Source organism: Leifsonia sp. SIMBA_070 (genome assembly GCF_046534635.1).
Lineage (GTDB): Bacteria > Actinomycetota > Actinomycetes > Actinomycetales > Microbacteriaceae > Leifsonia.
Genome location: NZ_JAWRYK010000002.1, coordinates 449626 through 505973 on the forward strand (window position 1 = coordinate 449626; position 56348 = coordinate 505973).

The window sequence follows — 56348 nt, forward strand, 5'->3', positions numbered from 1 at the left end:
CGGGTGTGGTCGACGTTGGGCGCCAGCCGCACCTTCTCGAGGGCGGCCTCGAGGCTCGGGATGTCGCGCGAGCGGATGCGGACGATCGCGTCAGCGCTGCCGGTCACCGTTCCGGCGTCCACCACCTCCGGTACGGCCGAGAGGATGCGCAACAGCTCCTCCGGCGAGACTGTGCCACGGCAGAACAGTTCCACGTAGGCCTCGGTGCTCATCCCGTCGATGGCCGGGTCGACCTGGATGGTGAACCCGCGGATCACCCCATCGGAGACGAGCCGGTCCACCCGGCGCTTCACGGCGGAGGCCGACAGGCCCACCACCGAGCCGATGTCGCCGTAGCCGGCCCGCGCGTTCTGCCGCAGGAGGTCGAGGATGCTGCGATCGAGGTTGTCCACGGGCCGAGTGTATGGCGAATCGTTGCGTCGCCGTTAGAGAAGCGGTCATTTCGTGCGCTTTCGCGCAACGTCACGGCGTGTCGATGCCGGCCGCCGGCGGATCGGGAAGCTTCGAAAAGCCATCGATCAGGCGTTTCCGCGGGCCGCCGACGGTGGGAGCATGGGCGCCATGAGCGAAACGGACACCGCGCCGTCGCGCCGCGACGATGCGGACAGCAGCCACGGTTTCTTCGGGCAGCCGCGCTCGCTCGCCAACATCTTCGGCGTGGAGATGTGGGAGCGGTTCTCCTTCTACGGCATGCAGGGCATCCTGCTCATCTACCTGTACTACTCGGCTGCGCGCGGCGGTCTCGGAATCGACCAGCCCACTGCGGCGGGAGTGGTCGGTGCCTACGGGGGCGCGGTCTACCTGGCGACGATCCTCGGCGCGTGGCTCGCCGACCGGGTGTTCGGCTCCGAGCGGGTGCTGTTCTGGAGCGCCGTCGTCATCATGGCCGGCCACATCTCGCTCGCGTTGATCCCCGGTGTCGCGGGAGTCCTCGTCGGCCTGCTTCTCGTCGCGCTCGGCAGTGGAGGGCTCAAGGCCAACGCGACCCGCATCGTCGGGACCCTGTACGAGCCGAAGGACCCGCGGCGCGACGCGGGCTTCTCGCTCTTCTACCTCGGCATCAACCTGGGCGCATTCTTCGGGCCGCTGCTGACCGGCCTCCTCCAGACGACGCTCGGGTTCCACTGGGGCTTCGCGCTCGCCGCCGTCGGGATGGCGATCGGCCTCATCCAGTACTCGATCGGTCGCAAGCGCCTGCCCGACGAGGCGCGACACGTGCCGCATCCCCTGGAGCGCTCCCGCTACCCGCTGGTGATCGGGATCGGCGTCGCCGCCGTCGTCGTGGTCGTCGTGCTCGTGCTGACGCACGTGATCAACGCCATCAACCTCGCCCTGTGGGTCATCGGCATCACGATCGTGGCGGCTATCGCGTACTTCGTGGTCATCCTGTCGTCCCGGCTGCTGAACGGCGACGAGCGCAGCCGGCTCTACGCGTTCATTCCGCTGTTCATCACGAACGCCGCCTTCTGGTCCCTGTACCAGCAGCAGTTCACGGTCATCACGATCTACTCGGACGAGCGCCTGAACCGCGACCTGTTCGGCTGGGAGTTCCCGGTCTCCTGGGTGCAGTCGATCAACCCGATCTTCGTCATCATCCTCTCCGGGGTGTTCGCGGCGATCTGGACGAAGTGGGGTGCCAAGCAGCCCTCCACGCCGATAAAGTTCGCGGCCGGAACCGTGGTGATGGGCCTCGCGTTCTTCCTCTTCCTGTTCTGGGCGGGAGGCGGCAAGAACAGCACGCCGCTGCTGGCGATCGTGGGCATCCTCCTCGTGTTCACCATCGCCGAACTGCTGATCTCGCCGGTCGGGCTCTCGGCGTCGACGAAGCTGGCGCCGCGTTCGTTCCAGGCGCAGATGGTGGCGCTGTACTTCCTGTCCGTCGCGCTGGGCACGGCGATGGCCGGTCAGCTCGCGAAGCTGTACTCGCCGCAGACGGAGGGCATCTATTTCAGCATCATCGGCGGGGTCGCGGTGGTCATCGGCATCCTGCTGGCCGTGATCAGCCCGTGGGTGCTCCGGATGATGCGGGGAGTCCGCTGACGCCCGTGCCGACGGGTGGGCGGCTGGCGCTCAGCGCTGCTTCTCGGCTCCGCGGTAGGCGGCGATCAGGGCGGGCGCCCCCTGCGTCCACACCGGTCCGTGGCCCGGGATCACGTAGTCGACGTCGAGGGCGGCGAGCTTCTCGAGGGAGGCGGAGGACCCGGCCTGATCGTCGGTGAAGGGCGCGGGTTGCGGCCCGGTCTCGCCGGTCAGCACGCTCCGCGTCGTCAGCTCGTCTCCGACGAACACGGCGCGGACGGCCGGCACGTGGATGGCGACACTGCCGGGCGAGTGGCCGGGCATCCCGATGATCACCGGTGCGCCGGGCAGGGGGAGGACGTCGCCGTCGTTCACAGGAACCACCTCCTTCACCGCGGGCATCTTCACGCCGCCCTTCCGTATCGCGTACGCGAAGAAGCCGATGACCGGGCCCAGCCGACGGCGGTCCTTCGGCGGCGACGGCGGCTTCTCGCCCTGGGCGCGCGCGGCGTCGGCCGCGCCCACGTACACCGGGATGCCGAGCTCCGAACGGAGCCGCTCCGCGAAGCCGGTGTGATCGCTGTCGCCGTGAGTGAGCACGATGCCCTTCACATCGGACAGCGGGCGCCCGAGGGCGTCGAGCTCCCGTTTCAGGTCGGCGTAGTGCCCCGGCAGCCCGGTGTCGATGAGCGTCATCCCGTCATCGGTGACGATGAGATGGACGGCGATGATGTCGTTGCCGATGCGGCGGAGGCCGGGCGCGAGTTCCATGATGGCTATGATAGTTAGCTATGACGAGGAGATGCAAGCATGCCGACGCCTGAGAAGACCTCGCGCACCGCGATCGTCGCCGCGGGTCGCGTACTCATCGAGAGCGGAGGCCTCGACGGGCTCACCATGCAGGCGGTCGCCGAGCGGGTCGGGGTGCGCGCACCATCCCTGTACAAGCGCGTGCGGGATCGCCGTGAACTGCTCGCGCTGGTCGTCTCGGCGACCCTGGAGGACCTGACCGGCCGGCTCGAGGACACCGGCGACGAGGCCGATCCCACTCGCCGTCTCATCGCCCAGGCGGATGCGCTGCGCGGGTTCGCGCACGAGCATCCCGTCGGCTTCGGTCTGGTGTTCGCGAGCCACGGCTCGCCGCGGCCGGAGCAGGATGCCGTGGTGCGGAGCGCGACGCCACTCCTCGAGGCCGTCGCGGCGCTGACCGGGCCGGAGGATGCTCTGGAGGGCGCGCGTCTCGTCACCGCGTGGGCGAACGGCTTCATCACCATGGAGCTCGGCGGGCTGTTCGGGCTCGGCGGGGACGTCGACCGCGCGTGGCGCTGGGGGCTCGACCGGATCGTGGCCTCGCTTACCCAGTCGGACGGGTCAGGCCCGAACAACCGCTGACATACTGGGCCGATGGCAGAGATTCTCGCGGTGTGCCGGGTCGAGCAGCTCCTCCCTGATCAGGGGATCGGGGTCACGGCCATCGACAAGCGCCCGGTCGGCAGTCGCCTCCAGGTGCGTCCGCTCGGGCTGTTCGGAGACGTGCAGGCGAACCGGAAGCATCACGGCGGCGCCTCCAAAGCGCTGTACGCCTACGCCGAGGAGGACGCTGCGATCTGGGAGCAGAAGCTGGGTCGACCGATCGCTCCGGGGCTGTTCGGCGAGAACCTGCGAACGTCCGGCATCGACGTGAACGGGGCCGAGATCGGCGAGCGCTGGGCGATCGGCGACGAGCTGATCGTCGAGGTGACCTGTCCACGGACGCCGTGCGCGGTGTTCCAGCGGCGGATGCGGGAGCCGCAGTGGGTCAAGCGCTTCACCGAGGAGGGGCGTCCCGGCGCGTACTTGTCGGTCGTGAAATCGGGCAATGTCGGCGCCGGCGACCCGGTCCGGGTGGCCTCGCGTCCCGGTCACGGTGTGACGGTCGCCTCCTGGTTCCGGGGCGCAGACGCGTCGCAGGCCGTCGCGCTGGAGGCTGCTGAGGCGAATGGCCGTGTGGCCCTGGCTCGCGAGATGCACGAGGCGATCGACAACCTCCGCTCGCGCGGTTTACTTGTTCTTGACAAGTGAACTTGCAAAGAGCAAGCTAGGCGTATTCCGACATCCGGATCACGCAGGAGGGCATCATGGCCACGAACATCTTCGTCAACATCCCGACCGCCGACCTCGACCGTTCCAAAGCGTTCTACGAGGCCCTCGGCTATAGCATCAACCCGCTGTTCACCGATGAGAACGCGGCGTGCGTCGTGCTCAGCGACACCATCTACTTCATGGTGCAGACGCGCGAGTTCTACGCGACCTTCACCGACAAGCAGATCATCGACCCGCACGCGCAGGCCGGCGCCTCGATCGCCCTCAGCGCGGACTCCCGCGAAGACGTGGACGCCATCGTCGCGCGGGGCATCGAGGCGGGCGGAAACGAGCCGCGACCCGCCCAGGACTACGGCTTCATGTACTCCCGCGACCTGGAGGACCCGGACGGCAACAACCTGTCCTTCCTCTGGATGGTGCCGGAGGCCGCCGAGCGCGGCCCGGAGGCGTACATGACCGAGCAGGGAGCCGACGCTCCCGCCCAGGCCTGACGCCCGCAGCATGGCGGCACGGTCCCCGCGAGGGTTCGGCCAGTCGGGTGGCGTCGCCCGCGCCGTCGAGCGGGTCGGGGAGCGGTGGGCTCTGCTCATCGTCCGCGACCTGCTCGCCGGCGCCCGGCGGTACAGCGACCTGAAGGCGGGGCTCCCGCGCATCCCCACGAACATCCTCAGCGACCGGCTGAAAGAGTTGCAGCAGTCCGGCGTGATCCGCCGCGTGCCAACGGTGCGCGGAGGGTACGAGCTGACCCCGCTCGGGCGCGAGCTCGAACCGGTCGTGCTGGCTCTCGAGCGCTGGGGCTGGGCGGCGCCGGGGGAGGCGTCCGAAGGGGACGTGCTGACGGCGGACGCGCTGGGCGTGACGCTGCGCGCCGCGTTCCGCGCCGACGACGCGGAGGCGCTGCCGGCGACGGAGTACCTGGTGCACGTGGGCGAGACCTCGGTCAGCGCCGTCGTGGATGGCCGCTCGCTGGATGTGATGGACGTCGGCACTGCCGCTCTGCCGCAGCCGCAGCGCCGCGTCGACCTTCCGCCCCCGGATGACGTGCTGGAGTTCCTGGTCGATCGCGACGGGTTGAGCGTTCTGCTCCGCGACGGGGTGCCGCGGGTCGACGTGCTGGCCGGCGGCTCCGACCTGGTGGAGCGGTTCCTGCGGACGTTCCGGTTCGATCCGGTTCCGGAGGCGGGCGCAGATGCGGCGGCCACCGCCGCCTGATGAATCGGCGGGATGTCTCAGCGGCAGCCGATTGAGCAGTACCATCGCTGAATGGAACTCCGTCAGTTGCAGCACTTCGTCGCGGTCGCCGAAGAGCGCCACTTCACCCGCGCCGCCGAACTCCTGCGCATCTCGCAGTCCGGGCTGTCGGCCTCCATCCGCTCCCTCGAGGTGGAACTCGGCACGTCGCTCTTCGTCCGCAGCACTCGGCGGGTGGAGCTGACGGCCGCCGGTCAGGCGCTGCTCGCCGACTCCGTCCGCACCCTGGCCAGCGCGGCGGCGGCCCGCGATGCGGTCGCCGCCGTGCGCGGCCTGCTCCGTGGGCGGCTGACGATCGGCGCTGAGCCGTGCCTCGGGTCGGTCGACCTGCCGGCCGAGCTCGCCGCCTTCCGCACCACGAACCCGGGCGTGGAGGTGCGGCTGCGCTATTCGGGCTCCGAGGAGCTGGTGGAGGATGTCGCGGCCGGCCGCGCGGACGTCGCCCTGGTGGTCGACACGGGCCACACGCCTGCGGGGGTCCGCCTGCGGCCGCTGAGCACCCAGGAGATGCTGGTGCTCTGCCACCCGGAGCACCGCTTCGCGGCCGAGGCGTCCATCCCGCTGGAGTGGCTGCGCGACGAGCCGCTCGTCGGCTTCCAGGAGGGGTGGGGGGCTCAGGCGCTCACCCGCCGCGCTTTCGCCGCGGCCGGGTTCGACTACCGGGCGGCGATGGAGGTCAACGACGTGCACCCGCTGCTCGACCTGGTCGGGTACAACCTGGGGGTCGCCGTCGTCCCGGCGAGCTTCGCCCTCAAACGGCCGGACGCGTTGCGGGCCGTCGGCCTGCAGGGCGCACCGGCCTGGAGGGTCGCCGTCGCGGTCGCCGACCAGCCCAGCCCGGCCGCCTCCGCCTTTCTGGCGCAGGTCGAGCCGGGCTGAGCCCCCGCGTTCGAGCGACTGCTGTGCTACGGAACGCGTGCGGTCCGGCGCGCAACCGCACACGTTCCTCCGCGTAGCAGTCACCGCCGCGAGGGGGCGGTCAGGCTGCGTTGAGGAGGCCGAGCTCCTCGGGGCTGAGCTCCACATCCACGGCGGTGACCGAGTCGCGGATGGTCTCCGGACGAGACGAACCCGGGATCGGGATGACGTGCGGGCTCTGCGCCAGGTGCCAGGCGAGCGCGACGACCTGCGGGCTGATGCCGCGGGCGTCGGCGACGCGCTTGAACGGCTCGAACCGGCTGCCGAGGTCGCCGGCCGACGTGATGCCGCCGAGCGGGCTCCACGGCAGGAAGGCGATGCCGAGCTCGTCCGCGAGCCGCAGCTCCGGCTCGCTCGACCGGAACGCCGGCGAGAACTGGTTCTGCACCGAGACCAGGCGTCCGCCGAGGATCTCCTGCGCCTCCCGGATCTGCTGCGGGTCCGCGTTCGAGATGCCGGCCATGCGGATGAGGCCCTCGTCGAGCAGGTCGCGGATGGCGCCGACCGACTCGGCGTAGGGGACCTCCGGGTCCGGCCGGTGGAACTGGTACAGCCCGATGGCGTCGCCGCCGAGGCGCCGGAGCGAGGCGCGGGCGGCCTCCTTCAGGTACTCGGGAGACCCGTTCAGCGTCCACGAGCCGTCGCCCGGGCGCAGGTGGCCGCCCTTGGTGGCGACGAGGACGGTGGAGGCGTCCCCGCTCCAGCTGCGGAGCGCCTCCGCGATCAACTCCTCGTTGTGACCGACCTCGTCGGCCTCCAGGTGGTAGGCGTCGGCGGTGTCGATGAAGGTGATGCCCTCGTCGAGCGCGGCGTGGATGGTCCTGATCGAGCGTTCGCGGTCCGGTCGTCCCTCGATCGACATGGGCATGCCGCCCAGCCCGATCGCCGAGACCTGGACCTCGCCGATGGTGCGATTCTTCACTGCTGTCCTTCCGTTTCGTGCATGCCCGGGGTCACCAGGCGTAGTCCTCGGGGGCCGTCTTGTGGCCCGGGAAGATCTGGTCGAGGCGGTTCAGCGCCGCCTCGTCGAGCGTGATGTCGAGCGCGCGGAGACCGCCGTCGAGCTGCTCCTGCGTGCGCGGTCCGATGATCGGGCCGGTCACGCCCGGACGGGTCAGCAGCCAGGCCAGCGCGAGGTCGCCGGGCTCGTGGCCGAGCTCCTCGGCGAACGCCTCGTACGCCTCGATCGCGTCGCGGTGCTTCGCGAGAGTCTCCGCCGCGCGTCCCTCCAGCCGCCGCTTGCCCTCGTTCTGCTTGCGGACGACACCGCCGAGCAGTCCGCCCTGGAGCGGCGACCAGGCGATCACGCCGACACCGTTCGCCTGTGCGGCCGGGAGGACCTCCAGCTCGATCTGGCGGGTCAGGAGGTTGTAGATCGACTGCTCGCTGACCAGGCCCAGCAGGTTGCGCCTGCGCGCCTCCGCCTGTGCGGTCGCGATGTGCCAGCCGGCGAAGTTGCTGGAGCCGGCGTACAGGATCTTGCCCTGCGCGATGGCCGTCTCGATGCCCTGCCAGATCTCGTCCCACGGCGTGTTCCGGTCGACGTGGTGGAACTGGTAGATGTCGATGTAGTCGGTCTGCAGCCGCTGCAGGCTGGCATCCAGCGCCCGGCGGATGTTGAGCGCGGACAGGCGGCTCTCGTTCGGCCAGTCGCCCATGTCGCCGTACAGCTTGGTGGCGAGGACGGTGCGCTCGCGGCGGCCGCCGCCCTGGGCGAACCAGTTGCCGACGATCGTCTCGGTGGCACCGCGGCCCTTGTGCTGGCCGTAGACGTTGGCGGTGTCGAAGTAGTTGATGCCGGCCGCGTGGGCGGCATCCATGATCCGGTGGGAATCCTCTTCGGTCGTCTGCGGTCCGAAGTTCATCGTGCCGAGGACGAGGCGCGAGACCTTCAGACCGGAGCGGCCCAGGTGTGTGTACTCCATGACCGCCACTCTCCGCCCGCCGGAGTCAGTTGTCCAACAGGTGATGTGGATGGGATTGCGCGGTCCGGGTGATCAATCGGCTCAGGCGCGGAGGGCGGCCTCGAGTTCGGGGTCGGACGGCTCGACCAGGTGGCGGCCGTCCGGGAAGACGACGACCGGGATGTTCGTGCGGCCGCTGATCTGCTGGGCGCGGTCGGCCTCCTCGGGGCGGGCGACCAGGTCGATGTACTCGTAGTCGGCGCCGAGGCGGTCGAGGAGGGCCTTCGAGCGGATGCAGTCGCGGCACCAGTCGGCGCCGAAGACGGTCAGACGGTCGAAGGTGGAGGCGGGAGACGTCATCTCCTCAGCCTAAGCGGGCCGGTCTGGGACCCCGCCGAGTGGTGACACACTGTTGCTGCTCGGTCGGCGAAACAGCAACGACTCACCAGTCGGCGCCAGTGCCGCTCACCACGAGCGACGCGCGCGACGCGGTCGGCTCGATGAGGGCGGCGTTGGCGCCGTCGACGTCGCGCGCCCAGACGGCCGCCGCCTCCGGCGTGCGGCCGTGGCGGGTGTGCCGGTCGACGAGCCGCCGCATCCGCTCCTCCTCGGGCGTCGCCACGAACCAGCTCTCGGCCAGAAGCGAGGGGATGCGCGACCACGGATCCTGGTCGACCAGGAGGTAGTTGCCCTCCGCGATGACCAGCCGGGCGCCGGGCGGGACCGGGATGGACCCGGCGACCGGTTCGTCCACGATGCGTTCGAAGGCGGGGGCGTACACGATGTGGTCGCGCTCGCCGAGGATGCGCTGCAGCAGAGCGACGAACCCCCACCCGTCGAACGTGTCGAGGGCGCCTTTGCGGCCGTGGCGGCCGAGGAGGTCGAGGGTCGCATTCGCCAGGTGGAACCCATCCATCGGGAGGTGCACGGCCGTGCCGTCGCCCGCCATCCGGTTCGCGCGGTCGGCGACCGCACGGGCGAGGGTCGTCTTGCCCGAGCCGGGACTGCCCGCGATGCCGACGATCGCGCGGCCGTCCGCAGGCACAAGGGCGAGCGCACGCCGGGCCAGCGCATCCACATCGTCACGCACCGTCACCCCTCCACCCTCTGATCGGTCGCTTCCGCCATCAGGGAACATCCCCGCACCGTACCGCACGCGGTCAGGAGGTGCGGGTGGCCGTCGCCTCGGTCTCCTCGAGCTCCTCACGCACCACCTCGCGCGGGGCGAGGACGAACCGGGGGCGCCTCCCGGCGAACCGGAGACGCAGGCCGCGGTACTTGATGAGATAGAACACACCGACCAACGCGGCGGCGAAACCGCTCGCTGCGCCGACCCCCATCGCCCAGCGCGGCCCGAACGTGTCGGCGACCCAGCCGACGATCGGCGCGCCGACCGGCGTGCCACCCATGAAGATGGCCATGTAGATCGCCATCACGCGGCCGCGCAATAGCGGGTCGGTGGTCATCTGCACGGTGCCGTTCGCGGTCGTCATCAAGGTCTGCGACGACACTCCGATCACGATCAGGGCGAGGGCGAAGAGCCAGTACGTCGGCATCACCGCGGCAAGCGCGCAGCCGAAGCCGAAGAAGGCGGCGCCGGCGAACAGCAGGGACACGCGCGGCTTGTCCCGCCGGGCGGACAGCAGGGCGCCGACCACAGACCCGATCGCCATGATCGAGGACAGGATGCCGTACTCACCGGCTCCCTGGTGGAACACGCTGACCGACATGGTCGAGATGAAAATCGGGAAGTTCAGGCCGAACGTGCCGATCAGGAACACCATCACCAGGATGACCATGATGTCCGGGCGGCGTCGCACGTAGCGGAACCCATCGACCAGGCCGCCCCGCGAGCGCTTGGCGCGTTCGGCGCGGTACAGATGCTCCCTGCGCAGCATCGCGAGCGACAGCAGCACGGCGCCGAAGGTGGCGGCGTTGATGAGGAAAACCCAGCCGGCGCCCACGGCGGCGGTCAGCAGGCCGGCGACCGCCGGACCGATCAGGCGCGCGGCGTTGAAGGAGGCCGAGTTCAGCGCGACCGCGTTGGACAGGTTGGGGCCGGCGACGAGCTCGGAGACGAAGGTCTGACGGGCCGGGGCGTCGAAGGCGGCGACCACGCCCAGCAGCAACGCGAAGAGGTACACGTGCCAGAGCTCCACCATCCCGGTGACGGTGAGGATGCCGAGCCCGAGACCCAACGCCCCCATCGCACCCTGGGTGGCCATCAGCAGCTTGCGCCGGTCGAGGTGGTCGGCGGCCCATCCGGTCACCGGGAGCAGCAGGAGCTGAGGGGCGAACTGCAGCGCCATGACGAAGCCGACGGCGGAGGCGTTGTTGTGGGTGAGCTGGGTCAGGACGATCCAGTCCTGGGCGGTGCGCTGCATCCACGTGCCGACGTTGGAGACGATCGCGCCGGCGGCCCAGATGCGGTAGTTCACGCCGGCGAGGGAACGGAACATGGCACTCACGAGTCGGCGATCTCCCGCATGATCTCCGCCGCTGCGGCCAGCGTCGCCCGCTGCTCCGGGCTGAGGCCGGCGAGGCGCTGGTGCAGCCAGGCGTCACGCCGTTTGCGGGTCTCGGCCACCAGCCGTGTTCCGCGCTCGGTGAGGACGACGACCACCTTCCGGCCGTCCGCCGCATCGGCGGTGCGCTCGACGTAGCCGGCCTCCTCCAGGTGGTTGACCGTGCGGTTCATCGAGGGAGGCTTGACCCGCTCGTACTCGCTGAGCCGGCCGATCGTTCCCGAGCCCTCGCGCGCCAGGTAGCCGAGCGTCGCCGTCTGCGCATCGCTCAGCTCGTGGTCCTCCTTCTCGGCGCGGAGGCGGCGCGAGAGGCGTGCGACGGCGATGCGCAGCGCTGTGCTGAGATCGTGGGTCGACAGTCGTGCACTCATACATAGTTAGCCTAACAAATTAGACCGGCTAAATAAACCCGCCGTAGGCCCGCGGGTGCGCCAGAATGAGCCCGTGCAGAGCCAACAGGACCGGACCTTCGAGGGCGAAGCCGGCGTCCGCATCCACTTCGACGTCTACGCGCCGGCCTCGGCCGACGCCCGGCCCCCGGCCGTCGTCCAGCTCGCGCACGGCGTCGGCGAGCACGCCGGTCGCTACCGGGAGCTGGCCGCGCACCTGACCGCTTCCGGCTACCTCGTCTACGCCGACGACCACCTGGGGCACGGGCGCACCGGGATGGAGCAGTGGAAAGGGGATGCCGGCCGGCTCGGCACGCTGGGACCCGGCGGGCTGCGTGCGGCGGTCCGCGACGTCTCCGCCTTCACCACGCTGATCCGCGACGAGAATCCCGGCATTCCTCTCGCCTATGTCGGGCACAGTTGGGGGTCGTTCATCGGCCAGCTGCTCCTCAACCAGCACAGCGACCAGTACGACGCGATGGTGCTCTCCGGAACCGCGTACCGCATGCTCGGCTCGATGAACGGCGGCGACCTGAACAAGCGGCACGCGCACCTGGGCACGACGGGAGCGGAGTGGCTCAGCCGCGACCCCGCCGTTGCGCGCGCGTTCGTCGACGACCCGCTGACCACGCTCACGCCCTTGCAGAAGCTGTTCGGGATCGCGGACGCGGCCCGCCTGCTGGGTCGCCCCTCCCGATCGCTCGCGCACGACCTCCCGGTGCTCATCCAGGTCGGCTCCGACGACCCCGTCGGCGGTCCGGAGAGCGCCCGCCGCCTCGAGCGGGCCTACCGCACGCGCTCCGGCCTCACCGACGTGACCACCATCGTCTACGAGGGGGCCCGGCACGAGATCTTCAACGAGACCAACCGCGCCGAGGTCTTCGCCGACCTGACCGCCTGGCTCCTCCCGCGCTTCCCCTCCCGCGCCTGACCTCACCCGCCCCGCACCCGCCGCGAGCCGGCCTCCGCCCCAGCCGTCGAGTCCTCACTTTTTGCACGCTTGGGGCCCGAAAACGTGCAAAAAGTGAGGACTCGACGGTGGGTGCCGAGGGGGGATTTAGGGTGGGGGTATGCATGGTGAGTACAAGGTGCCGGGCGGGAAGCTCGTCGTCGTCGACCTGGAGGTCGTCGACGGCCGGATCGCGGAGTTCCAGCTGGCGGGGGACTTCTTCCTCGAACCGGACTCCGCACTGGAGGCGATCGACGCAGCGGTCAACGGGCTCCCGGCGGAAGCGGACGCCAAGACCATAGCCGCAGCGGTGAAGGAGTCGCTGCCCGAGGGCGCGACACTCCTCGGCTTCTCGCCGGAGGCCGTCGCCGTGACCGTCCGCCGCGCCCTCGCGAAAGCGACCAGCTGGCGGGACTACGACTGGCAGATCGTTCACGCGAAGGCCGTCACCCCGCAGCTGCACCTGGCGCTGGATGAGGTGCTCGCGACCGAGGTGGGCGAGGGCCGCCGCGGGCCGACGCTCCGGATCTGGGAGTGGGACGAACCCGCGGTCGTCATCGGCAGCTTCCAGTCGGTCAAGAACGAGGTCGACCCGGAGAACGCCGCCAAGTACGGCATCCAGGTCGTCCGCCGGATCTCCGGCGGCGGGGCCATGTTCATGGAGGCCGGCTCGGTGGTCACCTACTCGATCTACGCCCCCGCCGACCTGGTGCAGGGAATGAGCTTCGCCGACAGCTACGCGTTCCTCGACGAGTGGGCGATCATCGCGCTGAAGTCGCTCGGCATCGACGCGGTCTACCAGCCGCTCAACGACATCACGAGCCCGTCCGGCAAGATCGGCGGGGCTGCGCAGAAGCGTCTCGGCTCCGGCGCGGTGCTTCACCACGTCACCATGAGCTACGACATGGACGGGCAGAAGATGACCGAGGTGCTGCGCATCGGCCGGGAGAAGATCAGCGACAAGGGCATCACCAGCGCGGCCAAGCGCGTCGACCCGCTGCGCAGCCAGACGGGCCTCAGCCGGGCGGAGATCATCGAGCAGATGAAGCTCACCTTCCGCACCCTCTACGGTGCGACGGACGGCGACCTGACCGAGGCCGAGTACGCCGCCGCCGAGCAGCTCGTCGTGGAGAAGTTCGACACCGAGGAGTGGCTGTACCGGGTTCCCTGACCCGGTTCGGCCAGAGGCGATCCCCAGGAAGCGCACAGGTCCTCCGGTACCCTGGAGGGCGTGAATTGGTGGGCTGTGGGGATCGTCGTGGCGTTCGTCGCCCTGATCGTGGTCGCCGTGAAGCTCGGCTGGATCGACCTGTCCAACAAGGCCCAGCGCGGTTCCGGCACGATGAGCGGCGCCATCGGCGGGTCGTTCGACGAGATCTTCGCCCCTGCCCGCCACGAGGCGCAGCAGGAGATGGACCGGCAGACGTTGCTGCCCGCGCCCGCCCCGCTCCCCGGCGATGGAGGCGAGACCGGCTGGCACGGCGGCAAGATCACGCTCGACCTCGGCACCGCCGGTAACGGCCAGCGCGCCGAGGGGCGCGAACCCACTGAGGACGGCCGCGCTACCGCTTCTGCAGCTCCGCGTACTCGGGGTGCTCGCTGAGCCACCTCCGCACGTAGGGGCACGACGCGATCACCCTGCGATCCGAATGGTCGCGGACGTCATCGAGCGCGGTCTGAACAAGGGTGGAGGCCATGCCCTTCTCGCGCTTGGCCTCATCCACCTCGGTGTGGGTGAAGACGATCGCGTCGTGGCGCAGGTCGTACTCGGCGACCCCGATCACCTCGCCGTTCTGGACGAGGGCGTACCGCGACTGGTCGGGCTGGTTCTCGACACTCAGGCTCATGCCGCAACGCTACCCCGCGCGCGCCGCCGCACCGTCCGCGTCAGGTTCCGGCCGCCTCCGTCGTCTCTGACAGTGGAGGCGGAGCTCTTCGACTCGGTAGTCGCTCCGTAGTTTCCCCGTTACGGCACGGGGGCCACCGAATCGACTCTGGGGTCATGGAGCGGGAAGCCACCCGCTCCTCGACCCGACCGAGGAGACGCGATGACCGAGCCCGCCGTCCGTGCGACCGACTTGGAGCTGGTGAGCAAGGTCCGTGAGGGTCATACTGCCTCGTTCGGAGAACTCTGGCACCGCTATCAGGGCTGGGCGCATCACATCGCCCGGAGCACTACGGGCCGGTACGACGCCGAGGACATCGTCCAGGAGGCGTTCGCCAAGGTGCTGAGGTCGCTTCGCAACGGCCACGGTCCCCGCGAGGGGTTCGCGCACTACCTGCGCACCGCGGTCCGCAGTGTTGCAGCGACCTGGGGTGGCCGGGACTGCCGCGTGACGACCGTGCCGTTGACCGAGGACTCCGCGGTCGGCAGCTACGCGTTCGAGGTCAGCGATCTGGGCGACCTGGAGCAGCCCTTCCGTCAGCTCCCGGCGCGCTGGCAGCGCATCCTGCACCTATCCGCGTTGCAGGGCCTCCCGATGGCGGAGGTTGCGGAATCGATGGGCCTGACGGTCGGCGCCGCGACGGCACTCGCCGCACGGGCGCGCGGTGGTCTCCGCCAGGCGCTCGCCGCGATGCGGCACGACCTGGAGCTCGCTGCCTGAGGCGACGGCCCGGAGGCCGATTCCCCTGTCAGCCGTCTCCGCTCTCGCGGTACCAGACCGCCAGCTCGGTGCGCGACCGGAGGCCCAGTTTCACCAGGGCGTTCTGCACGTGCGACTCCACGGTGCGGATGGAGACGAACAGCCGGCCGGCGATGGCTTTGTTCGTCTCACCGTCGGCGACGAGGGAGGCGACCTGCGTCTCGCGGGACGTCAGTCCGGTGGTCGTCCCCGCCGGTGCTCGTGCGGTGCGAAGCCGCGTCTCGACGACGTTGCGCACGGCGAAGTCGATGCTCTCCTCCTCCGCCAGCTCCAGGCCGTAGGCGAAGGCGCGCTCGAATGCGGGGTCGCCGAGGCGGAGCCTCAGGGCCCGCTCGGCGGTCGCGCGATCGAAGAAGTACGGGGGATAGCTCGCGCGGATTGCGCCCGCCTCACGCCAGCGTGCCGCGGCGCATCCGAGCAAGGTGGCGCCGCGTGCCGGTTCCGCCCGCTCCTGCGCCACGTCGGCGAGCAGCTCGAGCGCTTGGGCGACGCCCAGCCCGTGCCCCAGCCCGCGTTTGAGCAGCAGGGCCTCCCGGGCGTCGGAGTCCGTCCGGTCGTAGTTCCCGGCTCGCGCAGCCGCGGACGCACGGGTGGTGAGAGCGAATGAGCGCTCGAAGCGGTCGCCGACGACCAAGGAGCGTTCCGCGATCTCCTCCATGACCCTACGGCCCTCGTCCCAGCGCCCGACGGCGTACAGCCGGGCGACGAGACGCTGCGGAGTGTTGAAACGCTCGAACCGGTACGCCTCGTCGCCGAGGACGCGCATCACGTCCTCCAGTACGGCGATGGCGGCTTCGTCGTCGGTTCCGGCCGGCTCCGCTGCACTGGCCAGCACGATTCGGCACTCCCGCTCGGTCTCCTGGCCGTCGTCGGGCGTCAGGGACCGGTACGCAGAGACGGCCCGCTGGAACTCGGTCTCGGCCAGGAGCGGCTTCTCGGTGAGCGAGAACACCAGCGAACGCAAGGCGTGGCCGAGCGTCCCCCAGTACGGCGACGGATTCCCCGCATCCAGGGCGATGCCGAGCCACGTCCCCAACTCGTCCCCGCTGCCATGGATGAACCACGCCTGTCGCCAGGCGGTGACCACGATCCCGATAGCGGTGTCGGCGCGGCCCAGACCGGCAGCGGTGACGACGGCGCGCCGGATGTTCGGGATGTCGCCCCGAAGCCGGCTGAGAATCTCGGCCTGACGGTCGGAGAACCAGTGGTCCTCCGCATCCTGCAGCCGGAGAAGCATGCAGTTTGCGAAATGCATGCGCACGCCGTCCGCATCGTCGAGGCGTTCCGCGCCGAACTGCTGGATCGCGGGAAGGAGTTCGTAGCGCACACCGGCATCGGTGCGGCGGCGGTGGACGATGGAGCGACGCAGCAACTGCTTCAGCACCATCGCGGCCTCTGGTCGCCCCGGTACGCTGAAGCCGGCCATCGCCTCGCCGAGCGGAAGATCCCACCCCGGTGCCAGGACGGAGAGGTCCGTCCACACCCGGCGCTCTGCCGGGCTGCAGCGCTCCCAGCTGTCTGCTACGGCGGTTCGCAACGACCGCTCGGTCGGGTCGGCCGGCTCCAGCGCCTCCAGTTGATCGTCCATGCGGTCGGCCAGGGTCCGGGCATCCATGAACTGCAACTGCGCGGCCGCCAGTTCGATTGCGAGAGGAACGCCCCGCGTCGCCCGGCAGATCCGCAGTACGTCCGGGAGGGAGCCCGCATCGAGCACGAACGAGGCGTCGCCCGACGCCGCATAGGTTGAGAACAGCCGCACAGCGTCACTGGACGCGGTCAGCTGTTCGGAAGGGAAGGGCGGGATCGCGACCAGCGCTTGGGCGCGTGACCTCGGGGCCTCCCGGCTGGTGACGATCAGGCGGGCCCCCGGGCATCCGGCGAGCAGTCCCTCGAGGAGCGCGGAGGTCGATGGGATGGCCTCGTCCACATTGTCGAGCACGATCAGCGCGTCGCCATCGCCGATCGCCGCGAGCACCGCCTCCAGCGGCCGGTCGGCCGGGTCGATCTTCAGCTCTTGCGCCAGTGCCATGGCCACGTCGGGCCCCCGGTTGTGCATGTCGACGTACCAGATCCCGGATACGCACCGGGCGAGGCCGATGGCTGCGGCGGCCGCAACGCTGCTCTTGCCGACTCCTGGTCCGCCCGTCAGGGTGACGACGCGAGCAGAGGTCTGAAGGAGGCGCCGGGCGAGGGCGATCTCTTCCCGCCGACCGGTCAGAGGGGCGAACCGGGTAGGGAGGACATGCGCAGCATGCGACGCGGGCATTCGTCTGCCTTCCTCCGGCTCGGGGAGCCGTACGCGCCCGCGCAGGTCTGTGCGGGCGCGGAGCACCCAGTGAAGCGATGGTCGCAGACCGGGTGTCGCGCCACTAGGCACTTGTTCGTCGCCTGCCGACCTTCAGGACGGACTTATGGAGGGCGGAGATTGCTCCGCGCTGCATTTGAAACGGTCGATGATCCGGTACTCATCGGCCGAGCCCGTTTCTTCGACCCGGACCGTGTCGTAGATGCGGAAATCGAGGGTGCGGAGTTCGGTGAGGAGTTCGGAGCGCTCGTTGAGCAATGCCGAGCGCAACGGAGCGGAGGGGTCTCGCGGGATGAGCGGCGTCACCACCTCGCCGCGCCAGCCGTCGGTGACGACGCTGATGAGCGCCGCGGCCCGTTCGCGTGCGTGTACGGCGACTGCCCTCATGCCGTCCTTCCGATCTCCGTTCAATGCACCGCGCCACTGAGTGACCTGTGACGTGCAACGTGGATAGAGTGACCCGGCGCCTCGAACCCGACGATGGCGCCGGGTCACTCTGGAGCGAGGACAGCCGAGAATGGCCGGCCCCTGCGGGGTGCGCGAAGCCCGATCGGCACCCTCACTGATATAGACGGATGATCCGTCGGATCATGACGCGCGAATGCTATTCACCGAGAACCCACTGCGTTCGGATCTGGTCGGACGTGAGAGCGGTGCGGTAGACGGCGGCGTACGCGAGGCTCCCGGAGAAAGCGCGCTGCGACGGCGTGGGGGCGCCCCAGTTGTCCAGGTTGTCGAAGCCGATCCTCCAATAGCCGTCGAACACCTGAGCGGTCACCACTGTGCCGTCGTGCGCTACGCGGTCCGCATCGACGTACAGGGACATGCCGTCCGGCGAGAGCGTCGCGGTCGCGAGGTGCCACTGATCGTCTGCATAGCTGCGCTCGGACGCGATCGTGTGCACCGTGCCGGGATAGACGCCGAAGACGATCCGGCCGTCGTCGGTGAGGAAGAGGTGCCGGTCGTAGTTGCGGGACGTGCCCTGGGTCGCGTCGCTGTAGCCGATCAGCCTGCCCCCGCCCACGCTCGTCCTGAACCAGATCTGCACAGAGAAGACGTCGGTCGGCCGGCGGAGCGTCTGGTCGCGAAGAGCCCAGGCCGACCCTCCGGCTGACCGGTCGTACCGGGCTGTTCCGTTGTGGATGAAGTCGACGGCCGTGTCTGCCGTGTCGTCGAGCCGGTAGGCGAACAGCGTGTCCTCGGGCGGAATGGCGCGGACGGCGGATTCCCGGCCCGCCACGGCCTCCGGTGTCGCCGGTTCCGCGGGATCGGGCTCGTCGGGATCGGGCTCGTCGGGTGGGGTCGGCTTCGCAGGCGCCGGCTGCCCGGCGGGGGGAACCCCGAGGCCCGGCACGGCGACGTCAGAGTCGTTGCCGGCTGGAGCCGTGCCGGCGGACGGCAGGCGGGGCTCGATGCCGTCATCCCACGCATCTGATGCCGCAGAGCCGCCGTCGCCGATGCTCGGGGGTTCTGCCTGAACACCGCTTTCGGTCGAGCCCTCGTGGGGAGCCGGATCCTCCGCTCGGGCCTTCGACTCCGACGGTGTGGAGCTCGCGTCGCTCGTTTTCGCGTCGACGGACTCGCTCGGTGGTGACGCCATGACGGAACCGACCGTGAGCGCAGCGGCGGCGGCCACCGTCGTCGCGACCGCTGCCAGCCCTGCGTGGGAGCTGCTGCCCGCCGTCTGGAGAAGGTGCCGCACGCGGCTTGCCGGCGAAGCCGCGCCGATGCCGGAGGCCGGGACCGAGGCAGCGGCGGCGCTCGTGGTCGAGTTGGCGGCCCACGCGGTGTATCCGGCCGCCCCTGCTGTGCCGAGGATGAGCGGCAGGATCGCGAGGGCCAGCCGGGAGCCGATGCGATCGGCCTCGCCCGCTGCCTCCGCGCACGCCGGGCACTCCTCCAGATGCTGGGCGATGCGCCTGCGGTCGGGCCGGGACAGCTTGCCGCGGACGTAGCCTCCCAGCCTGTTCACCGTCCAGGCGTGCACGGGATCACCCGCTCCCGATTTCGCCAGGTGCGCGCCGATCCAGGCCTGACGGAGCCCCTCGCGCGCCCGCGAGGCCAGGGCGGAGACCGCGTTGGCGGTGAGCCCGAGGAGTGGCGCGACCTCGCGGGGGGCCATGTCCTCCACCTCTGTGTACCAGAGGACTTCCTGCCAGCTGTCGGGCAGTGCGTAGAACGCCTTCGCCATGGTCTCGCGCTCGATCTTGTCGAGGGTCGTGAGCTCGCTGTACGACCAGTCCTCGAGGGCGTCGGGATCGTCGATGTTGGGTGTGGTCGTGCGGCGTGACCAGTCGATCGCGACGTTCCGCACCGTGGTGGCGAGGTAGGACCGGAAGCCGGACGTGGGACCCTTCCCCTTCTCGACAGCCTTGAGGATACGGGCGAACGCCTCCGAGGCGAGGTCGTCGGGTTCGAAGCGGCCGGTGATGGACATGGCCATCGCCCGCCCGGCCTGCCAATGTCGCTTGAAGATCACGCCGTAGGCGTCTGTATCGCCCTCTCGGGCTCGGGTCAGCAGATCGGCGTCGGAGAGATCGTCGAGTTCACGGGTCATCAGGGTTCGGGTTCCTCAAGTGGGCAGCGCGGGTTTATTGGTGTAGACGGAGCGCACCGACGTTCGTGACGCGAAGTCGCGAAAAAAGTCGCGGTCGCGACTGCGCTCACTGCTCCCGCTGGAGGAGTGACCCTGCAAACGGGCTCGCCCTGACGCAGAGCCCTCAGCTGTCGAGGAAGTTCCCGAGTTCCGCTCGGTCAGGCCTCAGCGCCTGCGAGCGCCGCGTGCCCGGCCACGCGTCGCGAGATTCCACAGCCCGGCCACGAGCAGCGCTCCGGCGACGCCGTTCAGCACGCCGCCGACCACGTCCGTCCCGTAGTGCACGCCGACGTAGAGGCGGGACCACCCGACCGCGAGCACGAACAGGCCGCCGACGATCAGGACGACCGCGCGGACGGACGCGCGGCGGCTGACCATGGCGAGGGCGGTCACCAGCGCGGCGGCGAACACCACGTGGCCGCTCGGATAGCTCAGCGTGGCGGGGGAGATGTGCAGGATGTGGGTGAGCCCCGCGGTGGTCGGTCGCGGCTGTGCCACGACGGTCTTGACGACGAGGGTGGTCAGCCATCCTGCGCCGGTGGTGACGCACGCGCCGAGCGCGCGCCTCCACCCGACCAGGAGGAGCAGCACCACGAAGACGATCGCGAGGATCACGGCGACGACCACCGGATGGTCGAGGCGGTCGAGCAGCAGGGCGGCGCCATCGAGCAGAGGCGAGTTGACCCGGTTGACCGAGGCGTCGAGGCCGTTCAGCTGGAGGGCGGGCAGCGCTTTCGCCGCCAGCCCGAGTCCCAGGGTCAGGACGAACAGTGCCACGGTCCAGACGATCCAGTGGACCGGCGTGAGGAGCGACCAGGAGCGCGTGCGACGTGAACCCATCCTTCGAGGTTAGGGACCGAGCGCTCGCCCGGGCTGGGGAACCGCCCGCTCCGGCTATGAGGACATTCAGCAGACATGGGTGCTCAGGAATAATGCAGCACTGCAAATAGTTAGTTGACTTTGGTCACCTATATATTTATAGTTGATCGTAGTCAACCAATTGCGTGAAGGATCCACATGTCCACAACACTCTCCAGGGATGGAGCGCCGGCAGTGATGTCGCACCGGCAGGTGCTCGAATCCCTCTCCGGGCTCCTGCTCGGGATGTTCGTCTCGATCCTCGCGGGCACGGTCGTCTCGACCTCGATGCCGCGGATCATCTCCGAGCTCCACGGGAACCAGACGGCGTACACCTGGGTCGTCACCAGTACGCTGCTCGCGACCACGGTCTCCACCCCGATCTGGGGCAAGCTGGCCGACCTGCTCAACCGCAAGCTGCTCATCCAGCTCGCGCTGGTCATCTTCGTCGCCGGCTCGGCGATGGCCGGATTCTCGCAGGACACCAACATGCTCATCGGCTTCCGCGTCGTGCAGGGCCTGGGCGCCGGCGGTCTGACCGCGCTGAGCCAGATCATCATGGCCGACATCATCAGCCCGCGCGAGCGTGGCCGCTACATGGGTCTCTTCGGCGGCATCATGGCCGTCGGCACGGTCGGCGGACCCCTGATCGGCGGTCTCCTCACCGACTCCGTCGGCTGGCGCTGGAACTTCTTCGTGGGCGTCCCCGTCGCAGTGGTGGCGATCATCCTGCTGCAGATCACGCTGCGTCTCCCCAAGCGTCCGGCCCGGAAGGTCCGGATCGACTACCTCGGCGCGATCTTCCTGGCCGCCGGCGTCTCTCTGCTGCTCATCTGGGTGTCCCTCGCGGGCAAGAACTTCGACTGGTGGAGCGCGGAGACGTGCTGGATGGTCGGAGGCTCGATCGCGCTGATCATCGCGACGATCATCACCGAGCTGCTGGTCAAGGAGCCGATCATCCCGCTCGGCATGTTCAAGAACCGCACCTTCACGCTCGCGGTCATCGCCTCCATCTCGGTGGGCGTCGCCATGTTCGGCACGTCGGTCTTCCTCGGCCAGTACATGCAGCTCGCCCGCGGCGCGACGCCGACGGAGTCGGGTCTGCTGACCCTGCCGATGATCCTCGGCCTGCTGCTGTCCTCGATGATCGTGGGTAACCTGATCAGCCGGTTCGGCAAGTGGAAGGGCTTCATGATCGCCGGCTCGGTGCTCCTCACCGTCGGCCTGTACCTCATGAGCACCATCGAGTACGACACCAACTACTGGCTGGTCTCGGTCTACATGCTGATCCTCGGTGCGGGTGTCGGCATGGTCATGCAGAACCTGGTGCTCATCGTGCAGAACACCGTCCGGCCGGAACAGCTGGGCGCAGCGAGCTCGAACGTCGCCTTCTTCCGCAGCCTCGGCGGCACCATCGGCGTGTCGGTGATGGGATCCATCCTCGGCACGGCGGTCACCAACATGATGGCCGACCGCAAGGACGAGCTGCTGGCCGCGGTCGCGAAGCTCGGCGCCAAGGGCGTCGCGGCGGCGAAGTCGCTGCAGAGCGGAACGCTCCCCGAGGTCAACTCGCTGCCGCTCCCGATCCGCACCATCGTGGAGTCGGTGTACGGCCAGGCGGTCGCGGACATCTTCCTGGTGGCCGTGCCCCTGGCGATCATCACCATCGTCGCGATCCTCTTCCTCCCGAACATCAAGCTCGGCAGCAAGACCGCCATCGAGCGGATGCGCGAGGAGAACGGCGAGACGCCCCGCGAGACGTCTCTCGAGGCGGCCGAGGAGAACGCGGTGGAGGTCGCGGAGGCCCTGATCGGCGCACCGGTGACCGGCTCGGTGACCGCAGTGCGCGGCGACGCCGAGGACGACATCTCCGCTGGGAACCGTCGCTAGCCGCTCACGTTATGATCGCGGCCATGGATAACACGGATCGGGTGGCGGCGGACTCCGCCGCCACCCGTCTCGTCGCCCCGGAACAGGCGAGCGACGCGGCCATCTCCGACGTGGAGGAGCAGTTCACCCGGCTGTTCAACCAGGTCGGCACCGCCATGCGGGACCGCGCGGAGCGCATCCACCCGGACCTGCAGCCGGGAGGCTACAAACTGCTGACGACGATCGTGCGCAGCGGCCCCATCCACGCCGGCGCCCTTGCGGCGATGCTGTACACCGACAAGAGCGTGATCAGCCGGCAGCTGAGACTTCTCGAAGACATGGGGTTCGTGGAACGCCAGGAGGATCCGAGCGACCGGCGGGCCAGCTTCATCGCGGCGACCCCTGCGGCGGTCGAGAAGGTCAACGAGGTGCGGGCTGCCGACCAGGCGACGCTGTACCGGAGCCTGCGACGCTGGGGCGAGGACGACGTCCGCCGCCTGGCGGACCTGCTGGCGCGGCTGAACGAGGTCACGGGCTGAGCAGCTGACCAGCTGAGCGGCCCTTCGGGCGACGGAGCGGTGGCGCTCCAAGGCGACGCTGGTACCCTTCATCCGGTATGCAGCCCGCATCCGCCCCCCTCCGCCCCCGCGGCCGCCGCTCGGCAGGCCGCCGGGCCGCCGTGCCGTCACGACGGGTGCGCATCCGGATCCCGCGGCAGCCGCGGCGTGCCGTTCTGCCCCTGCGTCACCGCATCGGCGTGACGCTGGCCGTCATCGGTCTGGTCTGCGGCTTCTCGATCGTCCCGACGGATGACGCGCTCGCCTCCACCCTCCGCATCGCGCCGGAGACCACCCTCGCGCCGTCCGCTCCGGGGCAGGCGCCGGCACCCGCGCATCCCCAGCGACTGCTGGTGGACGCCACGATCGCGGCGCCGGTCGTGAACCGCGACAACCTCACCGCGACCGACGGACTGCAGACCCTTGCGCGCGTCGGAACGAACGAAGCGTGGGCGAAACTCGTCCTCATGTTCGGCGGGTGGCAGCAGACGGACGCCAACGTGACCGTGATGCTGCGCTGGATGCGCCAGGAGAACGGTCCGCCCGACTGGTGGAACCGGAACAATCCGCTGAACAACGGCTACGGCTCGGGCGGCGGAGCGGGCCTCGGGAGCTATCCGGACCTCGTCACGGCGGCGGAGTACTGCGCGAAGAACCTGCAGCGGGGCTACCCCGACATCGTGGCGGGCTTGGAGGCCGGAACCTCGGCGGACACGACTGCCGCCGCGATCTGGGCGAGCCCGTGGGCGAGCAGCCACTACGGCAACGGCACCCACTGGAGCACCCGCCCGGTCGAGATCGTGCAGGCCCCCGCCTCCGCCTGGGGTCTGTAACCCTCACTCTGAGCGATCGAGTGGTGAGTTGCTGCTCGAATTCGGGTCGAGTGGTGAGTTGATGTCGCCACTCGGCGGGTTCAGGGTCGAGGGGAGAGGGGGCGAGGGGGAGGGGGTCAGGACTTGGCGAGGAAGGTGCGGAGGCGGGGGAGCGGCCAGGTCGTGATGATGCGGTCGGCGGGGACGCCGTTCGCCACAGCGCGCGCGGCGCCGTAGGAGAGGAAGTCGAGCTGGCCCGGCGCGTGCGCGTCCGTGTCGATCGAGAAGAAGCAGCCTGCGTCGAGGGCGCGCTGGATGAGGTCGTCCGGCGGATCCTGCCGCTCGGGCCGAGAGTTGATCTCGACGGCCACCCGGTGCTCGGCGCACGCCGCGAAGACGGCGTCCGCATCGAACTCGGACGGCGGACGCGTGCCCCGCGAGCCCTGGACGAGGCGGCCGGTGCAGTGCCCGAGCACGTTGGTGTGCGGGTCGCGGATGCCGCCGAGCATCCGCTTCGTCATCGTTCGGCGGTCTGAGCGCAGCTTGGAGTGGACGCTGCCGACGACGACGTCGAGCTGGTCGAGGAGGTCGGATGTCTGGTCGAGCGTGCCGTCCTCGAGGACGTCGACCTCGATGCCGGTCAGGAGAGTGACGGATCCGGTGTCCATCTCCTCGATCACATCGAGCTGCTCCTCCAACTGCTCGGCGCTCAGGCCGCTCGCGATGGTGAGGGTGGGCGAGTGGTCGGTGATCGCCTGGTATTCGCGGCCGAGGGTCGCCGCGGCGGCCGCCATGACGTCGATCGGCACGGTGCCGTCCGACCAGTCGGTGTGGCTGTGCAGGTCGCCGCGCAGCTGAGCGAGGAGGTCCAGCCCACCGCTGTCGAGCGGCGCGGCGTTGCGCTCGCGGAGGTCGGCGAGATACGCGGGCACGTCGCCCTCCACCGCCTGGGCGATCACCTGGAAGGTGCGGTCGCCGATCCCCTTCGTGCGCTTCAGCCGGCCGTCGGCGATGCGGGCCGCCAGCTCCTCCTGCCCGAGGCCCTCGATGGTGTCGGATGCTCGGCGGAAGGCCTGTACCTTGAAGCTCGGGGCGAGCTCCCGCTCCAGCCAGAAGGCGATCTCGTTCAGCGCGTCGATGGCGTCCATGGGCCCATGCTCCCACCCTGTCGGTGGTCGCCGGTACCGTCGCGGACATGGGCAGAATCGTCTTCGACACGGCCGCGACCATCAACGGGTGGATCGCGGATGAGCACGACTCGCTGGCCTGGCTGTTCGCCGTGCCGGGCGGCGAGGAGCCATCGGCAGAGCTGGTCCCTGGCGACGCCACGGTCATGGTGGAGGGCCGCACCACGTACGAGTGGGTGCTGCGCGAGACCGGCATCCTCGAGCATCCGGAGAAATGGAGCGAGTTCCACGGCACGCGGCCGACGTTCGTCTTCACGCACCGGGAGTTGCCGGTGCCGGAGGGGGCGGACATCCGTTTCGTGTCCGGCTCAGTGGAGGAGGCGCTCCCCGCCATCCGCGAGGCGGCGGGCGACGGTGACATCTGGGTGGTGGGCGGCGGCGACCTCGCCGGGCAGTTCTTCGACGCCGGAGCATTGGACGCGCTCGCCGTCTCGATCGCACCCGCGACGCTGCCCGGCGGTGCGCCGCTCTTCCCCCGCCGGGTCGGGTCCGACCGGCTGCAACTCGAGTCGGCGACCGCAATCGGCCAGTTCGCGCGGCTGATCTACCGGGTGCGTCCCGCTGAAGCGGCCTCCTGATCTATGGTGGGTCACGCCCGAGGGAGAGAGAGCCATGCCTGCTGCTGACAGCCACGATGTGATCCGCGTGCAGGGCGCGCGCGAGAACAACCTGAAGGACGTCGACGTCGAGCTGCCCAAGCGTCGGCTCACGGTCTTCACGGGTGTGTCCGGATCGGGCAAGAGCTCGCTGGTGTTCGGCACGATCGCCGCCGAATCGCAGCGGATGATCAACGAGACGTACAGCGCGTTCGTCCAGGGCTTCATGCCGACGCTCGCGCGGCCCGACGTCGACGTGCTCGAAGGCCTGACGACCGCGATCATCGTCGACCAGGAGCGGATGGGCGCCAACGCCCGCTCGACGGTCGGAACCGTGACCGACGCCAACGCGATGCTGCGCATCCTGTTCTCGCGGCTGGGTCAGCCGCACGTCGGATCACCGCAGGCGTTCTCGTTCAACATCCCCTCGGTGACGGGCAGCGGCGCGATCACGGTCGGGGGCAAGACCGAGAAGCGCGAGTTCACCCAGCTCGGCGGGATGTGCCCGCGCTGCGAGGGGATGGGCTCGGTCAGCGAGATCGACCTCGCCCAGCTGTTCGACGAGAACAAGTCCCTGGCGGGCGGCGCCATCACCGTCCCCGGCTACACCGCCGACGGGTGGGCTGTCCGGATCTTCAGCGAGTCCGGCTTCTTCGATCCGGACAAGCCGATCCGCGACTTCACCGAGTCCGAGCGGAACGACTTCCTCTACCGCGAGCCGACGAAGGTCAAGATCAACGGCATCAATCTCACCTTCGAGGGACTGGTGCCCAAGGTGCAGAAGTCGATGCTCTCCAAAGACGTCAACGCCCTCCAGCCCCACCTCCGGGCGTTCGTGGAGCGGGCGGTGACGTTCACGACCTGCCCCGAGTGCGGTGGAACACGGCTGAACGAGGGCGCGCGGTCCTCCAGGATCGCCGGCATCAGCATCGCCGACGCCTGCGCGATGCAGATCACCGACCTCTCCGACTGGGTCCGTTCGCTCCACGAGCCGTCCGTCGCGCCGCTGCTGAAGAACCTCCAGCACCTGCTCGACTCCTTCGTCGACATCGGCCTCGGCTACCTGTCGCTCGACCGGCCCTCTGGCACGCTCTCCGGCGGCGAGGCGCAGCGGACCAAGATGATCCGGCACCTGGGGTCTTCGCTCACCGACATCACCTACGTCTTCGACGAGCCGACGGTCGGGCTGCACCCGCACGACATCCAGCGAATGAACGAGCTCCTCCTGCAGCTCCGCGACAAGGGCAACACGGTGCTCGTGGTCGAGCACAAGCCGGAGGCGATCGCGATCGCCGACCACGTGGTCGACCTCGGGCCGCGGGCGGGAGCGCAGGGCGGCGAGGTCGTGTTCGAGGGGACGATCGACGGCCTGCGATCGAGCGGAACGCTGACCGGCCGCCACCTCGACGACAAGGCGCGGCTGAAGGACACGGTTCGCACGCCGACCGGCGCTCTGGAGGTTCGCGGCGCCTCCGAGCACAACCTGCAGGGGGTGGATGTCGACCTCCCGCTCGGCGTGCTCGTCGTCGTGACCGGCGTGGCCGGGTCGGGCAAGAGCTCCCTCATCCACGGATCGGTCGCGCCGCGCGAGGGCGTGGTGTCGGTCGATCAGGGCGCGATCCGCGGCTCCCGCCGCAGCAACCCGGCGACCTACACGGGGATGCTGGAGCCGATCCGCAAGGCGTTCGCCAAGGCCAACGGCGTCAAGCCGGCCCTGTTCAGCGCCAATTCGGAGGGCGCGTGCCCGAACTGCAACGGCGCGGGCGACATCTACACCGACCTCGGCGTCATGGCGGGCGTCTCGACCGTGTGCGAGGTCTGCGAGGGCCGGCGGTTCGACGACTCGGTGCTGGAGTACACGCTCGGTGGTCGCGACATCAGCCAGGTCCTCGCCATGCCCGTCGGCGAGGCGGAGGCGTTCTTCGCGGAGGGCGACGCGAAGCTGCCGGCCGCCCACGCCATCCTGAAGCGGCTGTCCGATGTCGGGCTCGGCTATCTGACCATCGGCCAGCCGCTGACCACGCTGTCCGGCGGGGAGCGGCAGCGGCTCAAGCTGGCGACGCACATGGCAGAGAAGGGCGGTGTGTACGTGCTCGACGAGCCGACCACCGGGCTGCATCTCGCCGATGTGGAGCAGCTGCTCGGTCTGCTCGACCGGCTGGTTGACACCGGTAAGTCCGTGATCGTGATCGAGCACCACCAGGCGGTGATGGCGCACGCCGACTGGATCATCGACCTGGGGCCCGGCGCGGGCCACGACGGCGGCCGCGTCGTCTTCGAGGGCACACCGGCAGAGCTGGTGGCCGACCGGTCGACCCTGACCGGCAAGCACCTCGCGGCCTACGTCGGCGCCACCGCCGACGTGTCGTGACGGGATCCGGCAGACCTCGACCCGGCGCTGATATGCTGCGAAGTCCGTGAAGGAATCTGAGGAGGTGGTACCCGTGAACGAATTGACGATGGTGCTCCTCCGGGAAGTCACGGTCGGGCGATAGGTCGTCCGGGAGCGCCGCTTCCCCGCTGCACTCCCGAAAGGCACGACCATGCACTTCACTTCTGAACAGATTCTCGACGAGGGCATCACCGAGCGTGAATTCACTCTCGGTGACCTCGGTGATCTCCGCGGCATCCTGTGGACGCCACCAGCCGCTTCCTCGTCCGCGCCCGTTCCGCTCATCCTGATGGGGCAACCCGGCGGGCTCGGGATGGGACGGATGTATCCCCGCCTGCTGGCCCGCGCGCGCGCCGCCGCCGCGCAGGGCTTCGCGGCGGTCTCGATCGAGCCGCCGGGGGCCGGCGACCGGACGCCGCTGCCCGGAGCGGAGCACGCTCGAGCAGAGCTCATCCGTGCGATCTCCGCCGGGGAACGGCCTTCGGACGACGTCATCGACCGGCTGATCCTTCCTCTCGTCGAGAAGGCGGTGCCGGAGTGGCAGGCCACGCTCGACGAGGTGCTCGGCCTTCCCGAGATCGGCGAGCAGGTCGGATTCTCCGGCGGGGTGATCGCGATCGGAGTCCGCCTGGCCGCGATCGACCCGCGCATCGCGGCGGCCGGACTCTTCGCCGGCAGTTACGTGCCGCGCGCGACCCTGGAAGAGGCGCGGCGGGTGAGCATCCCGCTGCACGTTCTCCTCCAGTGGGATGACGACGGGAACGACCGGGGGATGGCGCTCGATCTCTTCGACGCCTTCGGATCGACCGAGAAGTCGCTCTACGCCAACATGGGCGGCCACACGGGCGTCCCGCACTTCGCGGGTGACGAAGCCAGCCGCTTCTTCGCCCGCCATCTCGGCGCTGCGCCGGTCCGGTGACGCACGGGTGAGCTGCGGATCGCCGCCGGCGCGGGTCAGCCCCGCAGGTCGGCGATCGTCAGCGCGGCGTCGATCAGACCCAGGTGGGAGAGCGCCTGCGGGAAGTTGCCCCAGAAGGTGCCGTCCTCATCCATCATCTCGGCGTACAGTCCCACGTCGTTGGCCCGCGCGACCAGGTCGTCCATCAGGGTCGTGGCTTCGTCCAGCTCGCCGACGCAAGCCAGCGCGGCGGCGAGCCAGAACGAGCAGGCGACGAACGGGCGCTCGCCCTCGGCCTCCGCGCCGGTGAACCGGAACAGCAGCGGCCCGCGCCCCAGGTCGCGGCGCAGGGCGGCGATGGTGGAGCGCATCCGGTCCCCTCGGTCGAAGCCGCTCGGCGCGTGGAGGAGCACGGAGGCGTCCAGCTCGTCCTCCCCGGCCACCATCGTGTACGCGCCGAGCCGTTCCGACCAGCAGTGCTCGTCGACCCACTCGTGGATGAGTTCGGCCTCCCGGCGCCACCGCTCCGGAGTGCCGTTGGCCTGTCCCAGCTCGGCCAGCTGCTGCGCCGCCTGCAGTGCCTGCCAGCAGCCCATCTTCGAGGAGGTGTGGTGCCGCAGCTCGCTCAGCTCCCACATCCCGGAATCGGGCTGCCGCCACACGTCGCAGACCCGGTCGGCCACGTCGGACACCAGCCGCCGGGTGGGGACGTCGAGCACGTTGCCGGCCGCCGCGTAGGCGAGCGCGATGCTGAGGAGGTCGCCGTAGACGCCGAGCTGCAGTTGGGAGGCGGCACGGTTCCCCGTGACGACCGGCCCGATGCCGTGCCAGCCCGGCACGTCGTGGACGACCGGTTCTGCATCCGACTCGTTCCGGAGCCCGTAGAGCACGCGCAGTTCGGCCGGGTCGCCCTTCACCGCCTGCAGCAGCCACGAGATCGCCGCGTGGGTCTCCTCCCGGAGCCCGAAGCGGGCGAGCGCGCGCAGCGAGTATGCGGTGTCGCGGACCCAGGCGAAGCGGTAGTCCCAGTTCTTGCCCCCGCGGGACGACTCCGGGAGGGAGGTCGTGGCGGCCGCGGCGACCGCACCGGTGGGTGCGTACAGCAGCAGCTTCAGCGCGAGCGCGCTGCGATGCACCGTGTCCGCCCACGGGCCGCTGTACGAGAAGGTGCGCGACCAGAGCTCCCAGTTCGAGGCGGTGCGATCGATGCTGAGGTCGACGTTCTCGGGCTTCGGCAAGTGCAGCGGCTCGTCGAAGGTCGCCACGACCGTGAGGGTTCTCCGCGTGCCCGTGCCCACGCGGATGCGGCCGCCGAAGCGCGGCGCCTGCAGGTCGTGCTCGGTGTCCGCCAGGCCGGTGACACCGATGTTGACCGTGCCGACGCGCAGGATCCGGTTGCCGTCGATGTGCTCCGCCCACGGGCTCCAGGTCCCGAGCGCCGTACCGGGTTCGACCGACCAGTCCATCACCACGGTTCCGTCGACGCCCTCGATGCGCCGGGCGAACTCCAGCCACGGCAGGCGCCCGGCGACGCCGGTGACCAGCGCGTCGGTCACCCGTACCGTTCCGCTGGCGGTCGTGAACGTACTCTCGAGCACGTTCGTGCCCGGCAGATACCGCCGCTGAATCGTGAACTCGCTGACCGGATGCAACTGCATCCGTCCCCCGCGCCCCGAATCGAGCAGGGAGGCGAAGACCGGTGGGGAGTCCAGGCTCGGGATGGGGAGCCAGTCGACCGTCCCGGCGAGGTCGATCAGCGCGACGGTCCTCCCGTCGCCGATGGCGGCGTGGTCCTCGATGGCGGCGGCGTCCATCCCGGCCGTCGTCACGCCTTCCGCTGGAGGCCGGCCGCCGCGATGACCGCCTCCCGGAACTTCGGGGTGAGCTGCTGGGCCGTCGGCCGCGCCGCGGGGTCGCCGGAGGTCATCGCGTGCAGGATGGGCGTCCAGCTGTCCGGGAGGTTGTCCGGCACCGGGGGCTCGTGCTCGAGGCGGGCGAGCGCCGACTCGACTGCGCTGCCCGGGTAGGCGACCGAGCGGGTGAAGCACTCCAGCAGCACGAGCCCGAGCGAGTAGATGTCGCTCGCCGGCGTGGCCGGGCGCCGCATGGCCTGCTCGGGGCTGAGGTAGGCCGCGGTTCCGGTCGTCTTCCCCTCGTCGGCCTGGGAGGGCACGCCCGTGATGCCGCTGGCGATGCCGAAGTCGGTCAGCCGGGCCCGAGCGCGGAACGTCGTCGTGCCGTAGGAGACCAGCATGATGTTGGACGGCTTGATGTCGCGGTGGACGACGCCGTTGGCGTGGACGTACTCCAGTGCCTCGGAGATGTCGTAGGCGACCTCCGAGATCTCCTCCAGCGTCAGCTCCCGCTGAGCCAGCATCTCCGCCAGGTCGGTGCCCGAGACCAGCTCCATGATCAGGAACGGGCGCGGGTCCTTGGGGGCGGAGTAGTCGATCCCGGCGTCGATGAGCGACACGATGCCGTGGTGGCTGAGCCGCGCGAGCGCCGCCTGCTCGGTGCGGTACTGGGTCATCTCCTCCTCGCCGCCCGACCGGTACAGCTTGATGGCGACCTCGCGGCCGAGGATCTCGTCGGTGGCGCGGAAGATGCTGGCCTCGCCGCCGCGCCCGATGACGTGCTGCGGCCGGTAGCGGCCGAGCAGCGCCGGGATGGTCGACTCGCGCATCACGACCTCCGGGACCTCAGCAGCGCGAAGGAGGACTCGCCGAGGATGACGCTGTCGCCGTCGCCGAGGACGAGCTCAGGGTCGCTCGAGAGCTCCAGCTCCCAGCGGGCGCCGGGGGCGTCCGACAGGACGAACTCGACCCCGTTGCCGGCCCCGTTCAGCATGAGCAGGAACGCGTCGGCCTCCTCATGCCGCAGTTCGAAGGCGATGGAGCGCGCCTCCGGATCAGCCCAGTCCTCGTCGGCGAAGGGCTCGCCGTCGGCGCGGAGGATGCAGACGATGTCCGGCCCGCCGACCTCGGGTGCGTGCCGGTACCACTCCGGGCGGAGGGCCGGCTCCTCCCGGCGCAGCCGGATGAGCTTGGAGGTGAACTCGTGCAGTTCCCAGTCGGCGTTCTGCCAGTCGAACCAGGAGATCTCGTTGTCCTGGCAGTAGGCGTTGTTGTTGCCCTGCTGGGTGCGGCCGATCTCGTCGCCGCCGAGGATCATCGGAACGCCCGCGGACAGCAGGACGGTGGCGAGGAAGTTCTTGCGCTGCCGGCGGCGGAAGGCGTTGATACCCTCGTCGTCGGTCGGCCCTTCGACGCCGTAGTTGCTGGAGCGGTTGTCCGATTCGCCGTCGCGGTTGTCCTCGCCGTTGGCCTCGTTGTGCTTCTCGTTGTAGCTGGTGAGATCGGCGAGGGTGAAACCGTCGTGCGCCGTGATGAAGTTGACGCTGGAGAGCGGCGCCCGGCGCGAGTCCTCGTAGATGTCGGGGCTGCCGAGCACCCGCTGGGACAGCGTGGACAGCACCCCGGGAGTGCCGCGCCAGAAGTCGCGCACATCGTCGCGGAACTTTCCGTTCCACTCCGACCAGTCGGCCGGGAACCCGCCCAGCTGGTAGCCGGCGACATCCCAGGGCTCGGCGATCAGCTTGACCTGGGCGAGGGTCGGGTCCTGCTGGATCAGGGTCAGGAACGCGCTGTGCAGGCTCGCGTCGCCGCCCTGGCGGGTCAGCGTCGTCGCCAGGTCGAACCGGAAGCCGTCGATGTGCATGTCCTCGACCCAGTACCGCAGCGAGTCCATGATGACCTGCAGCGCGGCCGGGTGGCTCACGTTGAAGCTGTTGCCGGTGCCCGTGGTGTCGAAGTAGTGCGCACCGTCGCCCTCCACCAGGCGGTAGTAGGACGGGTTGTCGATTCCCTTGAAGCTGTACGTCGGGCCCAGGTCGTTGCCTTCGGCGGTGTGGTTGTAGACCACGTCGAGGATGACCTCGATGCCGGCCGCGTGCAGCGCCTTCACCATGCCCTTGAACTCGTCGACCTGGTGGCCGGTGTCGCCGGTGGCGGCGTACTCGTTGTGCGGCGCGAAGAACCCGATGGAGTTGTAGCCCCAGTAGTTGCGGAGGCCCTTCTCCTGCAGGTGAGCATCCTGGACGAACTGGTGGATGGGCAGCAGCTCGACCGCTGTGACGCCGAGGTTCTTCAGGTACTCGACGGCGGCGGGATGAGCGAGACCGGCGTAGGTGCCGCGGAACTCCTCCGGCACCCACTCCATGAGCTTGGTGAAGCCCTTCACGTGCATCTCGTAGATGATCGTCTCGCTGAGCGGTGTGCGCGGGCGCTGGTGGTCGCCCCAGTCGAACTCGTGCGGGTCGATGGCCACGCCGAGCGCGACGTGGCGGGCGCCGTTGGTGTCGCTGCGGCGCTTCGGCCGCCCCAGCTGGTGGCCGAAGACGGCCTGCGAGTTGTCCCACGCTCCGGTGACGGCGCGGGCGTGCGGGGGCAGCAGCACCTTGGCGGGCGAGAAGCGGAGGCCGTTGGCCGGGTCCCAGGGGCCGTCGACGCGGAGGGCGTAGCGCGTTCCGGCGGCGAGCCCCGGGACGAAGCCGTGGAAGACGTGGCCGGTGCGCTCGGTGAGGACCGTCTGCTTCTCGCGCCCGCGGTGGTCGAAGAGCGACACGGTCACCGTGTCGGCGTGCTCGCTGTAGACGGCGACGTTCGCGCCGCCCTCGTGGAGGGTGACGCCGAGCGGGTACGGCCGCGAGGTCGCGGTCACAGGGATGTCCCCTGGTGGTGGGCGCTGTGGGTGTTCCGGCGGTGCGGCCGGGGGCAGGGCTGGGACACGAAGCCTCCATCGGTAGACCGCCACGATACCTGCGGAGCGCCTGCTCCAACCAGGCATTGACACGGCCGCCCACGATCTATAAGCGCTTGTCGGCGTCCGGTCAGACAGCAGTGACGCGCACCGCCTCGCCGAAGGCGGCCACCGCGTCGGCGGGTGGCGCGCCGAGGCCGCTGCCGGACAGACTGACCTCCACGAGCAGTCCGCCGCGGGCGAAGCGGAAGACACCGTCCGTGTAGGCGACATCGGTCGCTCGGGCCTCCGCGGGGATCGTTCGGCGCAGTGCCCCGAGCACTCGGTACCAGTCGAGCATGCGACCGTTCTGGGGCCGGGATGGCTCCGACCAGTCCAGTTTGGAGCGCTGGAACGTCTCCGGGTCCTGGGGGTCGGGCACGACGGCGGGATCCCAGCCCATCTTGGCGAACTCCGCGATGCGGCCCTCGGCGGTGACCTTCCCGAGCTCCGGTTCCGGGTGGGAGGTGAAGAACTGCCACGGCGTGGTGGCCGCCCACTCCTCTCCCATGAAGAGCATGGGGGTGAACGGGCCGAGCAGGGTCAGGGCGGCGGCGACGGCCAGGCGCCCAGGGTCGAGGGTTGCGGCCAGGCGGTCGCCGGCGGCGCGGTTGCCGATCTGGTCGTGGTCCTGGCTGAAGGCCACGAGGCGGGTGAAGGGGATCTCCGGGTCCAGGGGGCGGCCGTGGCGACGCTCCCGGAAGCTCGACCACGTGCCGTCGTGGAAGAACCCGCGCTGGAAGACCTTCACCAGTGCGCCCGGCTCGGCGAAGTCGGCGTAGTAGCCGGTGTCCTCGCCGGTCAGGTTGGCGTGGATGGAGTGGTGCACGTCGTCGTCCCACTGGGCGTGGAGTCCGTAGCCGTGGTGGGCGCGGGTCCGGACGAGTTTCGGGTCGTTCAGGTCGCTCTCGGCGATCAGCGTGCGCGGCCGCCCCGTCTCACCGGCCAGCTCGTCTGCGAGCACCGCCAGCTCCTCCAGCAGATGGGTCGCCGTGTGGTCCTGGAGGGCGTGGACCGCATCCAGGCGGAGCCCGTCCACGTGCATCTCGCGCAGCCAGTACTCGGCGTTGTCGAGGATGTAGCGGCGGACCTCGTCCGACAGCGGGCCGTCGAGGTTGACGTTGACACCCCAGGTGCTCGCACCCTGCCCGAGGTAGGGGCCGAACTTGGGCAGGTAGTTGCCGCTCGGCCCGAGGTGGTTGTACACGACGTCCTGGATGACGGCCAGGCCGCGCTCGTGGCAGCTCTCCACGAACCGCTGGTAGGCCGCAGGTCCCCCGTACTGCTCCTGAACCGCGTACCAGAGCACGCCGTCGTAGCCCCAGTTGTGCGTGCCGTTGAACGCGTTCACCGGCAGCAGCTCTATGGCGTCGACGCCGAGCTCCAGGAGGTGGTCCAGACGCTCGGCGGCGGCATCCAGCGTGCCCTCCGGAGTGAAGGTGCCGAGGTGGAGCTCGTAGATCAGCGCGCCGGTCAGGTCGCGGCCCTCCCAGGTGCCGTCGGCCCACTCGTGGGAGCGCGGGTCGAACTCGCGGCTCAGCTCGTGCACGCCGGACGGCTGCCGAAGCGAGCGCGGGTCGGGGAACGGGCCGTCTCCGTCGACCACGAACCCGTAGTCGACGGGATGCGCAGGAAGCTCAGGCGCCTCCGCCAGCTCCCACCAGCCGCCGGCCGGGGTGTCCTCCGTCGGGGGCACCGGGGTGAGCGGGAAGGCGCCCATCTGGTCGATCACGACATCGACACTGTGCGCGATCGGCGCCCAGACCGGGAACCGGCGGTCGCCCCAGGCTCCGGCGGTCATCGGGTCACCGCCAGCAGTGCGACCGGGTAGCGCTCGAAGACGGTGGACAGGGGCACCCGGCCACGAATCTCGCGGCCGGTCAGCTCGTCGCGCATGGGTTCCTCTCCCAGGTCGATGGCGGTGTCGGCCCAGCCACCGGTGGCGGAGAGACCGACCGGCAGCCGCGTGGCGAGGGCCACAGCGCCGCCGCGGTCGAAGCCGATCAGGTGTCCCGCGCGGGACTCTTCTGCGTACAGCGGCCGGTAGCCGGTGAAGAGCTCCGGCCGATCGCGCAGCAGGCGCAGCGCCCGGGAGGTGACCAGCACCTTGGCGGCGCCCGACGAGTCGACCTCGGGGAGCCATCCCTCGTCGATGTGCGCAAGGAGGGCGGCAGAGGCGTCGAACTCGACCGGACGGCGGTTGTCCGGGTCGACCAGCGACCGCTCCCACCGTTCGGAGCCCTGGTAGACGTCCGGGCGCCCCGGAGAGAGGAGCTGCAGCAGTTTGGCGCCGAGTCCGTTGCTCGCCCCCGGCGCGTCGATGACGGCGGACAGAGCCTCCACCTCGGCGCGCACCCGGTCGTCGTCGAACGCGGCGTCGACGGCTGCGGCCATCCGGGCCTCGAACTCCTGGTCCGGGTCGGTCCAGCCGGTGGAGGCGCCGGCCTCGCGCGCCGCTTTCAGCGCGTAGTCCTGCAGCCGCTCCCGCGAGGCCGGCCAGGCGCCGACGATCGACTGCCACAGCAGGCTCTCCAGCGATCCGTCGCCGAAGCCGACGTGCTCGCGCACCGTCCGCAGGAAGCGCTCGAACCGCCCGGGCAGCTCGGCGAGCACGGAGATGCGCGCGCGGGTGTCCTCCCCGCGCTTCGTGTCGTGGGTGGACAGCACCGTCATGGAGTCGGGCAGCAGCCGCTGGCGGTCGGCCTGCCTGCGGTGGAACTCCTCCGGCGACAGGGCGAACTCGGACGGATCGCCGCCCACCTCGGTGAGCGAGACCAGCCGCGTGAAACGGTAGAAGGCGTTGTCCTCGACGCCCTTCGCCATGATCGCGCCGGTCGTCTGCTCGAACCGGTACCCGAGGCGGTCGGCGATGCGGGCGATCACCGGGGCGAGGTCGGGGCGGGACTCCGCGGCCGCCGATCGCGCCGCATCCAGGTGCTCGGCGCCGAACGGCAGGTAGCTGCGGTACACCGGGAACCAGGCCGCCAGCTCGGCGACCCCATCCGCGTCCTCCTCGTCGAAGCCCTCACCCAGCTCGCGGACCACGCGCAGCACCTCGGAGCGGAGGATGCTGTCGGCGACGGCGCGCTTGCGCCGGTGGACCAGGTCCGTCCAGTCCTGGTTCTCCTCGCGGCCGTCCAGCTCGCCGGCGAGAGCCGTGAGCGGCCCCTCGCCGGAGGGGTCGACGAAGACGCGGTCGATCACGGCCAAGGCGTCGTACCCGGTCGTCCCCTGCACCGGCCAGTCGGGCATCCGCTCGTCGCCCTCGATGATCTTCTCCACCCAGATCGGGGCGTCGCGGGCGAGCGCGCGGAGGCGCTCCAGGTACTGGCCGGGGTCGCGGAGGCCGTCCGGGTGATCGACGCGGAGGCCGTCGACCAGTCCCTCGCTGAGCCAGCGTCCGATCTCCCGATGGGTGTCGTCGAACACCTGCTCGTCCTCGACCCGGAGGCCGGCGAGCGTCGTCACTGCGAAGAACCGGCGGTAGTTGAGCTCCGCGTCGGCCCGGCGCCACGACATCAGCTCGTAGTGCTGGCGCGCGTGCACCTCCTGCGGGGTGCCTTCGCCCGTGCCCGGGGCGAGAGGGAAGCGGTGGTCGTAGTAGCGGAGCTCGCCGTCCTCGACGCGCAGCGCGTCCTCCTCGTCCGGCCCGTCGCCGAGGATCGGGAGACGCAGCCTGCCTTGCCCGAAGGCCCAGTCGATGTCGAAATAGGAGGCGTGGCGCGAGTCCTGACCGTAGGTCAGCAGGTCCCACCACCACGCGTTCAGCTCGGGCGTTGCGACGCCCATGTGGTTGGGGACGATGTCCACGAGCACCTTCAGACCGCGCGTGTGCGCCGCCTCCGAAAGCTCCCGCAGCGCCTCCGGGCCGCCGCGGGAGGCGTCGACCCGGCTGTGGTCGACGACGTCGTAGCCGTGCATCGAGCCGGGCTCCGCCTCCAGCAGCGGAGAGAGGTACACCCAGTCGGCGCCGAGGCGCCGGATGTAGTCGAGCACTTGCGTCGCATCGCGCAGGGTGAATTCGGGGGAGATCTGAAGACGGTAGGTGCTCACACGCTTCATTCTCGGGGAGCGTCCTGGGGTCGAGTAGGCCTTGAATTCCCGAGCGAGGCAGATTGCTAGACAGGCAAGCAATATGTATAGGCTAGCTACCCGACCACCCGCACGAGCGGGGGCGCCAGCGAGGGGAGAGACGCGGATGGGTGTGCTCAGCTACGGAGGAACGGAGTATGCCTTCGGAGATCGGCTGCTCGCCCACCTGCAGGTCGTCATCACCACCAAGCTCCGCCGGCGCGAGACCTTCGCCCTCAACTGGGTTCCGGACGGGGACGGCGGCCGCGAGGCGATCTGGATCGACAACGGCCTCCCGATCCGCTTCCGGTACGACGAATCCACCCTCGCGCCGCTCAACCGGGAGTGGCTTGAGGCGCTGATGGACGGCACCCACCGGCCGAACGGGCTGCTCGTCATGCCCGAACCCGTCGCCGTGCCGGTCGGGCGCTGAACGATCGAGTCAGACGTCCTTTTCCGTCGTCAACGTCATGACGCGCGACCTCGGCCGTCCGCTCGGCACCGCCTGGGCATGCGGTGGGAGCTCGGACCGCAGGGGTAGACCCGCCCCTCCAACGGTGGGAGCGTCGTGGGTGAAATCGGACCACGAAAGGGGACGTCATGGGACTCGACGACAAGATCGAGAACGCCGGAGAAAAGCTGGGTGGAAACGCCAAGGAAGCTACCGGTAAGGCCACCGGCGACGAGCGCCTCGAGGCCGAAGGCAAGGGCGACCAGGCCAAGGCCGACGTCAAGCAGGCCGGCGAGAAGGTCAAGGACGCCTTCAAGCACTGACCCTCGAAGCACCCTCGAAGCCCCCGCCCCGGACATGATCGGGCGGGGGCTTCGTCGTGTTCATCTGTTGTTCACCGACGCGGCGGAGTAGTTTCCGGTCATGGGAGATCGGATGGATCGCGTGCGGGCCGTCCGCCGGGCGGGCATCGGCGGTCTGCTGGCCGTTCTCGCGCTGATCGCGACGGTCGCGCTGGCGGTTGCCATCCCGACGCAGGGCGAGAACCCGCGGGCCTGGGGTGTCGTCGTCTGCGGGCTGGTGACCGTCGCCCTGTGCGGCGAGTTGGCGATGCGGAACTGGCGGCTGCTGCGGCACTATCGGGGCGACGACCTCGCCCCGCGTCATCATGCGCGCGCAAAGGCGGCGCGGTAGCGGGTCGGCGGGATCCCGACCTCCGCGTCGAAGTGGTGGCGCAGGAGGGTGGCGCTGCCGAAGCCGCACTGACGGGCGACTTCGTCGATGGGCAGATCGGTGGTTTCGAGGAGCAGTCGCGCGTGCAGGACGCGCTGGGTGGTCAGCCACTGCATCGGCGGCACGCCCGTCTCGGCGACGAAGCGGCGGGAGAAGCTGCGGGTGGACATGTGCACGCGTTCCGCCAGGCTGCCCACCGTGTGCGGCTCGTCCAGCCGGTCGGTGAGGTGGTCGAGCAGTTCGCTGAAGGTGTCGTCCTCGCAGTCGCTGACCGGGCGGTCGATGTACTGCCGTTGGCCGCCGTCGCGCTGGGGCGGCACGACCATGTTCCGCGCGATGGTGTTGGCGACGGCGCTGCCCAGCTCGCGGCGGACGAGGTGGAGGCTGGCGTCGATGCCGGCGGAGGTCCCGGCGCTGGTGATGATGCGCCCGTCGTCGACGAAGAGGACGTCGGGGTCGACGCGTGCATTCGGGAAGCGCCGCTGGAGCGCGTCCGAGTACCGCCAATGCGTGGTGCAGTCGCGGCCGTCGAGCAGGCCCGCGGCGCCGAGCGCGAACGCTCCGGAGCAGACGCTGAGGAGGATGGCGCCGCGGTCGTAGGCGCGGCGGAGCGCATCCAGGAACTCCGGCGGGTACTCGTCGCGGATCTCGGCGGCGGGGATGGCGATGAGGTCGGCGCCCTCCATCGCTCCGAGCCCGTAGGGTGCGGTGACCGTGACGCCGGCGGGGCTCGGTACGGGCTCACCCGGCTCGATGGAGCAGACGCGGAAGTCGAACGGCTCCAGACCCGCGTAGCTGCGGTCGAGGCCGAAGACCTCGCAGACGACGCCGAATTCGAACATGGCGAAGTCCTCGATGAGGGGCACGGCGACCGATCGGATCATGCCGCCAGTGTAATGGCGCAATCTTTGCGAAGATAGACCGAAAGCCATCTCGTGTCCGAATCTTTACGTCCGTAACGTGAGGGTCATGGCAAACACGACATGGACGCAGGGAATGGAGCACGGCTGGGTGAGGCACCCGGCCCGGACGAACGGCGGCGTTCCCGTCGCCCCCAAGCGGTTCGTCCTCAGCGACTGGCTGCCGGCGGCGATCCTCGCGCGCGGCGGCCGCGTCACCCGCGAAACGGACCGCGCCCTCGGCGACCTGCGCGCCATCCAGAGCGCGCGCGAGTCGCGCCCCTGAGCCTCCCGCCGTTTCCCGATTCGTGACGAATCGGGGCTCAGCGCCGCATTTTCCCCTGATTCGTCACGAATCGCAGGGGTTGGGGAGTGCCGCGGCGATCGGGAAGGGTGCGGCGACGGACGCGCGCGGTGCGGCGCCGACGGACGCGACGGAGGCGCGCGACACGAGGGTCGCGTCGAAGACCACCGACTCCTCGTCGACGCGCTCGCCGTGGATGCGCTGCAGCGCCAGGCGTGCGGCGGCGGCACCCAGTTCGTAGATCGGCTGCTCCACCACCGTCAGCGGGGGAGTGGTGATCGACGTCCACTCCGGGTTGTCGAAGGCGATCAGGGAGACGTCGCCCGGAATGGAGAGGCCGAGCGTCCGGATGGTCTGGAACACCGTCATCGCGATCAGGCTGTCCGACGCGATGATCGCGGTGACCGGGTCGTCGTCCTCGAGGAGTTCGCGGGTCACCGCATCCACACCGCGGCGTCGCGCGTCCAGGCGGATCGTGCGCTCGGGTGACGGGATGCCCGCGTCGGTGAGCGCCTCCATCACGCCGGCGACGCGGTCGGCGACGCTCGACATGGTGATCGTTGCGCCCGGCGTGTACACCGGCGCAGGGTGGTCGTGCGTCGAGATGAACGCGATCCGCCGGTGGCCCTGCGCGAGCAGTTCCGCTGTGGCGCGCACCGCGGCGGAGCGGTTATCGACCGTGACCGAGTCGTAGTGGTGGGCGTCCGCGCGGCGGTCGAGCAGCACCAGGGGCCGGCCGGCCGCACCGACGGCTGCCAGGTGCTCGACCCGCGCCGAGGAGGCCGGCGCGACGATGAGGGCATCCACCTGCTTGTCGAGCAGGACGTCCACTGCGGCCTGCTCAGCCTCCACCACCTCGTCGGAGTTGGTCAGGATGACGTCGTACCCGGCTCTGCTGGCGACGTCGGAGATGCCGCGCATGGCGTGGGCGAAAAAGGGGTTCTCGATGTCGCCGACGACGACGCCGATCGTGTTCGAGCGTCCCGTGTTCATCGAGCGGGCCAGCGCGTTCGGGCGGTAGTTGAGCTCCTCCGCTGCGGCCTGGACGCGCGAGCGGACGGCGTCGCTCACCTGCCCGTAGTCGCCGAGCGCCCGGGCCGCGGTCGCCTTGGAGACTTTCGCCGCGCGGGCGATGTCGGCCACCGTGACGGCGCGGCGGGACGCGGGTCGTGGGGACATCGGTGAACCCTTCCTGTTCGCGTCTGCCGTGTTGACGAACACCCGAGACGTGTTGTAACGTCCCAGAAAACCAACTGAGACCGGTCTCAGCGTAATCGCCAGAGACCGGTCTCAGCAACAGCGGATCGACGAGGATCGCACGTCCTGTTTCTCGCCGACCATTCCAGACGATTGGACCCCCGCAGTGAAACGACGCACTTTCCTCCGGCCGGCCGCACTGCTGGCCGCCGCGGCCTCCGCCGCCCTGGTCCTCGCCGCCTGCAGCGCCGGCGGCGCCGCGGGCTCGGCGACCAAGGACAACCCGTACGGGCTCATCCAGGCGGGCACCGTCCGCGTCGCCAGCCTCGGCGACGCCAAGCCGTACACGTTCACCGACGCCAAGGGCGACTTCACCGGCTTCGACGTCGAGCTGTTCACCGACGTCGCCAAGCGTGCCGGCCTCGGCACGGCGGTCTTCACCGGGCAGGACTTCTCCGGCCTCCTCGCGGCGGTCGCCAACCACCAGTTCGACGTGGGCGTCGCGGCCATCGGCATCACCGACGAGCGCAAGAAGACGGTCGACTTCTCGGACGGCTACCTCGCCGGCTACCTGACCGTGCTCACCACCAAGGCGAGCGGGATCGACTCCGCCAAGGACCTCGCAGGCAAGCGTCTCGGCGTCGTGCAGGGCACGCTCCAGGAGGCCTACGCGGTCAAGAACTTCCCGAAGGCCGACCTCGTCCGCTTCCCCGACAACAACGCCGCCGTCTCGGCGATCAACAGCGGCTCGGTGGATGCGCACTTCCTCGACTACGAGGCGGCCAAGAGCTACGTCGCCCAGTACCCGACGCTGAAGGACGCGGAGGACATCCCCTCCTTCGACGCCCCCGCCGGCTTCGCGATCGCCAAGGGCAACCCGGCGCTGAAGAAGGCCCTGAACACGGCGCTTCACGCGGCGATGGAGGACGGCACCTGGAAGAAGCTCTACCAGAAGTGGTTCCCGGGCTCCCCGATGCCCACGCAGTACCTGCCGAAGGCCGAGCGGACCGCGACCCCGACGCCGTCGGCCTCATCGAAGTAGGACCTCAGGGAGATCCCCATGGACTGGCTCGACACCATCACGCACACCTTCTTCGACATCCCGTCGATGCTGCAGGTCTTCCCGCAGCTCCTCGGCGTCGGACTCGTCAACACGCTGATCATCTCGATCGCGGCGACCGTCATCGGTGTCGTGCTCGGAATGGTGGTCGCCGTCATGGGGATCTCCACCTCCCGCTGGCTGCGCATCCCCGCCCGCGTCTACACGGACGTGTTCCGCGGCCTGCCGGCGATCCTCACCATCCTGCTCATCGGCCAGGGGTTCGCGCGGTTCTCGCAGGCGGTCTTCGGTCCGTCCCCGTACCCGCTCGGCATCCTCGCGCTGTCGCTCATCGCGGCCGCGTACATCGGCGAGATCTTCCGAGCCGGCATCCAGAGCGTCGAGAAGGGACAGCTGGAGGCGTGCCGCGCGCTCGGCCTCAGCTACGCCAAGGCGATGCGGCTGGTCGTCGTCCCGCAGGGCGTCCGCCGCGTGCTGCCGGCCCTCGTCAACCAGTTCATCGCCATCGTGAAGGACTCCAGCCTCGTCTACTTCCTCGGCCTCCTGGTCGGCGAGCGCGAGCTGTTCCGGGTCGGTCAGGATGCGGCGGTGCTCACCGGCAACCTGTCGCCGCTGGTCCTGGCCGGGCTGTTCTACCTGGTCATCACCGTGCCGCTGACCCACCTCGTCAACTACTTCGACAACCGGTTCCGCACCGGGCGCCGCAAGCCCACCCCACCACAGAGCGGACTCGACGAGCTGGATGAGGTCCAACCGCCCGCGCCCCTCACCCTCGGGAGCAACACATGACCTACACCTCTCCGCTGCCCGCGCAGCAGACACCCGACTTCCGCGGCTCCGCCCTCGATCTCCTCGACCTCACCATGGCCTACGGCGACATCGACGTGCTCCGTGGGGTGACCCTCTCGGTGGCGCCCGGAACCACGACCTGCGTGATCGGCCCCTCCGGGTCGGGCAAGTCGACGATGCTCCGCGGCGTCAACCGCCTCCACGAGCCGAAGAGCGGCGACGTTCTGCTCGACGGCAGCAGCATCCTGGGCGCCAAGCCGGACGCGCTGCGTCGCCGGATCGGCCTCGTCTTCCAGCACTTCAACCTGTTCCCGGACCACACCGCCCTCCAGAACGTCATGCTCGCGCTGCGTTCGGTGAAGCGGATGCCGAAGGCGGGGGCGCAGCGGATCGCCGAGGAGCGCCTGGTGGAGGTCGGCCTGGGCGAGCGGATGGACCACCGTCCGCGCGACCTCTCCGGCGGCCAGCAGCAGCGCGTCGCGATCGCCCGGGCGCTCGCCATGGAGCCGGAGGTCATGCTCTTCGACGAGGTGACCAGCGCCCTCGACCCGGAGCTGGTGAAGGGCGTCCTCAACCTGATGGCGGACCTCGGCCGACGCGGCATGACGATGGTCGTCGTCACGCACGAGATGAACTTCGCCCGCAAGGTCGCCGATCAGGTCGTGTTCATGGACGAGGGACGGGTCGTGGAGGCCGGCCGGCCGGACGACCTGTTCGACCGTCCGCAGAGCCCGCGCTTGCAGCGCTTCCTCTCGGAGGTCCTGTGAGCGGCGCCGCGCCCCTCCGCGTCGGGCTGATCGGGTACGGTGTCGCCGGGCGGGTGTTCCACGCGCCGTTCATCGCGGCGGATCCCGAGTTCGAGCTGGCGGCGGTCGTCACCTCGCAGACCGACCGGATCTCCGCCGATCATCCGTCCGCTACGGCCGTGCCCGATGTGGAGGCGCTGCTCGCGCATCCCGGGCTGGATGTCGTCGTCGTGGCGTCGCCGACCCCGCTGCACGTCGCGCAGGCGACCGCCGCCGTGGAGGCCGGGCTCGCCACCGTCGTGGACAAGCCGTTCGCGCCGGACGCGGCGTCCGGGCGTGCCCTCGTCGAGCGGGCGGAGGCCGCCGGCGTCCCGTTCACCGTCTTCCAGAACCGGCGCTGGGACGGCGACTTCCTCACCCTGCGGCGCCTCGTCGACGACGGCTCGCTCGGGGGTGTCCGGCGGTTCGAGTCCCGCTTCGAGTGGTGGAAGCCATTGGCGGACGACTCCTGGAAGTCGACCACCGGTGCGGCCGAGGGCGGCGGCATCCTATTCGACCTCGGCGCGCACTTGATCGACCAGGCCCTGCTCCTGTTCGGGCCTGGCCGCGTCGCCCATTCGGAGGTCCGCAACCGCCGCGGCGGGGGAGCCGACGATGACGTCTTCGTCGCGATCGAGCACGAGTCCGGCACGACCAGCCACCTCTGGATGAGCGCCGTCGCCCCGATCGCCGGCCCGCGCTTCCGCGTGCTCGGCTCCCGCTCCGGGTTCGTCTCCTGGGGGCTCGACCCGCAGGAGGGCCAGCTGTCCGGAGGGATGCGCCCGGGAGACCCCCGGCTCGGCCGCGCCATCGCGCCCGCCCGCCTCGGTACCGACTCCCACCCGGACGAGGTCTCGCTCGTTCCTGGCGACTACGCCGAGTTCTACCGGCGGCTCGCCCGCGCCCTGCGCGACGGCTCGCCGCTGCCCGTCGACGCTCGGGAGAGCCTCGCGGTCCTCGAACTGATCGACTCCATCCACATGCAGAACCGAAAGTGAGCACCATGACCGCCCCATCCTCCCGTTCCCGCGTCGTCGTCATCGGCGGCGGTGTCCTCGGCGTCTCGACCGCGACCCAGCTGGTCCGGTCCGGCGCCGACGTGACCCTGCTGACCGAGGGCGAGCTCGCCAGCGGCGCCAGCGGGCGCTCGCTCTCCTGGCTCAACACCGCAGGGCACCGCTCTCCCGAGTACCACGCGCTCCGCCAGCTCGGCATCGACCGCTACCGCACCCTCGCCGCTCGCGCCGACGTGTCCGGCTTCCTGCGCTTCGACGGCGGCCTGACGTGGGCGCCGGAGGGCGAGTCGTACCGTCCGGTCCTCGAGCACGAGCGCGCGATCGGATACGACGCCCAGTGGCTCGCCGCCGACGAGGTCGCCGCCTGGACTCCCGGTGTCGACCCCGCGTCCATAGCTCCCGAGGGTGCGATCTTCAACCCGGGCGAGGGATGGGTCGACCTCCCGTCGCTCATCGCGCACCTCGCGGAGGAGTTCGTCGCCCGAGGCGGCGAGCTCATCACGAATGCAGGCCGCGTCGAGGTCGCGGTCGAGGACGGCCGCGCGGCGGGCGCAGTCACCCCGGACGGCCGCCGGTTCGGTGCCGATGCCGTGCTGCTCGCCACCGGCCCCTCCGTCCCCGCGCAGGTCGCCGAGCACGGCGTCGTGATCGACGACGGCAGCCCGACCGCGCTCCTGGTCTGGACGAAGCCGGTGGAGACTGAGCTCACCGCCGTGCTCAACACGCCGAACGTGGCGGTGCGTCCGACTCCGACCGGCGCTCTCGCGCTCGACTCCGCCTGGTCGGAGGAGGCCCTGATCCTGGGCGACGACGGGTCCGTCACCGTCCCCGACGGCATCGTCGACCGGCTGCTCGAGGAGGCGTCCCGCGTCCTCGCCGGCAACCCGCGCCTTGAGTTCGACGGCTTCGGCATCGGCGGCAAGCCCATCCCGGGCGACGGAGAGCCGGTCCTCGGCGAGCTGGAGCAGATCCCCGGCTACTTCGTCGCCTTCACGCACAGCGGCGCCACGCTGGGTCTCATCGCGGGCGAACTGCTCGCGCGCGAGATCCTCACCGGCGAGAAGTCGCCGCTGCTCGACACGTTCCGCCCGGTGCGCTTCTCGGCCGCCCTGGTGTGAACGTCGCGGAGGGGCCAGGTGGGATGGGCCCCTCCGCCGGCCGGCCCGCCTGCGCGATCCGTAGGTCGCGCAGGCGGGTGCACCGCCGCGGAATGAAATGAATCGCGGGATCCGCGTCACGAGTGGGCGATGTCCTCGTCTTTCAGGGTGTGACGCAATCCCATAACCGGTTCCTAGCCGTTTCGCAGTCTGTCGCGCTCGCGGTGGTCGGCGCACTTCTGCTTGCCGCCGCGTTGGTGCTCGCGGCGCCGGCTTCCCGTGCAGCGGGAGCTGAGACGGCGGCGGTCTCGTGCCCGTCGACGGCGGATGCCGCGACGTGCGATGCCGATTCCGACACGATTCCCGACACGGTCGAGCGGGTCGTCTGCGGCTCGGCGACCTGCGCGACCGGGCGTGAGGACCGCGACAAGGACGGCGTTCCGGACTGGGTCGAGGTTCGAGCGTGCGGCACGGTGACCTGCGCGTCGCCGACGAAGGATTCGGTCGGGGATGCGATCCCGGATTTCGCTCGTCAGATCGTGTGCGGTTCGGCGACCTGTGTGACGGGTAACGCGGATCAGAATGCGAACGGTGTCCCGAAGTGGGCGTCGGTGGTCATCTGCGGCACGACGGCGTGTGCGACCGGCCATGAGGATTACGACGCGGACGGGGTCTCCGACGCGATCCAGCTCGCAGCCTGTGTGATCGGCCGGTCGGGGCTGGCGAGCACGGGCGCCACGATCGCGATCTGGCTGATCGGCGTGCTGGCGGCCGCGCTGATCGCGGTGGGCCTGGTCCTGGCCCGGAAGCGGCACCTGTTCGCGGCCGCCGTCAGCGCGAGCAGCGCCGCCTGATGCGGGCTGCTGTGTTGCGCGGCGTGGTCGCCGCGGTCGCTGTGGGTGCGTTGACGGTGGTCGGGACGGTGACGCCGGCGGAGGCGGCCCCGTGGGAGGTCGCGCGGCGGACGGCGGCAGCGACGCTGGCCGAAGTGCGGGCGGCGGCCGCAGGGTCGGATGCTCGCGTCGCCGCTCAGACGGAGGCGCCGGCGCCGGCGGCAGAGGGGACGGTGCGGCCCGATGCCTCGTCCACGATCACGGCTGACGACCTGGGAGTTTCGGCGACCTTCTCGGGCAATGACGTTGCGGGTGAACTAGACGTGTCGGTGGGTTCGGCGGCGAAGGACGCCCTCGTGTCGGCGCAGGCGGAGCAGCCGGGCGGGGGCGTGCCGGTGTCGCAGCCCGTGCAGATCACCGCGAAGGACAAGGCGGGCAAGGCGCAGACGAAGTTCCCCGCCAAGAGGGTGCACACGCGTGGCGGGGGCAAGAAGGGCCCGATCGTCTCGGATGTGATCCCCGGTGTCGCGTTATCGATCACACCGGACATGGAGGCCGTGAAGGCGAACGGGCTGGACCCGGACTCGCTGAAGATCTACACGCGGGAGAAGCCGGGAGAGGCGTGGACCGCGCTTCCGTCGTACTTCGACGCGAAGAGCGGGCAGGTGAGGGGGGAGTCGACGCACCTGTCGGAGTTCGTGGTGATCGGGATCAAGTTCGTGCCGCCGCCCGGTCCGGTGATCGTCCTGGACCCGGACAACGATGAGGGGCATGTGTCGACGCCGGCGCCGCCGGTGACGGAGCTCGGGTTCAACATCCGCCTGGCGCAGCTGGTGTCGGCGCAACTGCAGCAGGACTGCCGGGCGACGGTGACGATCACCCGGGAGGATCCGGCGGTGCCGTTCATCAGCCGCGAAACGCGGGCAGGGATCGCGTCGAACGCGAACCCGGTCGCCACGCTGGGAATCGGTTTCAACACGCTGGATGGTGAGTCGTGGGGCGGCGTCGACCCGGCCTTGGGCGGGTCGCAGTCGTATTCGCGCGGGCGGGCCGCCGACGATGCGCTGTCGAACTCCCTGGTCGGCAACCTGCCGACGTACACGTCGCGTCCGGCGAAGAACATGGGCAACAACGGCAACTTCCCCGGGAGCGAATTCGACGGGGTGCCGGGTGCTCTGACGCATCTCGAAGCGTTGTTCATGGACAACAATCTCGACCGCGCGGTGATCGACAACGGCTTCTCGCACATCGCAGACGGGGTCCTCACCGGGCTCGGAAAGTGGTTGGAGACGCAGGGGTTCGACTGCACCGATCCGGTCACCGGCGGCTGGCCCTCTCCGCCCACTGCGGCGGAGATCGCCCGCTGGCGGTTGCTCGGACTGCAGAACTATCTGACGTATGGAGGGGAGCCGTTCTCCTTTTCCACCGGAAACCTGGTCGAGCAGGAGAAGTTGTTCTCCCTTCCCGGGCTGGGCGGTTCCGCCACGGATTTGACCCTGTTCTACAACTCGCAGGATGGCCGCCTCTCCCGGGTGGGCGCCGGGTGGTCGTTCGGGCTGGGGGCTCGCGCACAGCGGTTCAGCGACGGCAGCGTGATGGTGGTGCGCGGCGACGGAGCCACCTTCGTGTTCAATCCGGACGGACATGGCGGGTACCTTGCGGATCCGGCCGTGCATCAGACCCTGTCGGAGCAGCCGGGTGGACGACTTCTGCTTCGCGATGTGTCGGGAGAGTCGTGGGTATTCGACGCCGGCGATATCGAGGGCATCGGGGAGCTGATCTCACACACGGACGCGAGCGGGAACACCACCACTCTCACGTATGGCGCCCCGAATGAGGATGTGCAGCAGTTCGTGCCGCTGACCTCCATCACCGTGCCCGGAGGCCAGGTCATACAGGTCGAATCCGACGCACTGGGACGCGTAACAGGATTCATCCGCCCAGGCGGCGACCGCTGGTCGCTCGCCTACGACGCTGCGGGCGACCTGACGATGGTCACCCTGCCGGATGGTCGAACTCACCAGTTCGGCTACGACGAATCGCACCAGTTGCTCACCGGCACCGATGCGACCGGCGCCCAGTATCTGAAGAACGAGTACGACTCCGCTGGGCGAATCGTGAAGCAGTGGGATGCTGCAGGCAAGCTGCGCACGCTCGACTACTCCAAGCCCGGCCAGACGACCTACACGGACACGTTGGGCCGGGTGAGTGTCTACTTCTACGACGCCCAGTTCCGGATCATCAAGGTGCAGCATCCCGACGGGACGACCGCGTCGTTCGCCTTCGATGCGCAGAACAATGTGACCACCTCGACGGACGAGAATGCCCACACCACGAAGTACACGTACGACGGTGCGGGCAACATCCTCACCGAGACCTCGCCGTCCGGCCAGGTGACCAAGTACACATATACGCCGACGGGTCTGCTGGCGACCAAGACGGACGCGGGTGGTGCTAAGGGTTCGGCTCGCACGTGGGCGTACGAGTACGACGGCGCCGGCCACCTGACCGTCACCCACCAGCCGGATGGGACGACCGTCACCAACCGCTACGACAGTGCGGGCAACATCATCGCCACGGTGAAACCCTCAGGGGCGACGACCACCTATGATCACGACGGTGCCGGCAACATCACGACCGTGACGGATCCCACTGGGGCGGTGACCCGGTACGCGTACGACAGCGCCGGCCGGATCACCGCCAAGACCGACCCGAACGGTCACACCACCTCCTACCGGTGGGACAGCGGCGACCGGGTCACCCAGGTGACCGATCCGGCAGGAGGCGTCACCGAGTACGGCTATGAACCCAATGACCATGTCGCTTCGGTCACGGATCCGACCGGGGCGACCACCTCCTTCGCCTGGGATGCGCTGTTCCATCTCACCGCCTCCACCAGCGCCACAGGCGGGGCCACCGGCTACTCGTACGATTCCGAGGACAACCTCCTGGCTGAGAAGAACCCGCTCGGCGCCACCACCACGTACACGCCGGACGGCCGGGACCGCGTGGGTACGGTCACCGACCCGAACGGGGGCACCTGGAAGCGGACCTACGACGGCGTCGGGAACGTCACGAGCGTGACATCACCGACCGGTGCCACGACCCGCTACTCGTATGACGACAGTGGCAACCTCACCACGGAGAAGGACGCCACCGGCGCTGTCACCCGCTACCGCTACGACGAGGTCGGCCGGATGATCGCCATGGTGGACGCCGACGGTGTCACCACCCGGTACTCCTACGACGTCATGGACCGGGTGACGCGCGTCACCGACGGTCGGGGGAAGCACACGGACCACGGTTACGACGCCGACGGCAACCTCATCTCGGTCACCAACCGCAACGGTGACGTCACGGTGTTCGGCTACGACGGGTCCGGCCGTGTCCTTACCGCGACCACCGCTCTGGGCGAGCGCACCTCGTACGGCTACGACCCGGCAGGGAACTGCACGTCGGTGACCGATCCGCTGGGCCGGACCACGATCACTGGATACACACCGACCGATCTGGTCGCCTCCGTCACCGACCCCGCCGGGCACACCACCAGCTACGCCTACGACAGCGCCGGCCGCCGCACCGGGATGACCGACGCGAACGGGCACACCAGCACGTTCGTGTTCGACGGCAACGGTCAACAGACCGCCGTGACCGATCCGAACGGCGCGACCACCTCCTACCGGTACGACCTCGCCGGTCAGCAGACCTCGACGACGACGCCGAACGGAACAACCACGGCGTACGCGTACGACCCCGCAGGCCAGCTCACCCGGGTGACCGAGGGGTACAAGAAGGGCGCGAAGCCCGCCCCCGACACCAACGTCATCACCTCCTACGCCTACGATCCGGACGGCAACCTGACCGGCGTCACCGACCCGAACGGTCACATCACCCAGTACACGGTCGACCCGCTGGGGCGGACTACCAGCGAGGTCAACCCGGTCGGCAACACCACGCGTACCACGTACACGTCGGCAGGTCGCACGGCCTCCGTGGTTGCCGGCACCGGTGCGACCACCGCGTACCAGTACAACAAGAGGGGAGACCTGACCCGTCGGGATGCCGCCGGCGCGATCGCGACGTTCGAGTACGACGCCGACCAGAACCTGATCGCGGTCACCGACCCTGGTGGAGTCACCGGTTTCACCTACGACAAGGATGGCCGGGTCACCACCCAGATCGACCAGCAGGGCGGCAAGCTCCGCACCGCCTACGACGCGGCCGGGCAGACCACCGGAGTCACCCTCCCGACCGGGCAGAAACTGTCGTACACGTACGACCAGGCGGGGAAGGCGACCTCGCAGTCATCGCCGTGGGGTTCGCTCACCTTCGCGTGGGACCCAGCCGGAAACCTGACCCGGCAGACCAGATCCACCGGCCTCAGCACCGGCTACGCCTACGACGCCGACGATCGTGTCACCACGATCGCGCACACCACGCCGGCGCCGCCCGAGGCGCAGACCCCGGCGCCCACTGCCACTCCGGCCCCGTATGCGGCCGGCGACGCAGCGGCGGCGAAGTGCTCCGGTGTGGGTGGGTACCTGGGTGCGCGAGCTCAGTCGACCAGCGACGCGCCGCTGTGCGAGAAGACCGCTCCGTATCTGGACGGCCGTACCCTCCCGACCCCGGCGAACCCGGTTCCGGATGGTGGCGTGCTGACCTACCACTACGGCTACGACGGCGACGGCAACGTCACCTCTGCGTCTCGGACGATCGCGTCCAGCCCCAATGAGGTCGCCTCAACGGGCGTGGCCGTGGGTGCGGGCGGGGGCTCGGTCCCGTCTCCGGTTGTCTCGGTGAAGAGGTCTTCGGTCGCGTACATCTACGACGCCTTGGACCGACTGACCGCCTCCGCCACGACGGCCGGCAAGAACGCGGGCGAGAAGAACGCGTACGGTTACGACCGGGCCGGGAACCGCACCAGCTGGTCCCGCAGCGGGGCCGCGGATGGCACCTTCACCCAGCAGGCGATGTTCAACGACGCGAACCAGCTGACCCGCTCCACCACGACCGGCAGCGGCCGGGGCGTGTCCGGCGGGGTGGCCGCCTACTCATATGACGGTGCCGGGAACCGCGTGAATCAGTCGGTGGGTGGGGTGTCGACCCGGTTCGGGTACAACCCGGCCGGGCAGACCACCCAGGTTCAGCGCGACGGTCGGACCACCTCGTACGGCTACGACGGTTTGGGCCGCCGGACGGCCACCACTGATGAGACCCAGTTCGGCTCCACCACCACGCACACCACCTTCGACGGGCTGAACCCGGTGCAGTCCAGCACTCCCGGTGCCGGCACCGCGACGTCGATCCGTGATGCGGTCGGCGCGCTGGCCGAGCATGTCACCGCGAACGGGGAGGCCACCTGGGACTTGCTGGACCGCCTCGGCTCCACCGTGGCAGGCGCGGTCGGCGCCTCGATCACCCAGCTGTCCTCCTACGACGACTGGGGCGCGCAGCAGTTCGAGAGCACCGGCTGGTCGGCACCGGACAACTTCACCGGCGAGACCACCGACCCCACCCAGGGCCTGAACCACTACCACGCCCGCACCTACGACCCCACGGCGGCGTCATGGACGTCGGCGGACCCGATGCGCGGCATGCTCACCCAGCCTCGGTCGCTGCACCGCTACGCCTACGCGTGGGCGAACCCGTCCAGCAACCTCGACATCGACGGCAACCAGTGCGCCCGCGTCAGCCCACAAACCGACAGCCTCCCCCTCGGCTGCGGTGCAACGCCCGTGCAGGCCCAGCAGAACGTCACCGACAAGTCGAAACCGCCCGTCGCACCGCAGCCCCCGCACACCGAGCCGAAGCCGTCGGGACCGACAGCGAAGGGCCCAAACTCAGAGAACGATGAGCAACTTCGCCACCTGCTGGATGCGTTAGGCCTCTCGCTCGCGCTTTTGCAGGGATTCGCTGGCAGCGGCGCAGTCCCGCCGGTGGACTGGAGCGCAGTCGGCGGCACAATGATCGCTATCTTGACTGGGTTGATCAGTGCCGGTGTAGGAGTACTCATAAGCCTCGAAACGGTCTTCTACGCACAGCTTAAGTGGCTGACGGATGTCCAATACCAGTCGTTTCTGCAGGCTGGCCGAGATGTCGGCGCTTGGGTTGACGACAATATCAATCGGCCTGTGGCAGGAACCGCCTGCGCGTGGTTGCGCAACTGGTTGGGGCGTATGGGAGTGCCAGCGACATGTTAGAACCCCCGTTCCGGCACCCAGCGCGCATTGACGATCTTCTGGATGGTGTCGCTTGAATCGCGTGAGGCCATGGTTCTTGCGCCACATCCTCAATATAGGCATAACAGTAGCGGTCATCGGCGTGAGCGGTTTAGCTGTTGTCTATGCTGGAGCGGCGATCTGGGGCTGGAATGGACATGCCATCGTGTCATCTGCGGTCTGTTTCGGCTGTTGCGTGGGAGTCGGGGTCCGCTGGATCTTGATCGGTCGTACTCGGTCAAAGAACAAGTGATGATCAGGGTATTTAGATGCGATGACGCCAGAGTCCGGGCGGCCGGGCAGACCACAGGGGTCACTCCCCCGACCGGTCAGCAGCTGTCGTACAGCATCCCAATGCGCAGGGATCCATCTGCGGCGTGTTGTTGTGCGTGGCGTTCGGGCCATCGATGGTGGGCGTTGGGCCGGCGTTGAGGGCAGGTGTTGACGTGGGCGTCGGCGTGGCAACGGGTGATAAGACGTCAGGGCTCGGAGTGCAAGGTTCGTGTTCCGTCGCGCTCGGGCCAGGAGGTGTCCACGTGGACTATTCGCGCGATATCACCGGCCATCAAAACGTCGGGGCGGGTATTTTGTTGGCGCCGCTGCAGGATGTAGCGGTTTAATCGTCTGGACGTGGTGATGACTCTAGAAGCCACAATCGGGTTAGCAATTTCCGCACCGGTAGCGCTCCTATCCGGGGTGGTGCTGATCGTCTGGCGTAGACAAATCTCGCAGTGGTATCGCAACGTTTTCGAAGTGGCCGGCAAGCTCGGCGATCCATTTGCCAAAGCAGCGACTCCGCGCATGATTGCGTTCGTCGGCTGGGCCGCCGTAGGGATCGGAGTATTGAATGGGGCAAGGCTGTTCTATGGGCTGATCAACTAACATGGCTGATCCGTTGACGTTGGCAATGATCCTTGCCCTCGGCTTGGTGTCCTTGATCGCCGGCACCTCCCTTTGTATGCTAAGCCGTCACATCCAGGGGTGGCTCGAACGCACAGGCTTGTCAGTCACGCAGGCTCGGGTAGCAAATTTCATCGGTTTCACCGCCCTCTTGATGGTAGGTCTTGTAGCTGTCGTTCTGTTTGGCTTCCTTCGATGATCGGAGGTGGTCTGGGCGTCGGCCACGGGCTGAAGTGCCACGACGGCTCCCAGCGGCTCGACGCGTGCCGGCGCATCGACAGCGATCTGGGACATTGTGCCGGCGGGCCGCCCGCGAGCATGATCGGCCACATGGGCACCACACGTGCGCCGCGGCGTCTTCCGCGGCACCCGGCGTCGACACTCGCGGAGCGTTGGACGACGGTCGACGGCGTCGACGTCTTCTTCCGGGAGTCGTCCAGCCCGCCCGATGCCCCGGCGATGATGCACGTGCACGGGTTCGGCCTCTCCGGACGCTACCTGCTGCCGACCGCGGAGCGGCTCGCCGACGAGTTCCACACGCTGGTGCCCGACCTGCCCGGGTTCGGCCGCAGCGGGAAGGCGCCGCACGGCCTGGATATCCCCGACCTGGCGCACGAGGCGGCGCGATTCCTCGACGACCGGGGCATCGAGAAGGTCACCCTCGTCGGCAACTCGATGGGCTGCCCGGTGATCCTGGAGTTCGCACACCACTACCCGGACAGGATCGACCGGGCGGTCCTGGTCTCCCCGGCGGGTGGCGCCTACAACAGGCCGTTGCGTCGCGCCGTCGGGCAGCTCTCCCGCGACGGTGGCCGGGAGCCTCCCAGGATGATCCGCGTCGCAGGCCCCGACTACGTCCGCTTCGGGGTGCCGAGCACCTTCAAAATGTTCAGCGCGCTGACCCGGTACCCCTCACTGGAGCGGTTGCTGGAGCTGCACATCCCGACCCTCGTGGTCATCGGGGACCGCGACCCGCTGCTGCCGCACCCGGATCGGGTGAAGGAGGTCGCGGTCGCCACCGACAACCATGTCGTGCTCGTACGCATCGAGGGTGCCGCGCACGCGATCAACTTCAGCCATCCCGGCGAGTTGGCGCACGCCATCCGGCTCTTCATGGCGGACAAGCCCATCGTCGACGACCCGGATTCCCCAGGCAAGGCCAGCGTGTACGAGATCCACCGCAGCGCGCACGTGCCGCCGAACCCGGGCGCGGACGGGTGAGGTCTCCTATGCTCGGACCGTGGATGAGATCGAGGCGGCCGGGTACCTGTTCGACATGGATGGGACGCTCGTCGATTCGACGGCCGTCGTCGAATCCGTCTGGACGGCGTTCGGCCTCCGCAACGGCGTCGACCCCGGCGCGCTGCTCGCCTACGCGCACGGCCGCCAGGCGGTCGACACCGTCGCGCACTTCCTGCCCGCGGTGAGCGTGGAGGAGCGCGACGAACTGGTCCGCGGACTGGTCGCCGAGGAGGTGACCCGCACCGACGGCATCGTCGAGATCCCCGGCGCTGCCGAGCTGGTGGACGGGCTCCTCTCGGACGGCGCTCCCGTCGCGGTGGTGACGAGTGCGCCGCGCGAGCTGGCCGTTGCGCGGATGCGCGCGGCGGGCGTCCCCGTGCCCTCCGTACTGGTCGCGGCCGAGGACGTCGCACGCGGCAAGCCGGATCCGCAGGGTTACCTGCTTGCGGCAGAACGCCTGCGGGTGCCGATCGGCGAGTGCGTCGTCCTCGAGGACGCGGAGGCCGGCCTGGTGGCGGCCGTGGCCTCCGGCGCCCGCGTCATCGTGGTGGGGGAGCACACGTCGGCGACCACGGCGGGCCTTCCGCGCCTGGCGGACTACCGCGGAGTGAGTGCGACGGCGCACTGACCGGAGGGCGACGGACAACGGCGACGGACAGGCAGGGGGCTGACGTGGCGATCGAGACAACACACCGGGAGTCGGACTCCCGATACGTGTCGCGGGTCTGGACCGGGCGCATCGAGGGGGCGGCGCGCATGACATCCATCGCGACCTCCACCTCCGAGCTCGTGTTCTGGAGCGACGCGGGGGTTCCGCGGGTATCGGTGCGTGGCCCGGAGACTGCTGCGTCGACGGCGGACATCGTCGGGGACTCGGAGACGTTCGGCATCACCCTCGCCCACGGCACGTCGATGGCGCCGCTGCCCAACTCAGCGCTCATCGACAACCAGTGGGACAGTCCCAACGTCACGGCCCGGGGTTTCGTCCTGGCCGGCGAGGAGTTCGAGGTTCCCGGCGTCGACGACGCAGAGGCACTCGTCGACCGGCTCGTGCGCGCCGGGATCCTCGTCCGCGACCCGATGGTGGAGGACGTCGTCTGGGGCGGAATCGCCCGTGTGGGCACGAGATCGGTGCAGCGCCGTGTGGCAGCGGCGACCGGGCTGACCCAGGGCGCCATCCGGCAGATCGAGCGCGCGCGGCTCGC

Annotated in this window: 52 protein-coding genes (2 of these 52 only partly in view); 31 read left to right on the forward strand and 21 right to left on the reverse strand. The window is 69.6% G+C overall.

Annotation, left to right across the window (positions count from 1 at the left end):
- Window positions 1-392, reverse strand: partial view of an Lrp/AsnC family transcriptional regulator gene (locus SB754_RS17970; protein WP_410783768.1) — the 5' portion only. Its footprint begins 46 nt before the window's first position; 392 of the gene's 438 nt are visible here — the first part of the coding sequence; the start codon lies at window positions 390-392; its stop codon lies off the left edge, out of view.
- A gap of 160 nt (window positions 393-552) precedes the next feature.
- Here SB754_RS17970 and SB754_RS17975 point away from each other — a divergent pair, with 160 nt between their 5' ends.
- Window positions 553-2040, forward strand: coding sequence for a peptide MFS transporter (locus SB754_RS17975; RefSeq protein ID WP_410783769.1), 1488 nt, complete (start codon window positions 553-555; stop codon window positions 2038-2040).
- Between the two features lie 30 nt (window positions 2041-2070).
- On the opposite strand, the gene SB754_RS17980 is transcribed toward SB754_RS17975, so the two are convergent.
- Window positions 2071-2790, reverse strand: coding sequence for an MBL fold metallo-hydrolase (locus tag SB754_RS17980; protein ID WP_410783770.1), 720 nt, complete (start codon window positions 2788-2790; stop codon window positions 2071-2073).
- A gap of 39 nt (window positions 2791-2829) precedes the next feature.
- Between SB754_RS17980 and SB754_RS17985 the strand changes: the two genes are divergently transcribed.
- From SB754_RS17985 to SB754_RS18005, 5 genes are read left to right on the forward strand one after another with little or no spacing between them, the layout of a single operon-like run.
- Window positions 2830-3411, forward strand: coding sequence for a TetR/AcrR family transcriptional regulator (locus SB754_RS17985; protein ID WP_410783771.1), 582 nt, complete (start codon window positions 2830-2832; stop codon window positions 3409-3411).
- A 12-nt stretch (window positions 3412-3423) separates the two neighbouring features.
- Window positions 3424-4080: an MOSC domain-containing protein gene (locus tag SB754_RS17990; protein ID WP_410783772.1), complete on the forward strand. Its 657-nt coding sequence runs from the start codon at window positions 3424-3426 to the stop codon at window positions 4078-4080.
- A gap of 56 nt (window positions 4081-4136) precedes the next feature.
- Complete coding sequence (locus tag SB754_RS17995) at window positions 4137-4592, forward strand: VOC family protein (protein ID WP_410783773.1); 456 nt, start codon at window positions 4137-4139, stop codon at window positions 4590-4592.
- Between the two features lie 10 nt (window positions 4593-4602).
- Window positions 4603-5313 carry a winged helix-turn-helix transcriptional regulator gene (locus SB754_RS18000; RefSeq protein WP_410783774.1) on the forward strand — a complete coding sequence of 237 codons (711 nt, stop codon included), beginning with the start codon at window positions 4603-4605 and terminating at the stop codon, window positions 5311-5313.
- Between the two features lie 51 nt (window positions 5314-5364).
- Complete coding sequence (locus tag SB754_RS18005; RefSeq protein WP_410783775.1) at window positions 5365-6231, forward strand: LysR family transcriptional regulator; 867 nt, start codon at window positions 5365-5367, stop codon at window positions 6229-6231.
- 100 nt (window positions 6232-6331) lie between these two features.
- Here SB754_RS18005 and SB754_RS18010 read toward each other — a convergent pair whose 3' ends face one another.
- From SB754_RS18010 to SB754_RS18035, 6 genes are all read right to left on the reverse strand, one after another.
- Window positions 6332-7192 carry an aldo/keto reductase gene (locus SB754_RS18010; RefSeq protein WP_410783776.1) on the reverse strand — a complete coding sequence of 287 codons (861 nt, stop codon included), beginning with the start codon at window positions 7190-7192 and terminating at the stop codon, window positions 6332-6334.
- A gap of 31 nt (window positions 7193-7223) precedes the next feature.
- On the reverse strand, window positions 7224-8195 hold the full coding sequence (locus SB754_RS18015; RefSeq protein ID WP_410783777.1) for an aldo/keto reductase: 972 nt from the start codon (window positions 8193-8195) through the stop codon (window positions 7224-7226).
- An 81-nt stretch (window positions 8196-8276) separates the two neighbouring features.
- Window positions 8277-8534, reverse strand: coding sequence for a glutaredoxin family protein (locus SB754_RS18020; protein ID WP_410783778.1), 258 nt, complete (start codon window positions 8532-8534; stop codon window positions 8277-8279).
- Between the two features lie 82 nt (window positions 8535-8616).
- Window positions 8617-9312, reverse strand: coding sequence for a nucleoside/nucleotide kinase family protein (locus SB754_RS18025; protein WP_410783779.1), 696 nt, complete (start codon window positions 9310-9312; stop codon window positions 8617-8619).
- A gap of 22 nt (window positions 9313-9334) precedes the next feature.
- Window positions 9335-10633 (reverse strand): MFS transporter, encoded by a 1299-nt coding sequence (locus SB754_RS18030; RefSeq protein ID WP_410783780.1) that lies wholly within the window; start codon window positions 10631-10633, stop codon window positions 9335-9337.
- Between the two features lie 5 nt (window positions 10634-10638).
- The gene (locus tag SB754_RS18035) at window positions 10639-11070 is read right to left on the reverse strand and encodes a MarR family winged helix-turn-helix transcriptional regulator (protein WP_410783781.1); all 432 of its coding nucleotides are present in this window, start codon (window positions 11068-11070) and stop codon (window positions 10639-10641) included.
- A gap of 73 nt (window positions 11071-11143) precedes the next feature.
- Here SB754_RS18035 and SB754_RS18040 point away from each other — a divergent pair, with 73 nt between their 5' ends.
- The 3 genes from SB754_RS18040 (at window position 11144) to SB754_RS18050 (ending at window position 13640) form a co-directional block, all read left to right on the forward strand.
- Window positions 11144-12019, forward strand: coding sequence for an alpha/beta fold hydrolase (locus tag SB754_RS18040; protein ID WP_410783782.1), 876 nt, complete (start codon window positions 11144-11146; stop codon window positions 12017-12019).
- 139 nt (window positions 12020-12158) lie between these two features.
- Window positions 12159-13208 (forward strand): biotin/lipoate A/B protein ligase family protein, encoded by a 1050-nt coding sequence (locus SB754_RS18045; protein WP_410783783.1) that lies wholly within the window; start codon window positions 12159-12161, stop codon window positions 13206-13208.
- Between the two features lie 60 nt (window positions 13209-13268).
- Complete coding sequence (locus tag SB754_RS18050; protein ID WP_410783784.1) at window positions 13269-13640, forward strand: hypothetical protein; 372 nt, start codon at window positions 13269-13271, stop codon at window positions 13638-13640.
- Here SB754_RS18050 and SB754_RS18055 read toward each other — a convergent pair.
- Entirely contained in the window at window positions 13600-13884 is a 285-nt protein-coding gene (locus SB754_RS18055; protein ID WP_410783785.1) for a GNAT family N-acetyltransferase, read from the reverse strand. The genes SB754_RS18050 and SB754_RS18055 overlap by 41 nt on opposite strands.
- A 201-nt stretch (window positions 13885-14085) precedes the next feature.
- Between SB754_RS18055 and SB754_RS18060 the strand changes: the two genes are divergently transcribed.
- Window positions 14086-14643, forward strand: coding sequence for an RNA polymerase sigma factor (locus SB754_RS18060; RefSeq protein ID WP_410783786.1), 558 nt, complete (start codon window positions 14086-14088; stop codon window positions 14641-14643).
- Window positions 14644-14671: 28 nt separating this feature from the next.
- Here SB754_RS18060 and SB754_RS18065 read toward each other — a convergent pair whose 3' ends face one another.
- The 4 genes from SB754_RS18065 to SB754_RS18080 all read right to left on the reverse strand — a co-directional run bounded on the left by SB754_RS18065 (window position 14672) and on the right by SB754_RS18080 (window position 20423).
- On the reverse strand, window positions 14672-16948 hold the full coding sequence (locus SB754_RS18065) for a helix-turn-helix transcriptional regulator (RefSeq protein ID WP_410783787.1): 2277 nt from the start codon (window positions 16946-16948) through the stop codon (window positions 14672-14674).
- Window positions 16949-17080: 132 nt separating this feature from the next.
- Complete coding sequence (locus tag SB754_RS18070; protein ID WP_410783788.1) at window positions 17081-17374, reverse strand: hypothetical protein; 294 nt, start codon at window positions 17372-17374, stop codon at window positions 17081-17083.
- Between the two features lie 217 nt (window positions 17375-17591).
- The gene (locus tag SB754_RS18075; RefSeq protein WP_410783789.1) at window positions 17592-19544 is read right to left on the reverse strand and encodes a sigma-70 family RNA polymerase sigma factor; all 1953 of its coding nucleotides are present in this window, start codon (window positions 19542-19544) and stop codon (window positions 17592-17594) included.
- Between the two features lie 204 nt (window positions 19545-19748).
- A complete protein-coding gene (locus SB754_RS18080) occupies window positions 19749-20423 on the reverse strand; it encodes a phosphatase PAP2 family protein (RefSeq protein WP_410783790.1) in 675 nt (224 codons plus the stop codon).
- A gap of 216 nt (window positions 20424-20639) precedes the next feature.
- Here SB754_RS18080 and SB754_RS18085 point away from each other — a divergent pair, with 216 nt between their 5' ends.
- The 3 genes from SB754_RS18085 to SB754_RS18095 all read left to right on the forward strand — a co-directional run bounded on the left by SB754_RS18085 (window position 20640) and on the right by SB754_RS18095 (window position 23700).
- Window positions 20640-22331 (forward strand): MDR family MFS transporter, encoded by a 1692-nt coding sequence (locus SB754_RS18085; RefSeq protein WP_410783969.1) that lies wholly within the window; start codon window positions 20640-20642, stop codon window positions 22329-22331.
- 23 nt (window positions 22332-22354) lie between these two features.
- Entirely contained in the window at window positions 22355-22849 is a 495-nt protein-coding gene (locus SB754_RS18090; RefSeq protein WP_410783791.1) for a MarR family winged helix-turn-helix transcriptional regulator, read from the forward strand.
- Between the two features lie 77 nt (window positions 22850-22926).
- The gene (locus SB754_RS18095) at window positions 22927-23700 is read left to right on the forward strand and encodes a hypothetical protein (RefSeq protein WP_410783792.1); all 774 of its coding nucleotides are present in this window, start codon (window positions 22927-22929) and stop codon (window positions 23698-23700) included.
- Window positions 23701-23816: 116 nt separating this feature from the next.
- Here SB754_RS18095 and SB754_RS18100 read toward each other — a convergent pair whose 3' ends face one another.
- A complete protein-coding gene (locus SB754_RS18100) occupies window positions 23817-24827 on the reverse strand; it encodes a PHP domain-containing protein (RefSeq protein ID WP_410783793.1) in 1011 nt (336 codons plus the stop codon).
- Between the two features lie 47 nt (window positions 24828-24874).
- On the opposite strand from SB754_RS18100, the gene SB754_RS18105 reads away from it, so the two are divergent.
- The 3 genes from SB754_RS18105 (at window position 24875) to SB754_RS18115 (ending at window position 28773) form a co-directional block, all read left to right on the forward strand.
- Window positions 24875-25444, forward strand: coding sequence for a dihydrofolate reductase family protein (locus SB754_RS18105; RefSeq protein WP_410783794.1), 570 nt, complete (start codon window positions 24875-24877; stop codon window positions 25442-25444).
- Between the two features lie 34 nt (window positions 25445-25478).
- On the forward strand, window positions 25479-27833 hold the full coding sequence (locus SB754_RS18110; protein WP_410783795.1) for an ATP-binding cassette domain-containing protein: 2355 nt from the start codon (window positions 25479-25481) through the stop codon (window positions 27831-27833).
- A 172-nt stretch (window positions 27834-28005) separates the two neighbouring features.
- Window positions 28006-28773 carry an alpha/beta hydrolase gene (locus tag SB754_RS18115; RefSeq protein WP_410783796.1) on the forward strand — a complete coding sequence of 256 codons (768 nt, stop codon included), beginning with the start codon at window positions 28006-28008 and terminating at the stop codon, window positions 28771-28773.
- Between the two features lie 35 nt (window positions 28774-28808).
- On the opposite strand, the gene SB754_RS18120 is transcribed toward SB754_RS18115, so the two are convergent.
- The 5 genes from SB754_RS18120 to treY form a co-directional block, all read right to left on the reverse strand.
- Window positions 28809-30566, reverse strand: a complete 1758-nt coding sequence (locus SB754_RS18120) for a glycoside hydrolase family 15 protein (RefSeq protein WP_410783970.1) — start codon at window positions 30564-30566, stop codon at window positions 28809-28811.
- A gap of 11 nt (window positions 30567-30577) precedes the next feature.
- Window positions 30578-31435 (reverse strand): serine/threonine-protein kinase, encoded by an 858-nt coding sequence (locus SB754_RS18125; RefSeq protein WP_410783797.1) that lies wholly within the window; start codon window positions 31433-31435, stop codon window positions 30578-30580.
- The gene (gene glgX / locus SB754_RS18130) at window positions 31435-33471 is read right to left on the reverse strand and encodes a glycogen debranching protein GlgX (protein WP_410783798.1); all 2037 of its coding nucleotides are present in this window, start codon (window positions 33469-33471) and stop codon (window positions 31435-31437) included. The genes SB754_RS18125 and glgX overlap by 1 nt, the downstream gene beginning before the upstream one ends.
- A gap of 169 nt (window positions 33472-33640) precedes the next feature.
- Window positions 33641-35350 carry a malto-oligosyltrehalose trehalohydrolase gene (treZ, locus tag SB754_RS18135; RefSeq protein ID WP_410783799.1) on the reverse strand — a complete coding sequence of 570 codons (1710 nt, stop codon included), beginning with the start codon at window positions 35348-35350 and terminating at the stop codon, window positions 33641-33643.
- On the reverse strand, window positions 35347-37611 hold the full coding sequence (gene treY / locus SB754_RS18140) for a malto-oligosyltrehalose synthase (RefSeq protein WP_410783800.1): 2265 nt from the start codon (window positions 37609-37611) through the stop codon (window positions 35347-35349). Before treY ends, treZ begins: the two co-directional genes overlap by 4 nt.
- 136 nt (window positions 37612-37747) lie before the next feature.
- Here treY and SB754_RS18145 point away from each other — a divergent pair, with 136 nt between their 5' ends.
- The 3 genes from SB754_RS18145 (at window position 37748) to SB754_RS18155 (ending at window position 38764) form a co-directional block, all read left to right on the forward strand.
- Window positions 37748-38053 carry a hypothetical protein gene (locus SB754_RS18145; protein WP_410783801.1) on the forward strand — a complete coding sequence of 102 codons (306 nt, stop codon included), beginning with the start codon at window positions 37748-37750 and terminating at the stop codon, window positions 38051-38053.
- Window positions 38054-38220: 167 nt separating this feature from the next.
- On the forward strand, window positions 38221-38394 hold the full coding sequence (locus tag SB754_RS18150; RefSeq protein WP_410783802.1) for a CsbD family protein: 174 nt from the start codon (window positions 38221-38223) through the stop codon (window positions 38392-38394).
- Between the two features lie 100 nt (window positions 38395-38494).
- Complete coding sequence (locus SB754_RS18155) at window positions 38495-38764, forward strand: hypothetical protein (protein ID WP_410783803.1); 270 nt, start codon at window positions 38495-38497, stop codon at window positions 38762-38764.
- On the opposite strand, the gene SB754_RS18160 is transcribed toward SB754_RS18155, so the two are convergent.
- A complete protein-coding gene (locus tag SB754_RS18160) occupies window positions 38737-39687 on the reverse strand; it encodes a GlxA family transcriptional regulator (RefSeq protein WP_410783804.1) in 951 nt (316 codons plus the stop codon). The two genes, SB754_RS18155 and SB754_RS18160, sit on opposite strands and share 28 nt — an antisense overlap.
- Before the next feature lie 85 nt (window positions 39688-39772).
- Between SB754_RS18160 and SB754_RS18165 the strand changes: the two genes are divergently transcribed.
- Window positions 39773-39988 carry a hypothetical protein gene (locus SB754_RS18165; RefSeq protein ID WP_410783805.1) on the forward strand — a complete coding sequence of 72 codons (216 nt, stop codon included), beginning with the start codon at window positions 39773-39775 and terminating at the stop codon, window positions 39986-39988.
- Window positions 39989-40051: 63 nt separating this feature from the next.
- Here the strand turns inward: SB754_RS18165 and SB754_RS18170 are convergent, their stop codons facing one another.
- Window positions 40052-41185, reverse strand: coding sequence for a LacI family DNA-binding transcriptional regulator (locus SB754_RS18170; RefSeq protein ID WP_410783806.1), 1134 nt, complete (start codon window positions 41183-41185; stop codon window positions 40052-40054).
- A 184-nt stretch (window positions 41186-41369) separates the two neighbouring features.
- On the opposite strand from SB754_RS18170, the gene SB754_RS18175 reads away from it, so the two are divergent.
- The 11 genes from SB754_RS18175 to SB754_RS18225 all read left to right on the forward strand — a co-directional run.
- On the forward strand, window positions 41370-42245 hold the full coding sequence (locus tag SB754_RS18175; protein ID WP_410783807.1) for an ABC transporter substrate-binding protein: 876 nt from the start codon (window positions 41370-41372) through the stop codon (window positions 42243-42245).
- 18 nt (window positions 42246-42263) lie between these two features.
- Window positions 42264-43052: an amino acid ABC transporter permease gene (locus SB754_RS18180; RefSeq protein ID WP_410783808.1), complete on the forward strand. Its 789-nt coding sequence runs from the start codon at window positions 42264-42266 to the stop codon at window positions 43050-43052.
- Complete coding sequence (locus SB754_RS18185; protein WP_410783809.1) at window positions 43049-43819, forward strand: amino acid ABC transporter ATP-binding protein; 771 nt, start codon at window positions 43049-43051, stop codon at window positions 43817-43819. Before SB754_RS18180 ends, SB754_RS18185 begins: the two co-directional genes overlap by 4 nt.
- Window positions 43816-44835: a Gfo/Idh/MocA family oxidoreductase gene (locus SB754_RS18190; RefSeq protein ID WP_410783810.1), complete on the forward strand. Its 1020-nt coding sequence runs from the start codon at window positions 43816-43818 to the stop codon at window positions 44833-44835. The genes SB754_RS18185 and SB754_RS18190 overlap by 4 nt, the downstream gene beginning before the upstream one ends.
- 5 nt (window positions 44836-44840) lie before the next feature.
- Window positions 44841-45971 (forward strand): NAD(P)/FAD-dependent oxidoreductase, encoded by a 1131-nt coding sequence (locus SB754_RS18195; protein ID WP_410783811.1) that lies wholly within the window; start codon window positions 44841-44843, stop codon window positions 45969-45971.
- 122 nt (window positions 45972-46093) lie between these two features.
- Window positions 46094-46804, forward strand: a complete 711-nt coding sequence (locus tag SB754_RS18200) for a hypothetical protein (protein ID WP_410783812.1) — start codon at window positions 46094-46096, stop codon at window positions 46802-46804.
- Window positions 46804-52983, forward strand: coding sequence for an RHS repeat-associated core domain-containing protein (locus SB754_RS18205; RefSeq protein WP_410783813.1), 6180 nt, complete (start codon window positions 46804-46806; stop codon window positions 52981-52983). Before SB754_RS18200 ends, SB754_RS18205 begins: the two co-directional genes overlap by 1 nt.
- Window positions 52984-53631: 648 nt before the next feature.
- Entirely contained in the window at window positions 53632-53883 is a 252-nt protein-coding gene (locus SB754_RS18210; RefSeq protein WP_410783814.1) for a hypothetical protein, read from the forward strand.
- 348 nt (window positions 53884-54231) lie between these two features.
- The gene (locus tag SB754_RS18215; protein WP_410783971.1) at window positions 54232-55122 is read left to right on the forward strand and encodes an alpha/beta fold hydrolase; all 891 of its coding nucleotides are present in this window, start codon (window positions 54232-54234) and stop codon (window positions 55120-55122) included.
- A gap of 19 nt (window positions 55123-55141) precedes the next feature.
- Window positions 55142-55771: an HAD-IA family hydrolase gene (locus SB754_RS18220; RefSeq protein ID WP_410783815.1), complete on the forward strand. Its 630-nt coding sequence runs from the start codon at window positions 55142-55144 to the stop codon at window positions 55769-55771.
- Between the two features lie 44 nt (window positions 55772-55815).
- A protein-coding gene (locus SB754_RS18225; RefSeq protein ID WP_410783816.1) for a helix-turn-helix domain-containing protein crosses the window boundary here: on the forward strand, window positions 55816-56348 show its 5' portion. It continues 190 nt past the right edge of the window; 533 of the gene's 723 nt are visible here — the first part of the coding sequence; the start codon lies at window positions 55816-55818; its stop codon lies off the right edge, out of view.

Coding starts and splice junctions, on each gene's coding strand:
- SB754_RS18025 (WP_410783779.1), bottom strand. CDS start 9,312: ATGTTCCCTGATGGCGGAAGCGACCGATCAGAGGGTGGAGGGGTGACG.
- SB754_RS18185 (WP_410783809.1), top strand. CDS start 43,049: ATGACCTACACCTCTCCGCTGCCCGCGCAGCAGACACCCGACTTCCGC.
- SB754_RS18120 (WP_410783970.1), bottom strand. CDS start 30,566: ATGGACGCCGCCGCCATCGAGGACCACGCCGCCATCGGCGACGGGAGG.
- SB754_RS18170 (WP_410783806.1), bottom strand. CDS start 41,185: ATGTCCCCACGACCCGCGTCCCGCCGCGCCGTCACGGTGGCCGACATC.
- SB754_RS18105 (WP_410783794.1), top strand. CDS start 24,875: ATGGGCAGAATCGTCTTCGACACGGCCGCGACCATCAACGGGTGGATC.
- SB754_RS18075 (WP_410783789.1), bottom strand. CDS start 19,544: ATGACCCGTGAACTCGACGATCTCTCCGACGCCGATCTGCTGACCCGA.
- treZ (WP_410783799.1), bottom strand. CDS start 35,350: ATGACCGCCGGAGCCTGGGGCGACCGCCGGTTCCCGGTCTGGGCGCCG.
- SB754_RS18055 (WP_410783785.1), bottom strand. CDS start 13,884: ATGAGCCTGAGTGTCGAGAACCAGCCCGACCAGTCGCGGTACGCCCTC.
- SB754_RS18090 (WP_410783791.1), top strand. CDS start 22,355: ATGGATAACACGGATCGGGTGGCGGCGGACTCCGCCGCCACCCGTCTC.
- SB754_RS18045 (WP_410783783.1), top strand. CDS start 12,159: ATGCATGGTGAGTACAAGGTGCCGGGCGGGAAGCTCGTCGTCGTCGAC.
- SB754_RS18215 (WP_410783971.1), top strand. CDS start 54,232: ATGGGCACCACACGTGCGCCGCGGCGTCTTCCGCGGCACCCGGCGTCG.
- SB754_RS18160 (WP_410783804.1), bottom strand. CDS start 39,687: ATGATCCGATCGGTCGCCGTGCCCCTCATCGAGGACTTCGCCATGTTC.
- SB754_RS18030 (WP_410783780.1), bottom strand. CDS start 10,633: ATGTTCCGTTCCCTCGCCGGCGTGAACTACCGCATCTGGGCCGCCGGC.
- treY (WP_410783800.1), bottom strand. CDS start 37,611: ATGAAGCGTGTGAGCACCTACCGTCTTCAGATCTCCCCCGAATTCACC.
- SB754_RS18035 (WP_410783781.1), bottom strand. CDS start 11,070: ATGAGTGCACGACTGTCGACCCACGATCTCAGCACAGCGCTGCGCATC.
- SB754_RS18015 (WP_410783777.1), bottom strand. CDS start 8,195: ATGGAGTACACACACCTGGGCCGCTCCGGTCTGAAGGTCTCGCGCCTC.
- SB754_RS18195 (WP_410783811.1), top strand. CDS start 44,841: ATGACCGCCCCATCCTCCCGTTCCCGCGTCGTCGTCATCGGCGGCGGT.
- SB754_RS18000 (WP_410783774.1), top strand. CDS start 4,603: ATGGCGGCACGGTCCCCGCGAGGGTTCGGCCAGTCGGGTGGCGTCGCC.
- SB754_RS18110 (WP_410783795.1), top strand. CDS start 25,479: ATGCCTGCTGCTGACAGCCACGATGTGATCCGCGTGCAGGGCGCGCGC.
- SB754_RS17980 (WP_410783770.1), bottom strand. CDS start 2,790: ATGGAACTCGCGCCCGGCCTCCGCCGCATCGGCAACGACATCATCGCC.
- SB754_RS18070 (WP_410783788.1), bottom strand. CDS start 17,374: ATGAGGGCAGTCGCCGTACACGCACGCGAACGGGCCGCGGCGCTCATC.
- SB754_RS18155 (WP_410783803.1), top strand. CDS start 38,495: ATGGGAGATCGGATGGATCGCGTGCGGGCCGTCCGCCGGGCGGGCATC.
- SB754_RS17975 (WP_410783769.1), top strand. CDS start 553: ATGGGCGCCATGAGCGAAACGGACACCGCGCCGTCGCGCCGCGACGAT.
- SB754_RS17990 (WP_410783772.1), top strand. CDS start 3,424: ATGGCAGAGATTCTCGCGGTGTGCCGGGTCGAGCAGCTCCTCCCTGAT.
- SB754_RS18100 (WP_410783793.1), bottom strand. CDS start 24,827: ATGGACGCCATCGACGCGCTGAACGAGATCGCCTTCTGGCTGGAGCGG.
- SB754_RS18205 (WP_410783813.1), top strand. CDS start 46,804: ATGCGGGCTGCTGTGTTGCGCGGCGTGGTCGCCGCGGTCGCTGTGGGT.
- SB754_RS18085 (WP_410783969.1), top strand. CDS start 20,640: ATGTCGCACCGGCAGGTGCTCGAATCCCTCTCCGGGCTCCTGCTCGGG.
- SB754_RS18005 (WP_410783775.1), top strand. CDS start 5,365: ATGGAACTCCGTCAGTTGCAGCACTTCGTCGCGGTCGCCGAAGAGCGC.
- SB754_RS18165 (WP_410783805.1), top strand. CDS start 39,773: ATGGCAAACACGACATGGACGCAGGGAATGGAGCACGGCTGGGTGAGG.
- SB754_RS17995 (WP_410783773.1), top strand. CDS start 4,137: ATGGCCACGAACATCTTCGTCAACATCCCGACCGCCGACCTCGACCGT.
- SB754_RS18020 (WP_410783778.1), bottom strand. CDS start 8,534: ATGACGTCTCCCGCCTCCACCTTCGACCGTCTGACCGTCTTCGGCGCC.
- SB754_RS18180 (WP_410783808.1), top strand. CDS start 42,264: ATGGACTGGCTCGACACCATCACGCACACCTTCTTCGACATCCCGTCG.
- SB754_RS18115 (WP_410783796.1), top strand. CDS start 28,006: ATGCACTTCACTTCTGAACAGATTCTCGACGAGGGCATCACCGAGCGT.
- SB754_RS18080 (WP_410783790.1), bottom strand. CDS start 20,423: ATGGGTTCACGTCGCACGCGCTCCTGGTCGCTCCTCACGCCGGTCCAC.
- SB754_RS18150 (WP_410783802.1), top strand. CDS start 38,221: ATGGGACTCGACGACAAGATCGAGAACGCCGGAGAAAAGCTGGGTGGA.
- SB754_RS17985 (WP_410783771.1), top strand. CDS start 2,830: ATGCCGACGCCTGAGAAGACCTCGCGCACCGCGATCGTCGCCGCGGGT.
- SB754_RS18125 (WP_410783797.1), bottom strand. CDS start 31,435: ATGCGCGAGTCGACCATCCCGGCGCTGCTCGGCCGCTACCGGCCGCAG.
- SB754_RS18095 (WP_410783792.1), top strand. CDS start 22,927: ATGCAGCCCGCATCCGCCCCCCTCCGCCCCCGCGGCCGCCGCTCGGCA.
- SB754_RS18145 (WP_410783801.1), top strand. CDS start 37,748: ATGGGTGTGCTCAGCTACGGAGGAACGGAGTATGCCTTCGGAGATCGG.
- SB754_RS18065 (WP_410783787.1), bottom strand. CDS start 16,948: ATGCCCGCGTCGCATGCTGCGCATGTCCTCCCTACCCGGTTCGCCCCT.
- SB754_RS18060 (WP_410783786.1), top strand. CDS start 14,086: ATGACCGAGCCCGCCGTCCGTGCGACCGACTTGGAGCTGGTGAGCAAG.